General features: G+C 45.1%; 50 protein-coding genes (1 of these 50 only partly in view). 39 read left to right on the top strand and 11 right to left on the bottom strand.

Features of this window, described 5'->3' with window-relative positions:
* Nucleotides 1-298 carry the 3' portion of a DMT family transporter gene (locus ACFSRY_RS15960; protein ID WP_377509957.1) on the top strand. Its footprint begins 158 nt before the window's first position, so 298 of the gene's 456 nt are visible here — the last part of the coding sequence; the start codon falls outside the window, past its left edge; it ends in the stop codon at nucleotides 296-298.
* A gap of 37 nt (nucleotides 299-335) precedes the next feature.
* Here ACFSRY_RS15960 and ACFSRY_RS15955 read toward each other — a convergent pair whose 3' ends face one another.
* Nucleotides 336-569, bottom strand: a complete 234-nt coding sequence (locus ACFSRY_RS15955) for a hypothetical protein (protein ID WP_377509954.1) — start codon at nucleotides 567-569, stop codon at nucleotides 336-338.
* A 98-nt stretch (nucleotides 570-667) separates the two neighbouring features.
* A complete protein-coding gene (locus tag ACFSRY_RS15950) occupies nucleotides 668-838 on the bottom strand; it encodes a hypothetical protein (protein WP_377509951.1) in 171 nt (56 codons plus the stop codon).
* Between the two features lie 256 nt (nucleotides 839-1,094).
* Here ACFSRY_RS15950 and ACFSRY_RS15945 point away from each other — a divergent pair, with 256 nt between their 5' ends.
* Nucleotides 1,095-1,766: a hypothetical protein gene (locus ACFSRY_RS15945; protein WP_377509948.1), complete on the top strand. Its 672-nt coding sequence runs from the start codon at nucleotides 1,095-1,097 to the stop codon at nucleotides 1,764-1,766.
* A gap of 86 nt (nucleotides 1,767-1,852) precedes the next feature.
* Here ACFSRY_RS15945 and ACFSRY_RS15940 read toward each other — a convergent pair whose 3' ends face one another.
* Nucleotides 1,853-2,332 carry a vitamin K epoxide reductase family protein gene (locus ACFSRY_RS15940; RefSeq protein ID WP_377509945.1) on the bottom strand — a complete coding sequence of 160 codons (480 nt, stop codon included), beginning with the start codon at nucleotides 2,330-2,332 and terminating at the stop codon, nucleotides 1,853-1,855.
* A gap of 196 nt (nucleotides 2,333-2,528) precedes the next feature.
* Here ACFSRY_RS15940 and ACFSRY_RS15935 point away from each other — a divergent pair, with 196 nt between their 5' ends.
* The 9 genes from ACFSRY_RS15935 (at nucleotide 2,529) to ACFSRY_RS15895 (ending at nucleotide 12,505) form a co-directional block, all read left to right on the top strand.
* Nucleotides 2,529-3,554, top strand: a complete 1,026-nt coding sequence (locus tag ACFSRY_RS15935; RefSeq protein ID WP_377509942.1) for an SDR family oxidoreductase — start codon at nucleotides 2,529-2,531, stop codon at nucleotides 3,552-3,554.
* A 349-nt stretch (nucleotides 3,555-3,903) separates the two neighbouring features.
* Nucleotides 3,904-4,353: a hypothetical protein gene (locus tag ACFSRY_RS15930; protein WP_377509939.1), complete on the top strand. Its 450-nt coding sequence runs from the start codon at nucleotides 3,904-3,906 to the stop codon at nucleotides 4,351-4,353.
* A gap of 344 nt (nucleotides 4,354-4,697) precedes the next feature.
* Complete coding sequence (locus tag ACFSRY_RS15925; RefSeq protein ID WP_377509935.1) at nucleotides 4,698-4,886, top strand: hypothetical protein; 189 nt, start codon at nucleotides 4,698-4,700, stop codon at nucleotides 4,884-4,886.
* A 313-nt stretch (nucleotides 4,887-5,199) separates the two neighbouring features.
* A complete protein-coding gene (locus ACFSRY_RS15920; protein ID WP_377509932.1) occupies nucleotides 5,200-5,661 on the top strand; it encodes a GbsR/MarR family transcriptional regulator in 462 nt (153 codons plus the stop codon).
* A gap of 73 nt (nucleotides 5,662-5,734) precedes the next feature.
* Nucleotides 5,735-7,081, top strand: a complete 1,347-nt coding sequence (locus tag ACFSRY_RS15915; protein ID WP_377509929.1) for a TolC family protein — start codon at nucleotides 5,735-5,737, stop codon at nucleotides 7,079-7,081.
* Between the two features lie 21 nt (nucleotides 7,082-7,102).
* A complete protein-coding gene (locus ACFSRY_RS15910; RefSeq protein WP_377509926.1) occupies nucleotides 7,103-8,155 on the top strand; it encodes an efflux RND transporter periplasmic adaptor subunit in 1,053 nt (350 codons plus the stop codon).
* 159 nt (nucleotides 8,156-8,314) lie between these two features.
* On the top strand, nucleotides 8,315-11,494 hold the full coding sequence (locus ACFSRY_RS15905; protein ID WP_377509923.1) for an efflux RND transporter permease subunit: 3,180 nt from the start codon (nucleotides 8,315-8,317) through the stop codon (nucleotides 11,492-11,494).
* Between the two features lie 119 nt (nucleotides 11,495-11,613).
* Nucleotides 11,614-11,874 (top strand): acyl carrier protein, encoded by a 261-nt coding sequence (locus ACFSRY_RS15900; protein ID WP_377509919.1) that lies wholly within the window; start codon nucleotides 11,614-11,616, stop codon nucleotides 11,872-11,874.
* Between the two features lie 148 nt (nucleotides 11,875-12,022).
* Nucleotides 12,023-12,505, top strand: a complete 483-nt coding sequence (locus ACFSRY_RS15895) for a DUF4126 family protein (protein ID WP_377509916.1) — start codon at nucleotides 12,023-12,025, stop codon at nucleotides 12,503-12,505.
* Nucleotides 12,506-12,584: 79 nt separating this feature from the next.
* Here ACFSRY_RS15895 and ACFSRY_RS15890 read toward each other — a convergent pair whose 3' ends face one another.
* The 3 genes from ACFSRY_RS15890 to ACFSRY_RS15880 form a co-directional block, all read right to left on the bottom strand.
* Nucleotides 12,585-13,652, bottom strand: coding sequence for a fatty acid desaturase family protein (locus ACFSRY_RS15890; protein ID WP_377509913.1), 1,068 nt, complete (start codon nucleotides 13,650-13,652; stop codon nucleotides 12,585-12,587).
* Nucleotides 13,653-13,883: 231 nt separating this feature from the next.
* A complete protein-coding gene (locus tag ACFSRY_RS15885) occupies nucleotides 13,884-14,639 on the bottom strand; it encodes a nucleotidyltransferase (protein ID WP_377509910.1) in 756 nt (251 codons plus the stop codon).
* A gap of 241 nt (nucleotides 14,640-14,880) precedes the next feature.
* The gene (locus tag ACFSRY_RS15880; RefSeq protein WP_377509907.1) at nucleotides 14,881-16,218 is read right to left on the bottom strand and encodes a glycoside hydrolase family 2 TIM barrel-domain containing protein; all 1,338 of its coding nucleotides are present in this window, start codon (nucleotides 16,216-16,218) and stop codon (nucleotides 14,881-14,883) included.
* Between the two features lie 192 nt (nucleotides 16,219-16,410).
* Here ACFSRY_RS15880 and ACFSRY_RS15875 point away from each other — a divergent pair, with 192 nt between their 5' ends.
* Nucleotides 16,411-18,240 carry a glycosyltransferase family 2 protein gene (locus ACFSRY_RS15875; protein ID WP_377509904.1) on the top strand — a complete coding sequence of 610 codons (1,830 nt, stop codon included), beginning with the start codon at nucleotides 16,411-16,413 and terminating at the stop codon, nucleotides 18,238-18,240.
* A 76-nt stretch (nucleotides 18,241-18,316) separates the two neighbouring features.
* On the top strand, nucleotides 18,317-19,360 hold the full coding sequence (locus tag ACFSRY_RS15870; RefSeq protein ID WP_377509901.1) for a hypothetical protein: 1,044 nt from the start codon (nucleotides 18,317-18,319) through the stop codon (nucleotides 19,358-19,360).
* 70 nt (nucleotides 19,361-19,430) lie between these two features.
* Here the strand turns inward: ACFSRY_RS15870 and ACFSRY_RS15865 are convergent, their stop codons facing one another.
* Nucleotides 19,431-20,258, bottom strand: coding sequence for a glycoside hydrolase family 25 protein (locus tag ACFSRY_RS15865; RefSeq protein ID WP_377509899.1), 828 nt, complete (start codon nucleotides 20,256-20,258; stop codon nucleotides 19,431-19,433).
* Between the two features lie 3 nt (nucleotides 20,259-20,261).
* Nucleotides 20,262-21,380 carry an alanine racemase gene (locus ACFSRY_RS15860; RefSeq protein ID WP_377509897.1) on the bottom strand — a complete coding sequence of 373 codons (1,119 nt, stop codon included), beginning with the start codon at nucleotides 21,378-21,380 and terminating at the stop codon, nucleotides 20,262-20,264.
* A gap of 192 nt (nucleotides 21,381-21,572) precedes the next feature.
* Between ACFSRY_RS15860 and ACFSRY_RS15855 the strand changes: the two genes are divergently transcribed.
* A complete protein-coding gene (locus ACFSRY_RS15855; RefSeq protein WP_377509894.1) occupies nucleotides 21,573-22,112 on the top strand; it encodes a CopD family protein in 540 nt (179 codons plus the stop codon).
* Between the two features lie 54 nt (nucleotides 22,113-22,166).
* The gene (locus ACFSRY_RS15850) at nucleotides 22,167-22,805 is read left to right on the top strand and encodes a hypothetical protein (protein WP_377509891.1); all 639 of its coding nucleotides are present in this window, start codon (nucleotides 22,167-22,169) and stop codon (nucleotides 22,803-22,805) included.
* A gap of 38 nt (nucleotides 22,806-22,843) precedes the next feature.
* On the opposite strand, the gene ACFSRY_RS15845 is transcribed toward ACFSRY_RS15850, so the two are convergent.
* Nucleotides 22,844-23,755, bottom strand: a complete 912-nt coding sequence (locus ACFSRY_RS15845; protein ID WP_377509887.1) for an AEC family transporter — start codon at nucleotides 23,753-23,755, stop codon at nucleotides 22,844-22,846.
* A gap of 405 nt (nucleotides 23,756-24,160) precedes the next feature.
* On the opposite strand from ACFSRY_RS15845, the gene ACFSRY_RS15840 reads away from it, so the two are divergent.
* On the top strand, nucleotides 24,161-26,266 hold the full coding sequence (locus ACFSRY_RS15840; protein WP_377509884.1) for a T9SS type A sorting domain-containing protein: 2,106 nt from the start codon (nucleotides 24,161-24,163) through the stop codon (nucleotides 26,264-26,266).
* 338 nt (nucleotides 26,267-26,604) lie between these two features.
* Here the strand turns inward: ACFSRY_RS15840 and ACFSRY_RS15835 are convergent, their stop codons facing one another.
* The gene (locus ACFSRY_RS15835) at nucleotides 26,605-28,380 is read right to left on the bottom strand and encodes an aminopeptidase P family protein (protein ID WP_377509880.1); all 1,776 of its coding nucleotides are present in this window, start codon (nucleotides 28,378-28,380) and stop codon (nucleotides 26,605-26,607) included.
* 238 nt (nucleotides 28,381-28,618) lie between these two features.
* Between ACFSRY_RS15835 and ACFSRY_RS15830 the strand changes: the two genes are divergently transcribed.
* Genes ACFSRY_RS15830 through ACFSRY_RS15810 form a run of 5 tightly spaced genes read left to right on the top strand, consistent with a single transcriptional unit; the run spans nucleotide 28,619 to nucleotide 33,211 of the window.
* A complete protein-coding gene (locus tag ACFSRY_RS15830; protein ID WP_377509876.1) occupies nucleotides 28,619-29,011 on the top strand; it encodes an Hpt domain-containing protein in 393 nt (130 codons plus the stop codon).
* A gap of 51 nt (nucleotides 29,012-29,062) precedes the next feature.
* Nucleotides 29,063-29,431, top strand: a complete 369-nt coding sequence (locus ACFSRY_RS15825; protein WP_377509873.1) for a response regulator transcription factor — start codon at nucleotides 29,063-29,065, stop codon at nucleotides 29,429-29,431.
* The gene (locus ACFSRY_RS15820) at nucleotides 29,431-30,672 is read left to right on the top strand and encodes a YaiO family outer membrane beta-barrel protein (protein ID WP_377509870.1); all 1,242 of its coding nucleotides are present in this window, start codon (nucleotides 29,431-29,433) and stop codon (nucleotides 30,670-30,672) included. The genes ACFSRY_RS15825 and ACFSRY_RS15820 overlap by 1 nt, the downstream gene beginning before the upstream one ends.
* Before the next feature lie 2 nt (nucleotides 30,673-30,674).
* On the top strand, nucleotides 30,675-31,775 hold the full coding sequence (locus ACFSRY_RS15815; RefSeq protein ID WP_377509867.1) for a HEAT repeat domain-containing protein: 1,101 nt from the start codon (nucleotides 30,675-30,677) through the stop codon (nucleotides 31,773-31,775).
* Nucleotides 31,776-31,786: 11 nt separating this feature from the next.
* Complete coding sequence (locus ACFSRY_RS15810; protein WP_377509864.1) at nucleotides 31,787-33,211, top strand: glycosyltransferase family 2 protein; 1,425 nt, start codon at nucleotides 31,787-31,789, stop codon at nucleotides 33,209-33,211.
* Between the two features lie 8 nt (nucleotides 33,212-33,219).
* On the opposite strand, the gene ACFSRY_RS15805 is transcribed toward ACFSRY_RS15810, so the two are convergent.
* A complete protein-coding gene (locus ACFSRY_RS15805) occupies nucleotides 33,220-33,846 on the bottom strand; it encodes a DUF6624 domain-containing protein (protein WP_377509861.1) in 627 nt (208 codons plus the stop codon).
* 233 nt (nucleotides 33,847-34,079) lie between these two features.
* Between ACFSRY_RS15805 and ACFSRY_RS15800 the strand changes: the two genes are divergently transcribed.
* From ACFSRY_RS15800 to ACFSRY_RS15715, 18 genes are all read left to right on the top strand, one after another.
* Entirely contained in the window at nucleotides 34,080-35,324 is a 1,245-nt protein-coding gene (locus ACFSRY_RS15800; protein WP_377509858.1) for an efflux RND transporter periplasmic adaptor subunit, read from the top strand.
* Nucleotides 35,325-35,415: 91 nt separating this feature from the next.
* On the top strand, nucleotides 35,416-36,894 hold the full coding sequence (locus ACFSRY_RS15795) for a TolC family protein (protein ID WP_377509855.1): 1,479 nt from the start codon (nucleotides 35,416-35,418) through the stop codon (nucleotides 36,892-36,894).
* A 395-nt stretch (nucleotides 36,895-37,289) separates the two neighbouring features.
* Nucleotides 37,290-37,991 (top strand): ABC transporter ATP-binding protein, encoded by a 702-nt coding sequence (locus tag ACFSRY_RS15790; protein WP_377509852.1) that lies wholly within the window; start codon nucleotides 37,290-37,292, stop codon nucleotides 37,989-37,991.
* A gap of 2 nt (nucleotides 37,992-37,993) precedes the next feature.
* Nucleotides 37,994-39,238, top strand: coding sequence for an ABC transporter permease (locus tag ACFSRY_RS15785; protein WP_377509849.1), 1,245 nt, complete (start codon nucleotides 37,994-37,996; stop codon nucleotides 39,236-39,238).
* Between the two features lie 20 nt (nucleotides 39,239-39,258).
* Nucleotides 39,259-40,416 carry an ABC transporter permease gene (locus tag ACFSRY_RS15780; protein WP_377509846.1) on the top strand — a complete coding sequence of 386 codons (1,158 nt, stop codon included), beginning with the start codon at nucleotides 39,259-39,261 and terminating at the stop codon, nucleotides 40,414-40,416.
* Between the two features lie 63 nt (nucleotides 40,417-40,479).
* Complete coding sequence (locus ACFSRY_RS15775) at nucleotides 40,480-41,859, top strand: sigma-54-dependent transcriptional regulator (protein WP_377509843.1); 1,380 nt, start codon at nucleotides 40,480-40,482, stop codon at nucleotides 41,857-41,859.
* Nucleotides 41,843-43,147, top strand: coding sequence for a sensor histidine kinase (locus ACFSRY_RS15770; protein WP_377509840.1), 1,305 nt, complete (start codon nucleotides 41,843-41,845; stop codon nucleotides 43,145-43,147). The genes ACFSRY_RS15775 and ACFSRY_RS15770 overlap by 17 nt, the downstream gene beginning before the upstream one ends.
* A 311-nt stretch (nucleotides 43,148-43,458) precedes the next feature.
* A complete protein-coding gene (locus ACFSRY_RS15765; protein ID WP_377509837.1) occupies nucleotides 43,459-43,671 on the top strand; it encodes a hypothetical protein in 213 nt (70 codons plus the stop codon).
* Between the two features lie 372 nt (nucleotides 43,672-44,043).
* Nucleotides 44,044-44,808, top strand: coding sequence for a polysaccharide biosynthesis/export family protein (locus ACFSRY_RS15760; protein ID WP_377509834.1), 765 nt, complete (start codon nucleotides 44,044-44,046; stop codon nucleotides 44,806-44,808).
* Between the two features lie 4 nt (nucleotides 44,809-44,812).
* Entirely contained in the window at nucleotides 44,813-47,188 is a 2,376-nt protein-coding gene (locus ACFSRY_RS15755; RefSeq protein ID WP_377509831.1) for a GumC family protein, read from the top strand.
* Between the two features lie 90 nt (nucleotides 47,189-47,278).
* Nucleotides 47,279-48,814 carry a lipopolysaccharide biosynthesis protein gene (locus ACFSRY_RS15750; RefSeq protein WP_377509828.1) on the top strand — a complete coding sequence of 512 codons (1,536 nt, stop codon included), beginning with the start codon at nucleotides 47,279-47,281 and terminating at the stop codon, nucleotides 48,812-48,814.
* Nucleotides 48,815-48,819: 5 nt separating this feature from the next.
* Complete coding sequence (locus ACFSRY_RS15745; protein ID WP_377509825.1) at nucleotides 48,820-50,025, top strand: glycosyltransferase family 4 protein; 1,206 nt, start codon at nucleotides 48,820-48,822, stop codon at nucleotides 50,023-50,025.
* A gap of 32 nt (nucleotides 50,026-50,057) precedes the next feature.
* Nucleotides 50,058-51,377, top strand: a complete 1,320-nt coding sequence (locus ACFSRY_RS15740) for an O-antigen ligase family protein (RefSeq protein ID WP_377509822.1) — start codon at nucleotides 50,058-50,060, stop codon at nucleotides 51,375-51,377.
* 38 nt (nucleotides 51,378-51,415) lie between these two features.
* The gene (locus ACFSRY_RS15735; protein WP_377509819.1) at nucleotides 51,416-52,351 is read left to right on the top strand and encodes a nucleotide-diphospho-sugar transferase; all 936 of its coding nucleotides are present in this window, start codon (nucleotides 51,416-51,418) and stop codon (nucleotides 52,349-52,351) included.
* Between the two features lie 9 nt (nucleotides 52,352-52,360).
* Nucleotides 52,361-53,608 carry a glycosyltransferase family 4 protein gene (locus ACFSRY_RS15730; RefSeq protein WP_377509816.1) on the top strand — a complete coding sequence of 416 codons (1,248 nt, stop codon included), beginning with the start codon at nucleotides 52,361-52,363 and terminating at the stop codon, nucleotides 53,606-53,608.
* A 12-nt stretch (nucleotides 53,609-53,620) separates the two neighbouring features.
* On the top strand, nucleotides 53,621-54,460 hold the full coding sequence (locus ACFSRY_RS15725) for a glycosyltransferase family 2 protein (protein WP_377509813.1): 840 nt from the start codon (nucleotides 53,621-53,623) through the stop codon (nucleotides 54,458-54,460).
* A gap of 98 nt (nucleotides 54,461-54,558) precedes the next feature.
* A complete protein-coding gene (locus ACFSRY_RS15720) occupies nucleotides 54,559-55,713 on the top strand; it encodes a glycosyl hydrolase (RefSeq protein ID WP_377509809.1) in 1,155 nt (384 codons plus the stop codon).
* Between the two features lie 535 nt (nucleotides 55,714-56,248).
* Nucleotides 56,249-57,671, top strand: a 1,423-nt coding sequence (locus tag ACFSRY_RS15715; RefSeq protein ID WP_377509805.1) for a hypothetical protein, incomplete at its 3' end; no start/stop codon positions are given.

Raw genomic sequence — 57,671 nt, 5'->3', positions numbered from 1 at the left:
CTCTCTGATACTGCTGACAAAACAGGAAGTGCCTGCACTGAAACAGCTAACAGGTATAGAGTGGTACAAATTCCTGGGTGGCTTTTTAGGGGCTTTCTTTATAACAAGCGTAATCATTTCGGTGCAGCGTTTAAGTGTAGCAAACCTGCTTGCTCTGGTAGTAGCAGGGCAGTTGATTGTTGCCCTGGTATACGACCATTTCGGGTTGATAGGGGTTAAGCACAGCCCGATCACCCTTACCCGTTTAGCTGGTGCCGTTGCTCTTATACTTGGTGCATACCTGATCAACAAGAAGTAAATTACACGCTCAATTAGACCAGAACTTCCGGTTGTGGCTAAGGACGGTATGTAGATTCATTACTGGGACGCACAAGTAACCACAGCAATAAGCCTATTGGCCAGGCCAGAAATGCTACAATTATAGCCACTAACCACCCAGGTTTACCCCGTCTCTCTGCATCTTTATAGGACCAGATGATACTCCAGATATAGATGATAAGAAGTATTAGTCCCAGTATAATTCCGATTATACCTAATCCTAAAAAAAATTCTCCAGCAGATTCTTCCATAGTTTTACTGATAATTTCTACAATTAATTTAGACTATTTATAACGACAACAGAAACAATTAGTTAATTACCATCTACTTACATCCTATTTACAGCACATTACCTAATATACTCATCCCAGCCCGGCGGTACCTGCGGCCCCATTTCCATGTACATGATCATGTTTGGCATTCCAGGCACTAATATGGTCAACGCAATAATAAGTGCGCCAACCATGGTATCATTTATATAGGCAGCAGCAGAAGGAGACCAGAAAATAAGCGGTGCCATGGTTAGCCAGATTCCGATAAATCAGCACACCCAAAGGCTGACCGGTCGGTCTGGAGTTAAGCCCCGCCAACCAAAGAAGATAAGAAGGGTCCCGCTGATTATGTCGCTCCACTTCATGAGCTGAATGCGCTGGTCCAGGGAAAGCCATACTTCCCTGCCCCCGATGGCTCCACAGTACCTATACCATAGTTAAAGGTGAAGGGCGAAAATTAAACCAGTATATACTATTAACATCTCTTTTCTGTGCACGTACCTCATGAAAGCACCCATTGAACTTAACCTTAAGGAGAATAACAGTATGTCATTAAAAGATATAGTCAACAAAGTAAAGAAAGAGTTAAAAGTTGTTCAGGGGGAAGAAACAAAGGATAAGGTATATACCAACGAGAATTCTTTCCCTGATGAAACAACAGCGGCTCAGGAGTTCGAGCGATCAAAACAAAAGCTGTTTGATGTGAATGAGTGGTCAAACCTACCAGGGATAAACTCTACGTTTCACCTTTATGATAACAGAGGACACCGCACTACTACAAAAGAGCCCAAAGTAGGTTACTATATGAAAATTGTGCTGCCAGGAACCACACTGGATAACTGGGTACGCATTACGGATATACATGTAGAAGACACCATGGCTGAGTTTACAGTACATCCAAGTGAGCAGCCGAAGGAACTTGGTGAAGGAGATGCAGAAATAGAGCATTTTTTCATAAAAGAGGCGAGCAGTACCTTTCGGGTTACCCGTGAGGGCAATACCTTACATGGCTATGAGATTGGCAGGAATGAAGGCATAAATAATCAGGGAGAAGAAGCCGGTGAACGTGCCCTGATAAACACACTTGTTGCCGAAGGTGGTTGGGCTGGAGTGCAAGCACTTCAGTGGGACAAACTAACGAAATACCTGGTACACCTGGAGGAGCCCGAGGAATAACAGAACCAAACAGTGTAATGATACGGCTATACCTTTAGAAAGGAGCTTGTTCCCTCTTAAGGTATAGCCCTGTCATTTAAGCTATTCTAATCTCTCCTCTTAAACAGCCTTTGAAGGGGTTTCAGAGCTGCAAAATTTAAAATTGCTCCTCCAACGCAGTAAATACAAATCTTTTTCTGTTTTGTTGTCATATTCACCATGTACTGTGCGGCTCCTGCAGCCTGTCCCAGCACAACGGCTCCTAAAGCTATATCCAATAGCCTTGACTGCTTTTTAAACCTGCTTCCAGCCATAGCCAGCATCATTGTAGCCGCATATCCCCCCAAACTAATTACTCCATCCGGCATCCCCAGTAGTACTGCGTCTTTCGCTGTGTTTACTTTTTGCGTATCAAATATTTTACCTGGTAAGTCTGGCATCTTCTTTATGTACCCCATCTGGAAAAGGGATATGAGGCTAAAGTCAATTAAACCCACAGCAGCTAGTGCTGCAATGTCACGGCGGTATTCTGTTGCTTCACTTGAGTCGCGTCTTATCTTGTCTATTACAGTAAGTTTTTCTTTCATAGCATAGTTTTGTTATCTACTTACCTACGCTTCCTTACAACCAAGCGTTTTTTCAAGTACCTGGTTGTTACCTTAATTCTTCTTCTAATGCAGTCTAATTCATGGTATCGTACTCTCCAGTTACCCTGAATAACAAACTTTCCTGCGACAGCGTAACATCAGCAAACAAAAGGTTGAGCCGTACAAAATAAGAACTATGGATACAAATACAGATGAACGAAAAGGAGTAGTAGTAATAACGGGAGCATCGGCTGGTTTAGGGCGCTCCTGCGTAAGGGAATTTGCCAAGAACGGCTATGATGTAGGCCTGATTGCCAGAGGTCTTGAGGGACTGGAAGGCGCAAAGAAAGAAGTGCTGCAAATGGGACGTAAAGCGGTGTATGTACAGGTAGATGTAGCCGATGCACAGGCTGTAGAAGATGCTGCATCAAAAATAGAAGAAGAGCTCGGCGAAATAGACGTGTGGGTGAATAACGCGATGAACAGTGTTTTCAGTCCTGTAAAAGAAATGCAGCCGGAAGAATACAAGCGTGTGACAGAAGTAACTTACCTCGGTCAGGTTTATGGCGCACTGGCTGCCCTGAAAAGAATGCTGCCGCGTAATCGCGGCTCTATAGTTTTTGTGGGTTCAGCTCTAGCATACAGAGGTATACCTCTTCAGTCGGCTTACTGTGGTTCTAAACATGCCATTCAAGGCTTTTTTGATTCCTTACGTTCTGAACTCCTGCATGATAAGACGAAGGTTAAGGTATGCATGGTGCAGTTACCGGCCATGAATACCACTCAGTTTGGTTTCGTAAAATCACGGCTGCCAAATAAGCCTCGGCCTATGGGCAAAATATTTCAACCAGAAGTAGCAGCGGAAGCTATAGTATTTGCTGCTGAGAACGATCGGAGAGAAATATATGTGGGATACCCGACGGTGCAGGCCATTGTTGGTGACAAAATTGCCCCTGAGTTAGGAGACTATGTTTTATCCAAAACGGCCTTTAAAGGTCAGCAAACAGATCAGCCCGAAGATCCTAACCGCAAGCACAACTTATGGGAACCAATTCCGGGTGATCATGGTGCTCACGGTACATTCGATAGTGAATCGACAGATTTCAGTCCTGAATTCTGGTTAAGTAAAAATAAGAACAAAATACTTACCGGTATCTTAGGGTTAGGTGGCGTAGTTTTGGGAACAATGGCCGCGAAAAAGTGGATGAACGACGAAGTTTAACATGTATTATAACATTAAGCAAAGAGCACACCGGTTCAATGGCCAGTGTGCTCTTTGTTTTCGTACACTTTATGTAGCTATTCTGTCTCAATCTGTCTAATAAGTGGAAATACGGTAAACGCTTTTCTCACTAATGGACAACGTACAGCACTCCTCCTCACCCTTTTAAAGCTAAGCACCTAAGTTACAGTTGGTAAACCTTGAAAAATGTAATTTCATATCGGGATACATCAAGGGATTATTACTTTAGAAAAAAACACCGGCTAACGCTTGAAATTCATGTAAGTTGGTGCGTAAATTGTTCTTGTTCTGATGGCTTAATATTGCAGCAGTTTGAAAAGTTAAAGTCATGGAAAATTCACCGCTTTTGATAACGTACGGGATTGATCCGGAGCATAAGCTGCTTTACAGCAAATGGAAAGGTCCCTTTACCAGTAGCCAATACAGGGAAGGTCTCTTGCATGTAGCAGAGGCTATTCATAATAACCAGATAAAACTCTGGTTACATGAATCTTTACGCCTGGAAGAAATAGACATGCAGGACCAAAAGTGGACAACAGAAGTATTTGCACTTATACTTGCACAAAGCCCCTTAAAGCATTTGGCCATCGTCCGTCCTGAGAAGCAACAGTCAAGAACTATTGCCAGTATGCTTCGGGAGAAGGCATACAGAATATTCGGCAAAATAATAGGCGTGGAATTTTTTGGTTCCGTTGAAGAAGCTAAAGCCTGGTTGGTTCCAAAACGGTTATACTATACACTTCCTTCTTTCGGTGACTCTTCCCAGAAGGTTGACTAGCCCAATATTTTACACCTTCTCCTTTTTCCAATTTCTATCCTCTGATCAGGTTGGCCATAACAAAAAGTACATGAATAGAGGCCTGGCACAGGCTTTGTTAGTTTATACCATATATCTTAAAATCCTGCGGCTCGATTCTTTATTATTATTTTTTTGAGTTTAGTAGATTTATACATAGCTTACCAGCGAAAGCTTAGAGTTTATTAGTAATAAGAAAGAAATAATACAATCTTTCCCTGCTCATTATAATAGTAGAAACTACACATAAAATTTCATGTGTTATGAATACAGAAAATTTAATAGCCCAGTCAATTAGACGAGAAGTTATAAATGTTATAAGTTCTTTGAAGGAAGTAAGTCCTGAAAAATTAGACAGGGCTAATACACTGAATGAACTGAACCTCGATATGATGGACATGGTTGACATCATATTTGAAATAGAGAAGGTTTACAGCATTTATATACCAGATAATGCTCAGATATTTACTGTTAACGACGTAGTCGACTACATTGTCAAACAGAATCTGGAGTAAAGTTGAAATTGAAGGAAACTTTCAAACATCAAGGGGCTCCCTCAACAGAAGCCCCTTGATATTTTTTAAGTCAGGGGGTGCAGTAGGTAATTATGGACTAAATAAACCTCCTTACAGCAGGATAGCAAAACAGTCATGCTAACAAGCTGTTGAAATTCCTCTCCCTCCTATGCTATGATTACCTATTTAAAATTGTTTTTTTAGTATATTTACAATGAATCATTCAGTAAAATATTTAGTTCTTTTACTTGCGAACCAAAAGAACTAAATATATCTTTGTACTGTTCTTTAATGGAACGACAAGAAGTAAGAAATGAATCTGACAGAACAAAAGAAAGAACTGATCGAGAAGATAGGCATCTTCCATGAGAAGCTTGGTATGCAACCCGCTGCAGGCCGCATCATGGGATTGATGTTTGTATCGGATAGGCCTGAGCTTACTTTTGACGAGATACGTGAAACGCTGAACATAAGCAAAAGCGCAACAAGTACTGCACTGAATCTGCTGATTGAAACAGGTCCGGTGGAATATATAACTTTTGCAGGGGATAGAAAACGTTACTTCAGATTGAAAACGTCTAACTGGCGTGATTCTCTTACAAAGCGTTTCAATAATATCATCAATTTTAAAATTCTTTTAAAAGAAGTGATGGAAACCCGGTCTGACAAGTCATCGGAGTTTAATAGCTGCCTTGCAGAATTCGTAGACTTTCTGGAGTATATGCAACAGGAACTTCCTGTGTTGCTTGAAAAGTGGGAAAAAAGCAGAAGGTAATTTTTTTGACAATTTAGTTCTTTTATTTCAGAACTAATTAACTTTTACTATATATATATTAACTAAATAAACCGTGATAAAGAAACGCTTACTTGTTGGCATGATGGTGCTTTTCATGATGCCTGCCTTCGCACAGGAGCAGCCAGGCATAAAGGAATTGAACCTACAGCAGGCCATTAACTATGCCTTAGAAAACAATGAGTCTGTTAAAAAAGCCTCTTATGATGAAATAGGTTCTAGGTACCAGATCAAAGAAGCGCGAAGTGCAGGGTTACCTCAGGTTGATATCAAGGGCACGGCTACAAACGTGATCGAAAAGTCCAGAATGGTATTGCCTGCAGCCTTCAATAAAGAAGGTACTGGACCTGTTGTTCTTCCGATTGGTACAGATTACAATATGCAGGCTGGTTTATCTGTCTCACAGTTACTTTTCAACAAATCATACTTTGTAGGTCTTAAAGCAGCTAAAAGTGCAGAAGATCTGTATCGAATCCGCAAAGAGATGGCCATTGAAGATGTGATTTATAACGTAGGCAGCGCATATTACCAGATTCTTCAAACGAAGGAGCAGTTCCAAAGCATCAATGCCAACCTATCGAAGCTAGAGCAACTGGAAAAGATTCTTACACTACAGTATAAGAATGACCTGGTAAAAAAAGTAGATGTAAACCGGATAAAGGTAAACAGGTTAAACCTGGAAAATCAGAAGGAAACACTGCAGACAGCCTATGAGCAACAACAGGATGTATTGAAATTCTTTATGGGAATGCCGTTAGAGCAACCTATAGTACTGGCAGGTGCTGCGGATGAGAGATTAATTGAAGGCGATCCTTCGCTTGCGGTAGAAGTAGCAGAGGAGCGTGCGCAGTTCAAAATCCTGAACAAGCAAAGGGAGCTGAAATCGCTTGAGATTGAAAACATCAGAGCTGGCTACTATCCCTCGCTTGCTGCTTTTGGTAACTATAATTACCAGTCGCAATACAACGATAAGTTGTTTAACCCGGACGCTATGTGGTTTCCTAATGCAAATGTTGGCCTGCAAGTAAACATTCCGGTATTTGATGGTCTTCGGAAAAGAGCGCAGGTGCAACAACGCGAGGTAGAGCTAAGCAAATTAGACCTGGATATACAGCAGTATAACAAGAATACTCAATTAGAGCTAAACAACGCAGTTAGCCAATTAGGGAACAGTCAGGGCAACATCCGCACACAGCAGATAAATGTAGAATTGGCCCAGGAAGTATACGAGACTACCAATCAATTGTACAAAGAAGCCTTAGCACCTCTTAGCGACCTTTTAAATGCAGAAACAGCGTTGCGCGAGGCTATGACCAACCTGAATAATGAAAAGCTGAAATTACAGTTAGCCCAGCTTAACTACCTGAAAGCTAAAGGAGAATTAGAAACACTCACTAAGTAAGACATATATCTAAAGACTAAAATGAAGAAGGTTATTTATATCGTAGTTGTTATCGCTATTCTGGGAGCCATCGGTTTTAAACTGATGAGCAATAAAGAGCAAATGGCGGCAAAGGCAGCAGTGGCAGAGATAAAAAGTGATGCCATTCCGGTTACAATTACTGAAGTTAAAACTGAAAGGCTGGATAAGTCTTTTACTGCACAAGGCAATTTTGCACCTGTTCAAAGCTTAACCCTGTTATCGGAGACTCAAGGGCAGATAAAGAACGTGTTAAAGCGAAAAGGAGATAAGGTAAAAGCCGGTGAACTGCTGACGGTGGTAGAAAGCAACACCATGGCAGCCGACCTTGCTACGGCCCAAACCAATGCTGAAAAAGCAAGAAGAGACCTGGAGCGATTTGAAAATCTGGCAGCGGGCGAGGCCATCACCCAAAGGCAATTAGAAGACGCACGGCTAGCTGCAAAGTCTACACAGGCACAATTGGTAGCTGCCCGTCAGCGCCTGAACAAGACAAAGATTACGGCACCTATCAGCGGCGAGATTAATGAGATCTATATAGAAGTCGGGTCTTTCCTGAACCCGGGCACAAGGCTGTACGACATCGTGAACGTGGATAAGCTGAAACTAAAAGTAAAAGTAAACGAGAGCGAAGTTCTCCTGATTAACAAAGGGGATAAAGTGACTGTGAAAGCAGATGCAGGCTCTGGTCAGGAATATGAGGGTGTGGTAACCGCTATCGCGGCTCAAGCCGACCCTACTCTCAAGTTTGATGTGGAAGTGGAAGTAAAAAATTCCGCTGCTAACAATTTGAGAGCAGGCATGTATGGAACCGCTTTCTTCGATGTTGCCGCTCAGCGCGATGCGCAACTGTTACCACGCGAGGCCATAGTTGGCAGCATTCAGAACCCAAGTGTTTACGTGATCAAAGACGGCAAAGCTTACATTCGTCCTGTAAAAGCAGGAACTGTAACACAGGATAAAGTAGAGATACTGGAAGGTTTGCAGGCTGGCGAAAAAGTAGTTCAAAGCGGACAAATTAACTTACGAGAAGGCACCAAAGTGTCTGTGCTGTAAAAGCCCTTATGGCGCAAGCGTCTACGCTCGTGACGAGCTATAGCAGGGCCTCTGGCCCGGTTTGTAGTCTAAAGTGGCCAGAGGCACACTATAATAAACACGAGCGAAGACACTCGCGCTATTGAATAGCATAAACTCTTTTCTTTAGAACAATTAGAAATGAACATAACAAAATTATCGATACAGCGATCAACTCTGGTGGTGGTGGTGTTTACCGTTCTCACGCTACTTGGTATTGTCAGCTACCAATCGCTGAACTATGAGCTGTTACCTAAGTTCAGCCCTCCAGTACTTACCATCAGTACCATTTACCCGGGTGCTTCGCCTAACGAAGTAGAGAATTCGGTAACAAAAGAAATTGAAGATGCACTATCGTCGCTGGAGAACGTGAAGGAAATGAAAAGTACCTCCCTGGAGAGCTTTTCAATCATCACCATTCAGCTGAACCAGGGAACCGATGTAGACCTGAGTTTACAGGACGCTCAGCGTAAGATCAACACCATTTTATCGAAGTTGCCTGACGATGCCAATTCACCAACCCTGAACAAGTTCGACTTCGACGACCTCCCGATTATCAAGATGGGTGCAACGGCTAACATGTCAGCTACTGAATTCTATGATCTGATCGATAAGAAGATCAAGCCGGAGCTATCGCGTGTACCGGGTATGGCTGCTATTAAAATTCTTGGTGGTCAGGAGCGGGAGATAAAAGTAAACATAGACGCAGACAAACTGGAGGCCTATAACCTTTCTATCCTGCAGGTGCAGCAAAAGATTCGCAACTCCAACTTAGACTTCCCTACCGGCAAGATAAAGCAGGAAAGCGGACAGACACAGATCCGTCTGGCTGGTAAGTTCCAGTCGCTGGAACAGTTGCGTAACCTGATCATCCGTGAAGACCAGAATGGTATTGTACGACTGGCCGATGTAGCCGAAGTACAGGATACGCAGAAGGACGTGGAAGTGCTAACCCGTGTCAACGCGACCCCTTCGGTAGGTATCACCATTCAGAAGCAGTCTGATGCCAACGCCGTGGAAGTAAGCCGTCTCACAAAAGAAGCGCTTGCCAAACTGGAGCAAACTTATGCAGATCAGGGCTTAACTTTTAACATTGCCAATGACTCCTCTGACTTTACACTGGAAGCTGCTGACTCGGTAATGCACGACCTGGTGATTGCGGTTATACTTGTGGCTGTGGTGATGTTGCTGTTCCTTCACTCGCTGCGTAATGCCGTGATCGTGATGATCTCTATTCCGGCCTCGTTAGTGGCAACTTTCATTGCTATGTTCCTGCTGGGCTATTCGCTTAACCTGATGTCTTTGCTGGCACTTTCGCTGGTGGTGGGTATACTTGTTGACGACGCCATTGTGGTGATCGAGAACATTCACCGCCACATGGAAATGGGTAAAAAGCCGGCACAGGCTGCCTACGATGGTATCCGCGAGATCATGGCGACGGTAACATCCATTACATTGGTAATTGTGGTCGTGTTTATCCCGATCGCGCTTTCATCGGGCCTGGTGTCCGACATCCTCCGTCAGTTTGCTGTGGTTGTAGCGGTTGCAACGATGATCTCATTGTTCGTTGCTTTTACCCTGATTCCATTGCTGGCCAGCCGTTTCTCGCGCCTGGAGCACATTTCAGACAAGAACATCTTCGGCAGATTCATACTTTCATTTGAGCGCTTTCTGGATAGAATCATCGATGGCTTTACAGCTGTGCTGAAGTGGGCGTTTAACCATAAACTCATCACGCTTGGCGTAACGTTCCTGATGCTGATCGCTTCGTTCGCACTAGTGCCGTTCGGATTTATAGGTTCGGAGTTTATACCTGCCGGTGACCGTGGTGAGGTTAGTTTACAGCTGGAACTGCCGAAGAATGCAACAGTTGAGCAAACAAACTTTGCCACCAAGCAGGTGGAAGAGTACTTGCAAGCTGTACCGGAAGTAAAGAAAGTATTTACCACAGTAGGTACTACGTCATCGGCACAGGCTGGTCAGAACACGGCCTACAAAGCGGACGTTTCGGTAACGCTGGTAGATGTGAAGGAGCGTGGCTTCAGCACAGAACAGTTCAGCCGCCAGGCCAAGGCAGACATCGAAAGTAAACTACCGAACGTGGAAGTAACGCCGGTGCCGGTAGGACTGGTAGGTACTGCTCAGGCTCCGATCCAGCTCATCATCTCTGGTTCTAACCTGGACTCTGTCATGACATTCGCGCAGCAGGTGATGGCTATCACGGAGAACGTGCAAGGTACTGCCGACGTGGAAATGTCAGTAGAAGGTGGTAACCCAGAGATTGAAGTAGTAGTGGACCGCGATAAAATGGCAAACGTTGGCCTGTCGCTGGAGAACGTGGGGGCAAGTATGCAGTTGGCTTTCAGCGGTAACAACGATGTTACCTTCCGTTCCGGTACCGAAGACTACGACATCAACATCCGTTTAGATGAATTCGACCGCCGCAGCGTAACCGACATCGGTAATCTGTCTTTCGTGAACAACAAAGGTCAAATAGTTCGCCTGGCGCAGTTCGCTGATATAAAGCAGTCTACTGGCCCTTCGCAGTTGGAGCGCTACAACCGTGTAACTTCCGTTAACGTGAACTCACAGGTAATCGGGCGTCCGTCTGGTTCAGTAGGTGCCGACATACAGGCGAAGATCGCTGAAGTAGACATGCCTGCCGATGTCAGCATCGAGTTTGGCGGTAACCTGAAGAACCAAAGCGAAGGTTTCGGTACGCTAGGTATTGCCTTGCTCGCTTCGATTATTTTCGTGTACCTGATCATGGTGGCTCTTTACGACTCTTACGTGTATCCGCTGGTGGTTCTGTTCTCCATACCTTTGGCGATCATTGGTGCCTTGCTCGCGCTCGCGCTGGCTGCACAGTCACTAAGTATCTTCTCTATCCTTGGTATCATCATGATGATCGGTCTGGTAGCGAAGAACGCGATTATGGTAGTGGACTTTACCAACAAGCTAAAAGATGAAGGCGTGGAAGTGAAGGAGGCGTTGATTGAAGCTGTTCGTATTCGTTTCCGTCCAATCCTGATGACGACGCTGGCCATGGTGATTGGTATGTTGCCAATTGCATTGGCAGGTGGTTCGGTAGCGGCTACAAAGAACGGTTTGGCCTGGGCCCTGATTGGTGGTTTGAGCTCCTCCATGTTCCTGACCCTGATCGTAGTGCCAATCATTTACTATGGTTTCGACAGGGTACTGGCCAGGTTCGGTTTAGATAAAAAGACTAAAATAGAACTCGAAGAAAAGAGCATGGAAGAGTTAGAACACGAGACAAAGGAATTGGAAGAAGCTAAAATGAACCACGTGCATGCTTATTAAAAATTTGGAACTGTTGTGCTACTTCCTGACAGTAGCATAACAGTTCCGAGAAAGCAGGATTTAAGCAACTTGAATGCATAGTGCTTCTACACCTGCCCCTACCTTTTATTTTTAACGTTATGAGTAACACAAATTTATCTGCTCAATCCATAAGACAGGAAGTAGTACATCTTATTAGTTCGCTAAAAAGAATCAGCCCTGAAAAACTAAATGAAGTTAATGATCTAACGGAACTTAACTTTGACATCCTGGATGTAGTTGATGTGATTCTTGAAATCGAAAGAACCTACAATGTTTATATACCAGACGATGTGCCTGTTTATACTGTTGATGATTTTGTTGATTTTATTTTCAAGCAAAATTTAAATCAGGCGTGTTAACAACCAGAGTCAAATTAAAAAGGGAGCTAGCAATATTGCTAGCTCCCTTTTTAATTTAAATAGGCCTCCCTCCCTTTACCTTTAGCACCATGTGCTGCATAAACCATCCTTCTAATTATCGTATACAGCAGAAACAAACTAAATATTTATGCTATACGATCAGGATAATTATATATGGAAAACAGTTGGTCTTGGAGCCGTGGCAGGAATGAGAGCAATGTCAGCTCCAGCCATATTAAGTAACGAATTAAGTAAAATACCAACAGCACACTTGTCCCATAGTCCCTTGCACTATCTTCAATCCGGACCTGTTTCCACAGGCTTGAAATTAATGGCGGCTACAGAAATGCTTGGCGACAAGATTCCAAGAATACCGGACAGAATATCTCCTCCATCACTCCTCATCCGGGCAGCATCTGGTGCGGTAGTGGGAGCTACTCTTTTCACTGCTAACAAGGATAAAGCGGTAAAGGGTGCTTTATTAGGAGCATTGGCAGCAGTAGCAGCTACCTACGGAAGCTTTTATCTAAGGAAAACGGTAACTGAACACACGAGCTTTCCTGATTCCTTTAGTGGTGCTATAGAAGACGCTCTGATGCTAAGCAGCGGCCTTGCCATAACAAAAAGCTAATACATAGTCTTCTCATAAACACCAAAGCCACTCTAAGAAGAGTGGCTTTGGTGTTTATGAGAAGTAATTTCTTACTTTATTAAGCCCTTGAAAGCTGTTTTAGATACGACACATGCGAAACAACTGCCATGCGCATACCTGGTATATTGTGGTAAGGGATATTGAAATCAGCACATGCCTGCGCAACGATTTTACTCAGGGCAGGATAATGCACATGAGAGATCTTTGGAAAAAGGTGATGCTCAACCTGAAAATTAAGCCCCCCAGAGAACCAGGTTACCAGCTTGTTATTTGTGGCAAAATTTGCGGTGGTCTTTAACTGATGCACTGCCCACTCATCTTCCATTCTATTCGTAGTTTCTTCTGCCACTGGAAAATGGGTCTCACGTACCGTGTGCGCAAGCTGGAATACAATGCTCATTACAAAGCCAACGACAACACCATAAACCAGGAAACCGATCAACCATGGTAAAAAACCAACCGTTATGATGGGCAACACAGCGAAAAATACAACATGAGAAACCTTAAAAGCCCAGAAACTGATGTGATCAGATGCCTTCATCTTCTTTAATGGCATTGCCCCTACTTTCTTAGTAAAGTATTTCTGATAGTCCGAAAAGAAAACCCAGAAAAAGAACAGCATAGAGTAAGCTGCCCAAAAATATAAATGCTGATAACGGTGTATCTTTCGCAGCTTCTGTGTTTCACAAAGCCTTAAAAATGGACCGGCATCCAGATCATCATCTATTCCATCAATGTTGGTGTAAGCATGGTGAATAACATTGTGTTTTGTATTCCACATGAATTCATTGGCACCTAAAACGTTGAGGCAAAGACCTGCCATCTCATTCAGTTTCTTCTTCTTACTAAAGCTACCGTGAGAGCCATCGTGTACAACATTGAAACCAATACCTGCAGTCAAAACACCAAGCATGGCACACTCAAGCAGAGCTAACCAGGCAGGAGGTGTGAAGAAGACCAGGTGCGTATAGAGCAGCAATAGCCCCCCAAGTAGGACAGCGGCTTTAATGTATAATTTATAGTTTCCTGTGGTGGAGATTCCCTCTTGCTGGAAATAATCGTTTATTCTCCTCTTCAATTCAGCATGAAAAGAATCTTTTTGAGCTTTAAATTTTGGGGCTATCATATAAAAAAAGTAATCAATAATAAATCTGTTCTAAGGCGTTGGTACATGAGCACAGTATACAGGGTATAAAGGTAACATATATTTTTAAAGAATTACCTGCTTCGCCTTGCCTGCCGGTACTTCACGTAGATCTTTAGCGGTATACCTTAATCAAGCTATCGCCTGGTACTGTTCCTGCTATCTATTGCAACAGTTGTGCCTCAAATAAGTTACTGATTTAATTCAGGTAAATCACACCGAACGGATGGTTACCACTTTATAATCCCACTCCGTAATATCTGGGGCATATTGTGTCTGATCAATTAAGGGTCCTCTGCATATTTTTTCTACAGGAACAGGCATATCATACTGCTCCTGAGCTCTCTTCATCAACTCATCAAACAGCCATTTAGGTATCAGGTCCCGCTCTGAAGGGTACACAAACTGAAAAGAAAGAACTTGGGCCATAACGAGCTGCCAATGCGTTTCCATGTGTGCCCAAAGCCATTTCCAGTCTAATTTTTGACCGTACCTCAAAATAATGTGGTTAATATCAGCGCCATCGTACCGTTCTCTGTTCTGCACGTAGAGTTTTGACCAAATAAGGGATTCTGCAGGTATAACTCTCAGCTTTACGCCCAACAACTCGCTTTTCACCGAACGCTCAAACCACCCGTCATCCACTGCACAATGGTTGCCCGGATTGTTAAAGATGATGTCCATGAAATTTTCACCGGAGATAGCTTTCGCAAGCCACCTGGCATCGGTCAGTTCTGTATCATAGCCATTCTCCTTAAAAACTTTCAATATGGAGGGACAATCTCCGGACCTGCAGAAAATGTCAAGGTCCTTGGTGTCGCGCATGATGTCGGTATATAAGCGTAGGGCAAATCCTCCTCCCACCAAAAAATCTATCTTGCTATCTGCAAGTATGGTCAAGACCTCCCTATAAAAGTCGTGGGCCTTTTGCTGGTGGATCCCGTCTTTTAATTCTATCACTTTTGCCATTATTCTATTTCATTTCAGGTTCTTACAAACAGGCACAGCCCATACATCCTGAAGCTCTTACTAAGCTATTCATACAACAGGTAAATTTGTACTACTCTAACTATGCCCGAATAGAAACTTTTACTTAATTAAACACCAGTAGGTTGTGAAAATTTAACGCATCAACGGGAATTGCTGGCAAAGTGATCTTAGAACTGGTTTTTCTGCCGAATGGAATAATTGGATATTTATAAGTTATAATTTAATGCAGCGGATTATGAGTGACAAAAAAAGGAACATTTGCTGTAGCCAGGTTATTGTTACCGTCACGCACATAAACGAAGAGCCTGTAAGCTCCCTCCCGCTTGGGTGTTTGAAAATAAACCTTGTTTTTCTCTGTTGATTTCACTAAGCCTTTCAAAGGCTCTGGCTTTACCTGTTCCTCAGCATTACCGTCATGGTGTTCCGTTTCTGGTAGCAACTCCCACTCAAGGTGGAGAGAATCCTGGTCGGGGTCAAAGGCAAACACAGCGCTCTGGTAACTTTGCTCTGGTTTTAGATATATATGGTCATAAGCAAACCTATCATCAAGTTTAAGATAAGCGATATAGGGAGAGTTATTTTCTGGCTTTTTCCCGCTCCACAATTCCTCCATCACATGAACCAGCTCTGTCTCCTCTCCTTTTTCATTGATCATAGAGAACCAGGTGGATGTGGTTTCCTGCTTGTTGCCCCACATAAACACATACGACCCTAAACACCTCTCTTTGTTATTTAAAATGCTTTCCTGGTATCGTTGCCGTGCAAACTCTGCCTTCTCCGAGCTGGTTTGTTCAATAGGTGCCATCCACCAGGTATAGTACGACTCCCAATATCCTCTTGCACCGAACTCCGAAACGAGGTAGGGTCCCTTCCAATCTGTCTTGGCTAATTCTTCTGATAAGTTATGCAGGCTACCGAAGGAGTTAATGGACAATACATCCAGAGCCGGACAACGTTCTGCAATAAGGTTCACCACCTTAAAGGGCACGTTCATGATAGTTGTAGTGGTTGGATGATTTGGGTCTACTTCATGAATCATTTCGGCCACGCCATTTACAGCGTTCCATACTTTGATGTTGGACCCTTCGGCGTACAGCTCATTTCCTATGCCCCACATAAGCAGGGCGGGGTGGTCTTTATACTTTAACACAACCTGCTTCAGCTCTTCCCGCTGTTGCGCCACCATCTCTTTATCATAATAATTAAATCCTTCCCTTTCCCGGGCCATCCACAGTCCAAGGGTAACTGTTAACCCATTCTTATGTGCCTCATCCAATATGCGCTGCGCATCATCCGTATGCCACACACGTATGGAGTTACCTCCATATTTGGCTACTCTATCGTAATAATCATATCCTGCAGCACCCTTTATAAAATAAGGCTCGCCATTTCTGTACAGCACAAAACGATCTCCTTCTTTAACCACTTCTACTGTCCTGCTTTTGGAGACATACTTGTCCTGATCAGGAGTTTTAGGAGAACAGCCCGACCCGGAGACAGCGATTACAAGAAACAGGAGATAAGAAAAGATTCGAAGAGGTAACTTTAATTCAATCATAGGGTGAAAAAATAACACTATATTTATATAGTGAATTTTAATTGTTGGTGAGCTCCAACCTTTAGGTTCTAAGTAAGTATAGGTACGAAGGCAAGGTTTATATGTTCACACATTCATTATAGTTGATAAAATATTTTCCTGCCGGATGATCCTGCGAAGTGAGGCTTAAAACTGACTAAAATCACCCTACAGATGTCTTTTTACAATTCCGATCTCCAAAAAGAACCGCAGCTCGTTCCCCTCGAACAGACACCTAAGCGAAGGGATGTGCTTACGATCAGAGTTATGATCGTAATGGGGCTGGTTTGCATGGGGATGTTCCTATATTGGTTTATCGATGAAGACCACATTGGCTATGCACCCTTATTTTGGCTTCTGACAACTGCACTAGGCTTTAAGTTATTACGTACCCTGCATGAGTGGTACCATTATTATTCAGTAAGTGTACCTCAAAAGCCGACCCTCAAAACAGCTTATAAAGTAGATGTACTCACCACTTTCTGCCCTGGTGAGCCGCATAGCATGATAGTGAATACACTGGAAGCAATCCAGCGTATCCGGTACCCGCACACCACCTACTTATGTGATGAAGGCGATGACCCTTACCTTAAGGCGCAATGCAAACGCCTGGGAGTAGTTCATGTTACCCGCACCGATAAGATCAATGCAAAAGCAGGTAACATAAATAATGCTTTGAAACAGGCAACCGGAGACATCTGCCTGATTTTAGACCCGGACCATGTACCGGAGCCGGAATTTTTAGATGAAGTTCTTCCATATTTTGAAAATCCGGAAATTGGGTTTGTGCAGGTAGTACAGGCATATAGCAACCGAAAGGAAAGTCTTGTTGCTTATGGGGCTGCCGAACAAACCTACAGCTTTTATGGTCCGATGATGATGGGCATGAACAGCTATGGCACAGTACAGGCAATTGGTGCTAACTGCACCTTCCGCCGCGAAGCGTTAGATAGTATTGGCGGCCATGCTGCCGGTTTGGCAGAAGACATGCATACGGCCATGCAGCTGCATGCCAAAGGATGGAAGTCTGTTTACGTACCAAAGATCCTGACCAGGGGTCTTGTTCCTGCCACCCTTGGGTCTTACTATAAGCAGCAGATAAAATGGGCACGTGGCACATTCGAACTTCTTTTTGCAGTATACCCGAAGCTCTTTCGCCACTTTACACTACGCCAGAAAGTACATTACTTCACTTTACCCCTGTACTATTTGTTCGGTGTTTTTAACCTGATTGATTTTCTGATTCCTGTTGCGGCACTGGTACTGGCTGAATTCCCCTGGTATGTGTCTTTGGGAGAATTCCTGTTGATGTTTATGCCGTTTATGTTTATTTCTGTCTGTATTAGGCAGTTTGCGCAGCGGTGGTTTCATGAAAAGAATGAGAATGGGTTTCACCTCTTTGGAGGTATCTTACGCACAGGCACCTGGTGGATTTTTACGTTAGGCCTTGTCTATTCTATTTTACGTGTTAAAGTACCTTACATTCCAACACCTAAAGATGATAAACCAAAGAACAATTATCTGCTGAGCCTGCCAAACTTGCTTGTTTGCCTGCTAAGTATAGGTGCAATCTTTTATAGCCAGCATAAATATGGCAACGTGTACAATAATGTTTATGTGCAGATGATGGCAGTTTTTGCACTTACCAATGTATTCATACTTGGCTCCATTGTGCTAATAGGCCAGGAAAGCTTTATAGCCTGGGTGAGAAAGAACTTTGTACATGCCTCCCTACTCCAGCCTATCCTTTCACCGGTTCGGATGCTTATTTGGCGTACACGCCATGGCTTTTATGATGGCATCCGAAGCGTAGCGATAATTGTCGTAACCATTGCCTTCATAATTTCTGCCGGATTTACTTTTGCAAAAGATGAATTTATAGTTTTTTGGAATGCTGTTCCGGCTAAAGCAGCTGTTGTCAGAAGCAAAATACCTGACCTTGCAACTCCTTCTCACTCAGAAAAGATCAGCAAAAGCTATAACCACACGAACTTAAAAAAATAGAACCTAACCCACACCGGATGCTTTCGTTTAGATAAAGGAGTAAAACACTTTTATCAACTATAAAAACACGAAAGCTATGAACAGAAACGAATCAGACCGCTACGGCAGCAACCAGCAAAGCGGTTACCAAACACATCGCTCAGAACGTTTCAGACATCCGGAGAGAAGCAATGATTACCGCTTCGACAACTATGGTTCTTCCGCCAGAGGTGGTTACGGAGATGAAGGCCACAGTGGCACCTGGGGAAACCAAGGCAATGAAATGGGTGGTTCACGTAATGTGAGCAACCGCGGCATGGATGATACATACAGCACATCCCGCAACTATGGCAACATGGGCAGCTATGGTGGCGCACAAGGCTTCGGCTCGGCAAGAGGCGGAAGTCCTTCTCAGCGCCAGGACGACTCCGGATCGGCATACCGTTATGTAAGCGGTATGGGCTCCCCTATGTCACGCAACCGTGATCAGGAATCAGGCAGAAGCCGCTCCTACGGCTATCAGAGTGATTATGATAGTCATGGCTCAGGCTTCAAACACGATGCTAACCCAGATTTGTATGGCTCTGATACTTCGCGAAGGTTCCAGGGGTCAGACCAGGGTAGCTATCACTTTGACAGAAACAGAGATCAGTCCCGTTCAGGATACAGCAGCGGATCAAGTTACAGCGGAAGATACGGAAGTGACCGTGATCGCTCTGACAGAGACAGCACAAGCCGCAGCAGTTACAGTAGTGGCTCCAGCTATAGCAGTGATAGGGACAGAGACAACTATGGTTCCTCTAACTATGGAGGATCACAAGGCAGCTACATGGGAAGCGGTTACAACAGAACCTCTGACAGAGACTATGGTTCCGGCAACTATGGCTCCATGGGTTCCTACGATCGTGGTAGCTCCAGCATGAGCTATGGAGAACCTTATGGTAGAAGCAGCAACAGCTCATACCCTAACCCAACTTATGCCCGTGATACGGAGAACACCCGTATTCAGCACCCGGACAGTGACTACGATTATGATCCGAATCACAGCTTCGATACAAATAAAGACAAAAACTATATTGCCAGCCGAAACCGCAACCGCAGTTTCGACCGCGACAGAGAAAGAGGCTCCGACAGATTTTAGAAGTCTGTCAGACGAATAAAAAAGGAGGCGCAGCTAATGCTGCGCCTCCTTTTTTATTCGTTCTATTTCTCTACTCTTCTGGCTTTATACAGATGCTCCGTAGTTCGCGCATGCTACCGTAAAAAACATTACAGTCTACTACTCCTTCAATTCCTTTAACCACACCACCATCGGTGTGCTGCCAGAAGGCTAGCTTCGTTTTAACATCCTTCTCAAGCCTTAACTTCGAAACTTTGTAGTGAGCAATCCAAAGATGATAGTCATCAAAGTGCCCGGCAAGATAATCAACATAAAATTTATACCCTGTGTATATGATGGGTTTAGCCCCATAGGCCGCTTCTACTCTATCCAGCCATACTTTAAGATCCTTCCGAAACTGCTCTGCCGGCCGTTTTCCTCTCACTTCCACATCAAGCACGGGGGGTAAATCGCCGGGGTTAAGTTTTACCTTTGAAATAAAGTGAGCTGCCTGTTCCTTTGGATTTAAGTAAGGGAGATAAAAATGATACGCTCCCTTAATTATTCCGGCTTTTTCCGCGCCTTCCCAATTTTCCTCAAACTTTCTGTCTTGCAGCGTAACTCCCTCTGTTGCTTTGATAAAAGCAAAAGTCACTTCATTTTCTTTTACCTGAGCCCAGTCTACCTGCTTCTGGTAATGAGACACGTCCACACCATACACAGAATGCCCCTCAGGCCATACTGGTCGTGGCTTTTCTACAAGTAACTCTATGTACAGCACCAATAATACAAGCAGAACCAGAACACCAACACCTATCCAGAAGCGCCATGGCGATGGAGTATTGGATTTCTTTTTTTTCCTGCTTTTTGGCCGCTGGATTTGCTTTATGTTTGTCCTGGTGGTAGCCATCTCTCCCTTCCAACTAATTTTTCTTTTCAATTTTTAGAAGGTTAACTCCTGCTCTGGAATACCGGAAAGATGCTCAATGGCTTCGCCCTCAGTTGTGCGGAAGCCTCGCATAAGGTCAGCTGTCAGGCAGGAGTGTACCGGCAGTATCCCCATCAGGTCGCCTATCTGGTACTTTGAGAACAATTCTGGAGAAGCCCGCACAATTCCATGTTCCTGTGAAAGAGAAACTAAGTCAATTCCTTCCAGGGGCTCAGACCAGCTTGTTCCCTTTAAATTTACTATCCTTCCATAGCTGGAAGTGGCATCCTCCTGGAGTAGCACATCTTTAGAGAAATGCACACTGCCCCCGTACAGAATAATCTCGTGCCTCTCAGGGTGTTTGGCAACGATTGGGCAGGCCATGCAAACAGCAATATCTTCAAAACTGCAGGAGCCGATTCGTTGCTGTGTAAGGTCGTAAAAGACAAAATTCCCAGGTCTAATCTCATCTACTCCCTTCAGGTTTTCCAGCATACTACAGGATGGCGTATCACCGAGGGAGAGCTGCAGGTTCGGGAATTTCTTTTTATAACGATCCCGGAGCAGGTGCAGCAGGTAAACGGTGGTATTATGTATAGTTTGAACCGCATCCAGTTCCGTCTGCTTGTACGTGTGCCCGTCGTGCACCAGGAAACCTTCAAAGCTCAAATTAGCAGATGCTTCAATTTTGGTTAAGATACGATCAATATCGGCATGATCGTGTGCCATGATACCTGTACGGCGGTAACCGGTATCGATCTTTAACCAAAGCTTTACGGGGTGTTTTAATTCTTTGGCCAGCACTTCCACCGTTTCTATGTTCACAGCCACCAGGTGCAGCTTTATGCGTGAGGCCAGTTCGTTTATACTTTCAATTTCAAGCACGTTGGCAGGGAAAGCAATTAGAATTTCTTTCCAGCCGTGCTTTGCAAAGTATTTTGCCATCCGGACAGAAGAAACAGTGATCGCCTCCACTCCTGCCGCTCTGAACCACTCCCCTACCTGCGCAGACTGATGCGTTTTAAAATGCGGACGCAGGCGCACATTGTTCCGTTTCGCCTTCTCCAACATATTGTGGATGTTGTTGAGCGCTTTGGCTTTATCAATAAGTAAAGTAGGTACAGTAATCTTCATGTGCAGAAAGCATGATGTAGTTGTAAATCACGTGAAGATAAAAATCTTTAAGCAAATGCGCTTAGCACAACAACGACTTTGAGTGACAAAAGTAACTTGAAGGCGTTAGTCCAGGCCAAATATGTAATAACTACTTATGTCTTCCGGCAATTAAACATTTCAACTTATCTTTGTAGAAACACCATTGCCGCCATGAGCTTTTTGTACTTTAAAGCATTGCATATCATCTTTGTTGTAACCTGGTTTGCCGGTCTCTTTTACATTGTCCGCCTGTTTATCTACTATGCAGAAGCAGCAGAAAAACCGGAACCGGAGAGATCTATACTTCAAAAGCAATTCTCTATTATGCAAAAGCGGCTGTGGTATGGCATTACATGGCCCTCAGCAGTGCTTACTCTAATTTTTGGCTCCTCTATTGTATATGTTCTGGGGCTATACGACCCCTTCCCTAGCTGGTTGATCTGGAAGTTGTCCTTAGTTGCCGGGCTATATGCTTACCATTTCCTTTGCCATAAAATCTTCCGTCAACAGCAGCAGGGCGTTATCAGGTATAGCTCCACAAAGCTGCGTATTTGGAACGAAGTTGCTACCCTTTTCCTGATCAGTATTGTTTTTCTGGTTGTCCTGAAGAGTTCGCTCAGTATGCTATGGGGCATCATCGGGCTACTTGTTTTTTCTGCCGTTTTGATGCTGGCGATAAGAATATACAAGCGCCTGCGGGAAGCCAAATAAGCTAACGGAGGCTGGTTCTTCTAAATTTTAGTACCTTTGTACAAAGCATTTGATATGAACAATACAGCACTGAAGGCAAACGAGAGAGAACTTATAAAGCTAATACGCTTCTTTAGCAAGCGTGCTGCGCAGTTAATGGAGACGGGTGAACTTAGCCAGGAGCATGAGCAGCTTACTAAAGCATGCCAGAACCTGGAAACCCAGCTTTACAATCATGCCCAAAACCGTGCAGCGATACTGGATAAGCGCGAGCGGCTGGAGAAAGTGATTGAGGATAATGCCCAGTGCCCTAAATGTCAGAAAGCAGATATGCTGAAAAAGAATGGTGTTACGAATAATGAGCATGGCTGGAAGTGCAATACCTATCGTTGCCGCCGCTGTAACACCACCTTTACCTGGAACCGCCCAAACAATCCGTGGCACATGGTAGAGTTCCTGGAGATGTATATCCAGGAGTTGGAGCAAAGCCTGCAGGAGGAGCAGAACGAGGAAATAAGACAGCATACCGAAGCCGCTATACCACAACTACAGGATAGCCTGTTCCGCTTGCGCCCCGTTCTACAAACCTCTGACGAAGAAGTTGAAGCACTGGCTGAAAAAGAGCGTGAAATGGATAAACTTATCCACCAGTTCAAGAATTACCTGATGATCGAGAAGATCAAACTGGACACCTACGAAGAGCCGGAAGATTAGCCACTGATCTTTAAGTGCAGAGTATTAATGTTTACTCACTAAATACCCTGTACAAGCCAATACCAAACCGCCAAAGTCAGAAAGGAGATCGGAATCCCAAAACCAATCATCATGTTGGCAAGGCGGGGTTTTAAGCCATAGGAAGCCGCAACGATACTTGCTGTGATCATAGGTGCCATTGCTGCTTCCATGATGGTTACCTGCACCATTTCTCCTCTTATTCCCAGCACCTGCACATACAGCAAATAAATCAGCAAGGGGGCCAGCAGTAGTTGGTAACTTAAGCCTAATGCTAAAAACCCCCAGTGCTTGCTTCTGCGCTCCAGCCGTAGTTGCAGGCCAACCGAAATAAGCGCCAGAGGTGTAACTGTGCTACCCAGACGCTGAAAAACCTCCTTAAGATCATCTGAAAAATGCAGGTTAAACACGTTTAGCAACAGCGCCAGCATGAATGTCAGGAAAGGTGGAAAAGTAAAGATCTTGCGAGCTATGGCTTTTGGGTCCGGCTTCCCCTTTGAGAAATAAGCTGCAAGCGCAATCCCGAAGGTGGAAAGAACAAAGAAAGTACCTGGTTGGTCAATCAGTATAGCTGTTTTCAACCCTTCTTTACCGTAAAGCGCCTCAATTACCGGGAAGCCAATAAAAGAAGTGTTTCCCAAACCAGCAGTAAGAATTAGGCACCCAATAAGTTTGCGGGACCAGCCAAACATCCTACCCAAGCTCCAGAATAGAAGGGCAGAACCTGCAAAGCATATCCAGGCAACACCCACCGGCAGTAAAATTGCTTTATTCAGCGTTACCTCAGGAATAAAGTATAAAGCCAGCGCAGGTAGTGAAATGTAAATAATGAACTGGTTCAACACCAGAGGGGTGTTCATCGGAAAGTTTTTTACCCTTTGTAGAATTGTGCCTAAGGTAAGGCATCCAAATAATAGTATAAAGCTGCTCATGTATGGTTTTTGTAACTGTACACCACTGCTCCGGCACAGCCTGCAAAGGTAAAGCTAATAAATGTAGAAATTTGTCAGCTAGTCTGACCCTTCTCCCAAAATGGGCTGCAGGCAAAGGGTAGCAGAGTCAATACTTGCAGAAAGTAGAAGTAGACTATAAATAAAACAGCACACACTATTAACATAAAACAATTTTTTATAGCTTAAGTATAAATTTAAACACCCTATACAACCTCTCAATTACCACCCTAAATGGATCGGGAATATCCCTTTACCTGTGGCACTCCTGATATAGAATGTGTTACAGCTGCTGAATCTGATTATACTCACCACTACTGCTTCCGCAGTCAGGCATTTAATTTCATCAGACCTGTCAACATTTCACATATACCTACACCACATGCTATGAAAACAAATTTCCTTTATTTAGTTGCCGCTATCAGATGGTACCGCCTTAGCAGAGGACTGCTTTTTCTTGTACTCTTATTGTCACTTGCCTTACCTGCCTTTGCCCAAGAAGTTGTGTGGGACCGGACGTATGGGGGAGATTACGGGAATGTTTTAGGTGACATGGATAAAACAAGTGATGGGGGCTACATCCTTGGTGGTACATCCCTATCTGGAGAAAGCGGTGACAAAACTGGCGCTCAACGGGGAGAAGAAGATTTTTGGATAGTAAAAGTAGATGCCGAAGGAAACATAGAGTGGGATAAGACCTACGGAGGCAGTGCAAGTGAGATATTTAGCTCCCTACAACAAACCAGCGACGGAGGATACATTCTTGGCGGTAGGTCCCTTTCCGGAAATAGCGGAGAAAAATCAGGAGAATCGCGAGGCGGCTTCGACTATTGGGTAATAAAGGTAGATGCACAGGGTAAGCTGGAGTGGGAGAAAACTTTTGGCGGAGAAGAATCTGACTGGCTTAGTGACATCATTCAAACCTCAGATGGGGGATATTTGCTGGGCGGTGCCTCTAGCTCGGGAGTTAGTGGTGAAAAAAGTGAAGCCTCAAGAGGAGAAACCGACTTCTGGGTAATCAAGCTAGATGCTGAAGGAAACATAGAATGGGATCGTACTTATGGAGGAAACACAATAGACTGGTTAACTCAGCTTCAGCAGACCAATGACGGAGGCTATATTTTGGGAGGTTCTTCTGAATCAGATGTTTCAGGTGATAAGAGTGAACCAAACTGGGGAGACAATGATGATATGGATATGGGACAGGACTACTGGATAATAAAAATAGACGCGGAAGGAAATAAAGAGTGGGATAAAACCTTTGGTGGGCTCCTGGCAGATTACCTATCTGACGTTATACAGACGGAAGATGGCGGTTACTTGCTTGGTGGATCATCTGGTTCAAGAATAGGAGGAGACAGGAGTGAGGAATTCAGAGGGGGAGAATTTGGTGATTATTGGATAGTGAAGACAGATAGTAATGGGAACAAAGAGTGGGACCGTACCTACGGTGGCACCGATTCAGATGAGTTATCATCGATTCAGCAGACTAGCGATGGAGGTTATGTTCTGGGTGGTGTCTCTGAGTCTGATGCCTCTGGCGAAAAAAGTGAAGACAGTAAAGGCAACACCGATTTTTGGATTCTAAAGATAGACGCCAAAGGAGATATAGAATGGGACAAGACAATTGGAGGGAACAGCGGAGATGGATTGTCTACTATTAAAGAAGTCACTTCCGGTGAATATATAATCGCTGGGTCCTCGTCGTCAGAGGTTAGTGGAGACAAAAGTGAGCCGAAACGTGGACGGGCTATTGACTATTGGCTAGTAAAACTAGGGACTGAAACTGCTTGCATCCCTCCTACCCCTTCCATCGCCGTCATCCCTTCTTCTGAAGTCTTCACCGGCGGCGACGCCAGCACCATCTATTTGGGCTATGGCCAACAGCGCGTGCAGCTGGTGGCAAGCGGCGGCGAGCGCTTTGCGTGGAGCCCTGCCAGCGGCCTGAGCAGCACCACTGCAGCTGATCCTGTCTTCACCCCTAACAGCGCCGGCACCTATACCTTCACCGTCACGGCCTACAACGGCACCTGCTCGGCCACAGCCTCGGTCACCATTACGGTAATTGATGTCCGCTGCGGCAACGGCAAGGTGCTGCTCTGCCACAAGGGCAAGGTGATCTGCATCTCCCCTTCCGCCGTGGCCGCGCACCTGCGCAACCACTCCGGAGATAAATTGGGCGGCTGTAGCTCAAATAGCATCGCCAAAGTAAAAGGCAAAAAAGCCAAAGCTGCCCTTTCCCTCACCGTTTACCCGAACCCGCTGCGCGACAGGGCTACCGTGGAACTCTCCCTGCCCGAGGATGGACCATACCTGCTTGAGCTCCACAGCGCCAACGGCAAAAAGGTGAGTGTTGTAGGAGAAGGCACAGCCAAAGCTGGTGGGCAGGTCAGCCTGGAGCTGAAGGCCGAAAAGCTGCGCGAGGGAGTATACTATTTACGCCTTACCACAGCGGACGAGGTGAAAACACTGCGGCTGCTTTTAAAAAATTAAATACAACGTTTAGATTAAAAGAAGCAGGCTATACCGCAAAAGGTATAGCCTGCTTCTTTTAAGAGGACTTACAAATCCTCTGATCAAAAGTTAAAGGACCAGTCGCTCAGTTTAATTCCTAGCTAATTAAAGAATCCGTAAAATTTATCTTGATACTTGATTGGAAGTTACCTGTTGTTTCGGTATCAATGAAAAGTATGTATTCCCGCATTGTACCACCTATTTTCACGCTTTCCAATGTATAATGCTGTAATCCTAGCTCTGCCTTATCTGAAGAGAACAGGGGATATAAATTAAAAGTCCCGGCTACAAGTGCAGCCGGGACCTTAAAAATTAGCCTATATTGCTTTTGCTTTTTCCTTCAGCCATGCTAGCTCATCTTCTTTCAGATGTGGCCCCAGCTTTTCCACTACCAGTTGGTTATACTCATTCAACCACTCGATCTGGTACGCCTCCAGGAGCTCCTTCTTTACAGGCGTTGTGTCAATCAGCGCCAGGGTCAGATGCTCAAAAGCATAAAACTCCCCAAACTCATTTGTCTCATCCTGTATGGTAAGTACTAAATTCTCGATACGGATACCATGCTTACCTGTCCGGTACAAACCAGGCTCTACAGAAGAGATCATACCTAGTTCAAGATCAACAGCTGTGGGGGTTGGGTTGAGCACATGCGGCCCCTCATGCACATTCAGGAAAAAGCCCACCCCATGACCGGTACCGTGTCCAAAATTGCGGGCGTAATCCCACAGCGGCTTACGCGTAATGGCATCTATCTGGTAACCTTTGGAGCCTTTTGGATATCGGGCTGTAGAACCGTCGATCATTCCTTTTAATACCAAAGTATAATCTATACTTTCTTCTTCCGTGAGATTCCCAAGAGATACAACGCGGGTAATATCAGTTGTTCCGGAAGTATACTGCCCCCCTGAATCGAGCAGGAACAAGCCATCCGGCTGCAGTTCTGCATCGCTTTCAGGAGTAACCCTGTAGTGAGGCAGGGCACCATGCGCCTTGTAACCGGCAATAGTATCAAAACTTTCACCCACGAAGCCCTCCTGTTCTGCACGTAGTTCTCGCACTTTTGCAGCTACAGAAAGCTCCGTGATTTTCGTCTTGCCGATATTCTCCTCAAGCCACTTAAAGAAACGCGTTAATGCCACCCCATCCTTAACCATCGTTTTGCGGGTGTGCTCTACCTCTACTTCATTTTTCATGGCCTTGAAGTAGGTAGTCGGGTTTGTTTCCTGTATCACCCGCACTTCTTTCGGCAGTTCTTTATAAAGGGCATAGCAATTACGCCGCGGATCAACCAGAATACTGTTTCCAGGAATGGCAGAAACAGCTCTTTCAATCATATCGTACGTTTCCAGCTCCACACCTGCTGACTTTAGCCTGTCAAGGTCGCCTTCACTAAATTTAGCGGTATCCACAAAAAGCATGGCTTTATCCTGGCTTATAAGGGCAAAGCTGAGTACTACAGGGTTACACTTTACATCAGAACCACGCATGTTAAAAAGCCAGGCCAGGTCGTCTAAAGAAGAAATAAGATGGTATTCTGCTCTTTGCTTTTTCAGGGCTGCGCGTAGCCTTTCTAATTTCCTTTCCAGCGACTCTCCTACCACATCCTCTCCTAATAGGAAAGCAGGTGCTGAAGGAAGTTCCGGCCTGTTCTGCCAGATCGGGTCCAGGTAATCACGGTCGCTGTTTATTTTTAAACCTATAGGAATTAGTTGAGACTCCAGCAGTTGTGCCAGGCTCACTGAAATTAACTTCCCATCATAGGCCACAGTACTACCAGCAGGGAGGCGCTCAGCCAGCCAGTCAATATATTCGGGAGCATGCTGTACGCGTAGTTTTGCCAGCTCAAAACCAGTGCCTTCTAATTGCTCATTGCCCTGAACAAAATAGCGCGCATCCGTCCACAGGTGAGCGGCTTCCTCGGTAATCACCAGTGTACCTGCTGAGCCGGTAAAGCCCGAGGCAAACTCTATACATTTATACCGATCAGGAACATATTCGCTTATATGTGGATCTGCCGAAGGAATGATGTAGGCACTCACGCCCTCGCCCTTCATCTGGCTTCGGATAGCTGCTAATCTTTCTTTGTAGGTCATCTTTCTGGTTTTATCTTTTTAAGGCAAAATTCTCTTTGAGGCAAAATAAAGAAAGATGGGGAGAAAACCTGCAGCAAGGGCCTAAGATTTGGGTATTCCGATGTGTAAAAGGAGTAAATTTGTTTGAAAACTATATTGCAAATGTCCCACTTTTATAGTCACCTTTGCATAGCAGTAATGGTCTAAACAAGAGCCAACTACACCACAAAAAGCTTAATTCCAACATCTTCTTTAGATAATGACAATACAGGCCAATCAGACATCAGATGCAGGCATACCAGAAAATGTACAACAAAAGTCAATCTGTAACCTTGACTACCTGAACAGGATGTCTGGCGGCGATAGTAAGTTCATAAAGGAGATGATCAGGCTTTTCTTGAAGCAGGTTCCTATGGAGCTTGAAAAGTTGGAAAAAGCAGCAGAAGCTGAAGACTTAACAACAGCAAAACAAGTAGCCCACAAACTTAAATCTTCAGTAGCTATGGTTGGCGCTGAAAGTATGCTGGCAACATTAAAGCATTTTGAAGTTTCAGAAGTTGAAGGCTCTGTTAAAATAACTCTAGATCTGTTTCATGCTAGCCTGCTGCAGCTATTTATCCACATTAGGGCAGAACTGGAACCGCTTCTGTAACTATTAGGTTAAAAACCCACGACCCCTGAAAACAAATTAATAACTGGCGTTATGAAGATACTGGTAATTGAGGATGATGAAATGATCCTTCGCGCGCTCGAATTTCGATTGAAGAAAGAGGACTATACGGTAGATGTTGCCCGCACAGGCAGAGAAGCATTGGCAAAACTGAAAAGCGATAACTTTAATTTAGTTATTACGGACCTGATGCTCCCCTTTGTGATGGGCATGGAACTGCTTTCATACATTAAATCTGTAAATCCCAGTTTACCTGTTATTGTTCTTTCTGCCGCCGATGAGGAAAGTACCGTGATGGAAGCTTTCAAACTTGGAGCTGATGATTTTATAGCCAAACCATTTAGTCCGGGGGAGCTTTCCCTTCGGGTGAAGCGGTTACTTGTACGCAAGACTTTTGCCTGATGAAGCTCCTTCATTTCTTTTTATGTAGTACAGCTATACTTTTTCTCCTACTCACCTTTCCAGGTATTACAAATGCACAGGCAGGTCTGAATACAGATTCACTGATGCAAGTGGCACAACAGCTTGTAGTACAAAAGAAGTATGAAAATGCCAGAAAGCAGGCCCGAAAAGTATTGGAGCAGGCACCGGAATATACGGATGCAGCTCTTTTGATCGGGCGCACCTATGCTTGGGAGAAAAACTATGATTCTGCCCGGGTAGTGTTAGTACCTTTATTACAGACAGCCTCTTCCAAAGAGGAAGTGCTGCTGGTGCTGTCATCCGTGGAGCTATGGGCAGGAGAAGCTAAAAGTTCTTTACTGTATGCCGAGCAAGGGCTTTCTGTAGCGCCGGGTTCCCCTGATCTAGCCTTAGCAAAAGTACTTGCCTTACGTGATCTCCAGAAGTATAAAGAGGCCACAGCATTCATACACACAGCTTTAAAAAATACTCCAACCGATGAAAGGCTTCTGGACCTTCAAAACCAGCTTGCGGATTTAAGCCGCAGTAATCAGCTTGGTATAAGCTTTCAGCTAACCTCTTTTGATCAGGATATCTCTAACTGGCAACTAGGCACCATACAGTACACTCGAAAAACAGCGAAGGCCACCTTTGCAGGCAAAATAAATTATGCCGAACGCTTTGGCAAAAAGGCTTTACAGGCAGAGTTGGAGGCCTGGCCACGCCTGAATGAAAAAACATACGCTTACCTGAGCGTTGGAGCTTCTGATAGTGAAATTTTTCCAGCCTACAGAGCTGGTGCAGAACTGTATCGCATACTTCCTCATCAGATGGAGGCTTCGCTGGGTTTACGCACTCTTGCCTTTGAGCAGGAGACAGTGTTGCTATACACCGGCCACTTTGGTGTATACTTCCACAAGTATTGGGCAGCATTTCGGCCCTTCGTTCAGTTCCAGCACAGTAACTGGCAGGCAACGGGCATCTTACAGGTAAGAAGATATTTCCGGCACAGTGATGAATTTGTTTCCCTTTCTCTCTCCAAAGGAAGTACTCCTTCTGAGCAAGTGGCTTTGCAGGAAATCAAAAGACTGGATGCTTCCAGAATAGGTTTAGAAGGACAAATTCGCTTGGGTTCAAGGTACTTGCTAGGGGGACTAATGCAATACGAAAAAGAAGAGTATGCTGAAAACAGCACCAGAAATCGGTTTACAAGCGGCTTATCCTTTCATTATAAATTCTGATAGTGCCAAAAGTTACCAACATAGCGCTATTCTATGGAGCCCTGCCCGATGACGGGCTGGTAAAGTTTAATTTTGCTTTGTCTGCGCTGTTTCTCACTGTTACAGTTCTCTTATTCCTGTTCATCCTTTTAAGCAGGTTAAGAGATGGGATAAGGTACGCCCGCAGGAACAGAGTAGAAAGTGTAATACAGCATTTCCTTTCCTCCTACTTATTCGAAGAGAATGTTTCTGAAATGGACATAAAGAGCTTTTGCAGGCAGTATGTTCTAAAAGCAAGAAACAGGCATATTGTGTTGGAGAACCTACTTTTGCTGCATAAAAGTTTGATTGGTGAATCGGCAGAAAAACTGCGCCATCTTTACCTCCAGCTCGGGCTCCATAACTATTCCAAACAAAAGCTATACTCAGGTTCCTGGGATTTAATAGCAAAAGGAATCGGTGAGTTGGCTGAAATGGAGATGCGGGAATACAGCAGCCTGATCCGCACGTTTGTGAACCACCCGCACCCTGTGCTCCGCTCCGAGGCCCAGGTAGCCTTGCTTAAGCTGAAAAAGGATGGATTGTTTGCCCTGCTCGATGACCTGGAGGAGCCACTCATGGATTGGCAACAACTACAACTGGCACGTGCAGCGAGTAAAGCTCAACTGCTGGCAATACCAGATTTTAAGCAGTGGCTAAGTAATCGGGAAGAAAGCATTGTAGTCTTCAGCCTCCGCATGATCGCGTATTATGGGCAGCATAATGCACTTCCCCAGATCCTGCAATTACTACAACATTCTTCTGAAAAAGTACGCGAGGAGGCAGTGATAACGCTTCGGCACCTGGAAGCTTTTGAGGCTATTCCGATCCTTACCAGCCTGTATGAGCACGAAACTATAGAAATCCGGTTAAAGATTCTTAAAACTCTGGCGGTTATAGGGGGCTCTGAAATAATACCTTTTTATGAACTGTTGCTGAAGGAGAATGATAAAAGATTTCAACTTGCTGCTGCCCAGGCAATCTATATGAGTTCGCATGAAGGAAAAGAAAAGTTAAGAGCTATCAAAAATGACCCTGAGCACATTTTACAGGCACTGGCAGCAAGTGCGCTAAGTTTTAGGTAATGAAGGAGCTGATGAACTATTATATCTTCCAGGCAGGTGTGTTTTTCAACAACCTTATATTGGTATATGAGATCAGTATTAGCCTGAGTTACCTTTTACTGGCCGGGCTTTCTGCCAGAGCGATGAGAAGGTATAAGAAGCAGAACAGTTTCGTTGATTACCGCACGCTACTGTCCTCACAATTTGCCCCTTCTGTTTCGCTCATTGCCCCTGCATACAATGAATCCATGACCATTGTGGATAATGTAAGATCACTACTTGCCCTTCATTACAACAACTATGAAGTGATTATTGTGAATGATGGCAGCAAAGACAATACCCTGGACCTGCTTATCGAGGCTTATGAGTTGGAGAGAGTTGACTGGCTGCTACATGAACATGTAACTACAAAGCCTGTCAGAGGAATTTATAAAGCAAAAAATCCTGCTTACCATAAGTTGGTAGTGGTAGATAAGGTTAATGGCGGCAAAGCTGATGCCTTGAATGTGGGTATAAATGTGTCCGGCAACAAGTACATAGCCTGTATAGATGTTGATTGTGTTCTGGAGTCGGACTCGCTTCTGAAACTGGTAAAACCTTTTATGGAGGAAAAGAGCCAGGTGATAGCCACAGGAGGCGTAATCAGAATCGCTAATTCCTGTGTGATAGAAGAGGGACGGCTGATTAAAGTACAGGTACCTGATAAGTTTATAGCACGGGTGCAGGTGCTTGAGTATTTCCGGGCGTTTCTGATGGGCCGCATGGCCTGGGCACACATAAACGGGCTATTGCTCATTTCCGGAGCCTTTGGTATGTTCCATAAAGCTACTGTAATAAAAGCAGGAGGTTATAACCACAACACTGTTGGGGAAGACATGGAACTGCTGGTGCGTATGCGCCGCATGATGTATGAAGAAAAGAAGCCTTGCAAGGTTGCTTTTATACCAGATCCACTCTGTTGGACAGAGGCTCCTCAGACCTGGAGTATCCTGAACAAGCAACGAAACCGCTGGACTCGAGGGACAGCTGAAACGTTAATGCTGCACCGGAAGATGATCCTGAACAGGCGTTATGGTGTGCTGGGTATGATTAGTCTTCCGGCATGGGTGCTGTTTGAGTGGTTAGCGCCCCTGATTGAATTCTTTGGTATCATCTTCTTCATCTGCCTTGTTTTGCTGGGCTATGCTAACTGGATGTATTTTTTCTCATTCCTGGGCCTGGTGTATACCTTTGCCATCATGATCTCTGTGTTTGCGATTCTCTTCGAAGAAAGATCTTACCAGCAGTACAAGCGGCCAAGACACATGCTCCGCCTGATACTTTCAGCATTACTGGAGCCATTCTTCTACCACCCTCTTACTGTGTGGGCTGCTGTCAAAGGAAACTACGACTTACTCACCGGTAAAAAAAGCTGGGGTGAAATGACAAGGGCAGGCTTTTCTCAGAAAAAGAGCTAACCTCGATTTTACTTCCATCTACTAATCCCAAATTTGTTCAGGTATTCCTCAAGAGGTCCCAGGCCATTCCACATCCTTAAAGAATCAATTTTAGTTGTGTCTGCAATCGGCCACACATATGTTGTATCCATTCTTGCACCTGTTTTTGCATCAGTCCTGTACTCACTGCGTATCTGTGTTCCATAGATTTGAGGCTTTCCCCTGTGCATCAAATAGCGGTCCTGGTACATAGCTGCTAAACTTACATTAAGCTCCTTGTTTTTAGCAGCGTTAATAATCATATCATAGTACCTTTCCTGAACGCTGTCCGGGGCATGCTGCAGTACAAAGAAAGTGACCTCACTTGCTGATTGTCCCACTAAGGACTTTCCCGGATACCCGCCTACCTGTTCAATGATCTTCATAACCCGCTGAAGATTGGCAGAATCAATTCGCTGCTGCTTTACCAAAAGTTCATTCATTTCCGGTGAGTTAAATCCATACTCCTGATGAACAGCCCCCATTGCTTTTCTGTATTTCTGGTCAAGTTGATAAATCTCCTCCAACTCCTTTGACAGCGCCTCCTTATTTATGGAAGGTTGAGAGTTACAGCTATAGAGTATTAGCAGGATCAGGAGGCTAAGGCATTGCTTCATAGAGGAACAGGAACATGTGTATTGAAAGGTACATTAACTTAGCTATATCTGATAAAATTTACTGCTGTATATTCTGTTACTACCGCTTTTAAAACCGAACAGACTGTTCACTTTTGAACACTTCAAAGCTCCTAAATTGCAGCTATTTTGTGTGTATTTATTTGATAATAAATAACTTATACAACTGGCACCTAAATTGGCTATACCGTTCCAAGCAAGTATGAAACAAAACTATGGATCGTGACTTATCAGCCTCAGTAAAGCAAGCCAACAACCGGAAGCGCATCTGGCAAATAGGTATCGCCGTCGCTTTAGTGCTTGCCGCCGTTTTCGGCTTCAGAACCTTGATTACGCCAAGCATCAGCCGCAGCGAAATCCGCACAGCAGTTGTGGAGCGAGGTCCGGTGCAGGCAACGCTAAGCGCTTCGGGCGTAGTGGTGCCGGAGCATGAGCTGGTGATTACCAGCCCCATACAGGCCCGCATTGAGCAGGTGGTACGCAACAATGGTGAGCAGGTACAGCCAGGTGACCAGGTGCTCCTCCTCGACCGTTCCTTTACACAACTTGCCTACGATAAACTAAAAGACGAACAACAACTGAACCAGCACAAGAATGTGCAAATGCGCCTGCAACTGGAAAAGAAGCTGAATACACTGGAATCGCAGCTGGCCATTAAGCGCATGAACGTGAAAAGCCTGCAGGCAAGGTTAGCGGATGAGCAGTACCTGCTTAAGATCGGCGGCGGAACTCAAGAGCAGGTAAAACAGGCAGAGCTCAATTTAAAAATCGCGCAGCAGGAGCTTGCACAACTGGAGCGTGATATTTTAAATGAACGGGAACTGCTAAAGGCAGACAAGCAGGAACTCAGCTATACCCTGGCTATGAACGGCCGCTCACTGGAAGAACTGGAGCGCAAGATGCAGCAGGCAGAAGTACGCGCCACACGCCCGGGTGTAGTAACCTGGGTGAAAAACGAAGTAGGCAGCAGCGTGAATGCCGGTGAAGTAATTGCGCGCCTCGCAGACCTGAGCAGCTTTAGAGTACAAGCCACCATTTCGGATACTTATGCAGAGCAGCTGCACCTAGGCGGTGAAGCAACTGTACGTGTGAACAACACAGACCTAAAAGGCACAGTTGCCGCCATCGAGCCAACTGTAACAAACGGCACCGTTACTTTTTTCATAGCCCTTTTAGAGGAAGCTCACAAGCTGCTTCGCCCCAACCTGCGCGTGGATGTGAACCTTACTACTGCCACCAAACCAAGCACCCTGCGTGTGAAAAACGGCGACTATTTTAAGAATACTTCAGGAAACCAGGTGTATGTGCTCCGCGAGGATGAACTGGTGCGTGTACCTGTTCAAATTGGAGTAAGTAACCCTGATTTTATAGAACTAGAGGATGGTGTACAGGCAGGTGATGAAGTGGTTATCTCAGACATGCGGGAGCATGAGCACTTGAAGAGAATGAAGGTGAATTAGTGAAGTTATTGCAACAAGAAACCTGACTTCGATAAATAGCCATCATTCGGGAATTCTTACCAGCGACTCGAAAAGATCACAAAATAAAACTATGAAAAACTGTTACACATTTTGTTTGCTGTTTGTGCTCCTGGTACTGCACTGCGGCCAAAGTACAGCACAGCCAGATGTACGGCAACTAAGCCTGCAGGAGGTGATCACTTTGGCGCAGGAGCAGTCTACGGAGGCGCTGCAGGTGGAAACCAGCCGGGAGAACAGCTACTGGCAGTGGCGCAGTGTTAAATCAGAATACAGGCCACAGCTTAGCCTTAACGGCACATTGCCTAATTTCAGCCGCACCATTACGCCTGTTATTCAACCAGATGGCACCACAGAATTCAGGCCGGTGTCTATCAACAACTCTGATCTGGGACTAACGCTGAGCCAGGCAATCAGCCCAACTGGTGGCAGAGTATTCGTTACGTCACTTATGCAGCGTTTCGATGACTTTGACCGCGACATGACCCGTTATAACAGCAACCCTGCCATTATAGGGCTGGAACAACCGCTGTTTGCCTACAACGCCCTGAAGTGGACGAAGAAAATCGAACCCTTACGCTACGAAGAATCACAGAAGAAATTTATAGAGGACCGGGAGCAGATAGCCGTAACAGCCACACAGTTGTACTTCGATCTGTTGCTGGCACAGGTAAACCAGGGCATAGCCGCCAAAAACCTGGCCAACAACGATACACTTTACCAGGTGGCGCAGGAGAAGTATAATCTCGGCCGCATGTCTAAGAACGATCTGCTGCAGTTGCGCTTGGCCGTACTGAACGCTGATTTAGCCTTGGCACAAGCTACGCTGGATGAACAGACAGCGGCCTTGGCACTTCGGAATTATGTAGGGCTAAAAGACAGCAACCATTTCGGCTTGCAGGTTCCTGAGCGCATTCCCGAAATAAGTATTGAAGTTGCTGTGGCACTTGCAGAAGCTAAAAAGAACCGCAAAGAAAGCATCAACTTCAGGAGGAGGTTGCTGGAAGCGGAGAGTATGGTTGCCAAAGCCCGCGGTGAAAATGGTTTTAACGCCAGCGTATTTGCCACCTTCGGCCTTACAGACCAAGGCTCTGATTTTACAGACATTTACAATCGCCCTGAAAACCAACAACGTGCCCGTATCGGCTTCACCATGCCTCTGCTGGACTGGGGCCGCCAGCGTTCGATTACGAAAGTAGCTGCACTGAACCAACAGCTCGTGGAGTACACCATCAGCCAGGAAGAGACAAATTTTGAGCAGGCCGTGATGACGCAGGTGAACCAATACAATACCTTAAAAAGCCGCATTAAAACTACAGCCGAGGCAGATGCAATTGCTACAGAGCGTTACGAAATCGCCCGGAGCACTTTTCTTATCGGCCGCATCAGCATTACAGAACTGAACATAGCGCTCGCGGAGAAAGACCAGGCAAGGCGCGCCTACATTGCTTCCCTGAGTGAGTTCTGGGAAGCTTATTATAACCTGAGACAACTAACATTATATGACTTTGAACAGCAACAACCCATTGTAGCGGAGGCACTGCATGAGTAATGAAGGGCGTAAAATCTAACCACACCTGCCCCTCCTTGTCTTTTCTCGAGGGCCCCTACTCCCAGGAGGGGAGTTTATTGCAGAGAACAGTGGCTATTGGAAATGATCCCCGTCTTTCCGTGGGGGTAGGGGCCCTCGAAAAAGAGCGCCTTGTGAGATTCCGGTGCCGCAGGCATTGCGACTGAAGGGTAGCAAAGGAAGGGAACACCGCGCGATGCGGGAAGACGAGGCCCCGCGGCCTGTAGCGCACCAAAGCAAGAATGAAACTAGTAGCAAGCAGGACTGAGGATGAACGGCAGCTAAGTAGAACAGCAAAAGAATAAATCCCTAACATGGGCTATACAGAAAATAGAGACATAAAAATAATCACGCCAAAAACATTTATATTTAAAACTATGATCACGCTATCCAACATCGAAAAGGTCTACCAGACAAAGTCAATCGAGACGGTGGCCCTGCAGAACGTGAACCTAATGGTTCCGAAAGGCGAATTTCTCTCCATCATGGGTCCGTCGGGCTGCGGTAAGTCAACGCTGCTTAATATCATGGGCCTGCTCGACATCCCTACCAGCGGTACTGTTGAAATTGACGGGCATGTAATTCGCAGCTATAAAGACAAAGAGCTGGCACATATCCGAAATCAGAAGATCGGGTTCGTTTTCCAAAGTTATCACCTGGTAAGCGACCTGAGTGTGCTTGACAACGTGGAGCTTCCTCTGCTCTACCGCAGTGGTATCTCTGCCTCGGAGCGCACGCAAAGAGCCAAGCATGCCTTAGAAAAAGTAGGTTTAAGTGCCCGTACCAAACACTACCCTAGTCAGCTCTCAGGCGGCCAGCGCCAACGTGTGGCTATTGCACGTGCCTTAATCGGCCAGCCAGAGATTATACTTGCCGATGAGCCAACCGGTAACCTGGACTCTGTTATGGGCGAGGAAATCATGAACATTCTGCTTGAACTGAACCAGCAGGATGGCACCACCATCGTAATGGTGACGCACGATGAGAACATGGCGCTTAAAACAGAGCGCCTGGTTCGTTTCTCTGACGGGCAGCAGGTATCTGACGCTAAGATGTATGGAAATTTCCAAGCCGTATAGCCATGCTTAAGAACTACTTCAAAATAGCATGGAAGGTGCTCTTGCGACGCAAGTTCTTCACCTTCATCAGCCTCTTCGGCATCAGCTTTACCCTGATGGTGCTGATGGTGGCTACAGCCATGATCAGCCACTTGTTTGGGCCTGAAGCTCCGGAAAGCAAAACAGACAGGATGCTTTATGTCAACCGCCTGAAAATGATCGGAGACGGATACACGATGAATACAAACCCCGGATATTACGTGCTGGACAAGTATGTGCTTCCTCTTAAAACGCCACAGGATGTTACCGTCTATACCAGGGAGTATGGTTACAACGCTTATGTCAACAACCGTAAAATTGAACTTGATGTCCGCTTCACAGACAGCAACTACTGGAATGTGCTGGACTTCAATTTTATTGAGGGCAATCCTTTTACAAAAGGAGATGTAGAAAGTATAGGCAGAGTTGCAGTGATTAACGAAGCAACCAGGCAAGACTACTTTGGCGATAAAAAAGCACTCGGAGAATTCATAGAAATAGACAGATCCAAATATAAAGTAGTAGGTGTGGTAGACAATGTGCCGGCCACACGAATGAACACCCATGCTGATGTGTGGATGCCATACACTAACCTGAAAGAGGATTACCGGCAGCCAATGTTTGGTGGCAGCTTTGAGGCTATTATACTAGCAGCATCTCCTTCTGATTTACCGGCAATCAAGCAGGAGTTTCAGGCAGCCTTCAGAAATGCTCCTATTGTTGGCCCAGACGCTTCTAATTACAAGGAGGTATTTATACATGCCGATACACTGGTAGAATCCTATGTAAGAGCAATTATGCGTGCCGACGGCGAAGTAAATCTTGTCCTGTTTTTTGGGTGGGTGTCACTCGGAATGCTGCTCTTCATGCTTTTGCCTACAGTAAACCTGATCAACATCAACATCAGCCGCATCATAGAGCGAGCCTCTGAAATTGGTGTTCGGAAGGCCTTCGGAGCGTCTTCCTCTACGCTGGTAGGGCAGTTTCTGGTAGAGAACGTGATCCTCACGTTTATAGGCGGTTTCCTTGGTTTACTGCTGGCACAGGGAGTGCTTTCCCTGATCAACAGCAGCGGAATCATTCCTCATTCTAGCCTGGCAATCAACCTGACTATTTTTGCCTACAGCTTAGTTATCTGTCTTGTTTTTGGTATTGTGTCGGGCGTGTACCCGGCTTATAAAATGTCGAGGTTGCACGTGGTGGCAGCCCTGAAAGGAGGTGAAAGATGATACGTCATGTATTTAAACTAATGTGGAACAGAAAGCGCGGCAACTTTCTGATGATAGTGGAGATCTTCTTCTCTTTCCTGGTACTATTTGCTGTATCCTGCTTGCTGCTAAACTTTTACGCAAACTCCCGTATGCCGCTTGGTTTTAATTACGAGCCTGTCTGGCATCTTTCCGCCAATACCCACAACATGCCTGAAGACGAAAAACGTGAACGCATGTCGCAGTTACTCAAGCGCCTGGAGACTTTAAAGCAAGTAGAACATGTCGCGTTAGCCAGTAACAATGGTCCGTACTCCAATAGCATGTCCGTTACCGAACTTAAATATGAAAGCAAGAGGAACGAGGTAAACCAGGTGTTTGTGCAGAATGATGCTTTCTATGATGCAATGGGTCTAAAGCTGACAAGTGGGCGCTGGTTTACAGAACAGGATGCTATCTCCAATAAAAACCCCATAGTGATCACGGAAGATGTAGCGCAAAACTTCTTTGGTACGGCCTCTGCGCTCGGCAAAACTGTAAAATTGGGTGAAGCCGACAGAACAGTTATTGGTGTTATTGAGGCATACAAGCCTTCGGGAGAAATGGGCCGCTTTGCCAGCTCTTATTTTGAAAGGCTTTCTATAGCGGATACAGCTGACAAAGTTATGAGTTCCTTTTATATAAAAGTGAAGCCTGGTACCTCCCCACAATTCGAAGAAGAGATCATGGAAGAGGCATCAGCGATCGGAACCGGATGGACTATTAACATACAGCAGCTGGAGGACATGCGCAGAGTTTACCTGAAGCAACTGCTTACGCCCATGTTGATCGTTGCTATTGTCTGTGCCTTCCTGCTACTAAATGTGGCTCTGGGCCTATACGGCGTACTTTGGCACAGTATAAACAAACGCCATGCAGAGATTGGCCTGAGACGTGCGCTGGGAGCATCTGCCGGAAGCGTGTACAGGCAGTTTTTAGGAGAGATACTTGTTATAGCTACTTTTGGCTTAACTCTGGGTTGCTTCTTTGCCGTGCAGTTCCCGGTGCTGGACCTGATTGAAAATTTCAGAACGGAGATTTATTTGGAAGCAATTATCTCCTCTGTGCTCCTTATATATGCACTTGTGGTGCTGTGTGCTCTCTATCCGAGTAAACAAGCCGCCGCCATACATCCTGCCACAGCTTTGCACGAAGAATAGCAGTATTTTATCATTAAATAATTTATCTTTATACTTGATATTACAGCAGTAATTCAGCCCATCATGATCCTGATTATAGACGACGATATTGCCATACGTGCTTCGCTTAGCCTGTTGCTAAAGCAAAACGGGTTTAAGACCAAAGAAGCCTCCAACCCTAAAGAGGCCCTGGAACTGGCACATCAATACCCGTTACAGCTCGTGATCATGGACATGAACTATTCCATCGACACGACTGGCCATGATGGGCTGGCCCTGCTGGGGCAATTTAAGAAGTTGTATCCACAGCTGCCCGTGATTATGATTACCGGCTGGGGCTCTATCGGCCTGGCCGTGGAAGGCATGCGATTAGGGGCCACAGATTTCATCACAAAGCCCTGGAGTAATGATTACCTCCTGCAGTCTGTTCGTACGGCTCTTAGCCTTTCTGAGCAGAGTGCTGACACAGGCGGTGCCCTTTCACGCAAAAAGCTGGACCAGCAATACAACTTCAGCAACATTATAGGGCAGGACCCGCAACTGCTGCAAATCCTCAAGCGCATCGGGCAAATTGCCCCGACCGATGCCTCTGTGCTGATAGAGGGAGAAAGTGGTACCGGCAAAGAACTGATCGCGGAGGCCGTACACCGCAACAGCAACCGCAAATTGCAGCCTTTTATAAAGGTGAACCTGGGCGGTATTTCCTCCACCCTCTTTGAAAGCGAAATGTTCGGGCACAAGCGCGGCGCCTTTACAGATGCCAAGGCCGACCGGATAGGTCGTTTCGAGATGGCTAACAAAGGGACCATCTTTCTGGATGAAATTGGTGAACTGGACCTGAACAGCCAGGTAAAACTCCTGCGCGTGCTGCAGGATCGCACCTATGAGGTGCTTGGAGACAGCCGTTCCAGAAAACTAGATATTCGCGTGGTATGCGCCACAAACAAAGATCTGGCCCAGCTGGTAGAGGAGGGTAAATTCCGGGAGGATTTATACTACAGAATCAACCTGATCAAGGTGAGGCTACCGGCCCTGCGCGAGCGAGAGGAAGATATTCCGCTCCTGGTGAAGTTCTTTGTAGATAATCTCAAGCAGACTTACAACAGGCCGGAGTTACGGGTTAGCCCGAGAGCCTTTCAGTGGCTGCAGGAATTGCCTCTGCAGGGTAACATCCGTGAGCTGAAAAACATTGTGGAACGTGCCGTACTGGTGGCAGAAAACGAGGTGTTGGAAGCAGAGGACTTTCAGGCGCAGGCACAGCAGAGTCCGGCCAAGCCCGGTGATAAAATACTGCCAGCCGTGGGCTCCATGACACTGGATGAAATTGAAGCCTCCATGATCAAAAAATCTATGGAATTTTATCACAACAACATCAGTAAAGTTGCCAGAGCATTAGGCCTGAGCCGTGCCGCCCTGTACCGCCGCCTGGATAAGTTTAATATCCCTTATGACACTGCGGACTAAATTTATACTTTTCGCTGCGTTTATACATGGCCTGCTAATAATAAGTGCCTGGTTTCTGCTACAGCAGAACAAGTACCTGTTTCTGGGAATGGAATTGCTCATACTGTGCTCAGTTTTTGTAACGGCTCAGCTTTACCAATCCTTTTTTAAGCCCCTTAGCCTTATCCGTGCAGGTATAGAGTCCATTAAGGACAAAGACTTTTCCACTAAGTTTATGGCTGTTGGGCAAAAGGACCTGGACGAGCTGGTGAACGTGTATAACCGCATGATTGACCAGCTGCGCCATGAGCGGGTAGCGCAGGCCGAGAAGCACTTCCTGCTGGACAAGCTCATACAGGCCTCTCCTGCCGGAATTATCCTGCTGGGCTTCGATAACCAGGTGGAAAGCATTAACCCTGCGGCTGAGCGTTTTCTAGGATTAGAGGCTAACGAATTACTGGGCAAGCACATCAGCCAACTGCCAGAAGCGTGGGCCAGTCCCTTAGCAGACCTTCCAACCGGACAGTCTACCACCTTCCGTATTAATGGCATCTGGACCTACCGCTGCCACCGCGCCCATTTTCTTGATAGAGGCTTCCAACATTACTTTGTACTGATAGAGGAACTGACAGAAGCCATACTTCAGAACGAGCGTCAGGCTTACGAAAAGGTAATCCGGGTAATGTCTCATGAAGTAAACAACACGACCGGGGCCATTAACTCCATACTTGGCTCACTGGCCTACTATGCCCCACAGTTGCAGGAAGAGCACCAGACTGATTTTGAGCATGTACTGCAGATAGCAATAGACCGGAACACCAACCTGAGCCGCTTTATGGCAAACTTTGCCGAAGTAGTACGCCTGCCTCAGCCACAAAAGACTTTAACAGACCTGCATAAACTGCTACACAACCTGCACCGCCTACTGCAGCCAGAGCTGGAGAGAAGAGGTATCAACTTAATCTGGCAGTTGGACCAACAGCCTTTGGTGGTGGCTTTGGACGAACAGCAGCTGGAGCAGGTGTTACTGAATGTGCTGAAGAATGCCATGGAGGCGATTGGTTCAGAGGGTGAAATAACAGTGGGCACGAAGTTAAAACCTGCACAGCTAACTATTACGGATTCTGGAGGCGGAATTCCTGAGCAGGTGCAGGCAAATCTATTTACACCTTTTTATACTACTAAGGCTAACGGACAAGGAATAGGTCTCACGATGGTTAGGGATATTCTTGTAAACCATGGTTTTAACTTCTCGCTGAGCTCAAATGGGGATGGTTTGACCAGATTTACAATTAAATTCAACTCTTAGCCGTACATGTAAAGCTCTTTCTTGTGAGGTCGGATGCTGGAAGGAAAAGCTTAAGCCATCGAAAGTTCTCTCACCTACTAAGCTTCGCTTACCATTTACCTTTTATCCAAGGTTTTCGGGATATCTGACAACTTGAAATATATAAATAAACCAACAAAATAGATATTGCTTTGCCTTATAAATTGAACAATTTAAATTACTTGCTAAAAATAAAAAAGAATGTAACCTCATTCACTAACTTTTCGTAGTCGGGCGATGTTTTCTTTTTAAAAATTCTATACATTGTATCTATAGTTAGTTGATATAATATTATGGAATACAACATTATCGTAGCGCCAGACTTGGAAGTGCTGGCAACAGAGGTAGCAGGCTTTATACCAAAAGGCTGGAAATTAAAAGGTGGCATAGTTGAGCATTTGAATGGTTTCGCCCAGCAATTAGTACGTCGCCCGGGAGATGTAAAACGTAATAACCGCCAGGAACAAGAGGCGGTAAAGCAAAGAAGAACAAAATGGATTGAGTAGCTGACTATATATCACAGCCAAAGGTGAACCACTTCACTGGTGCGAATCATAAATAGCACTAATGAAGTGGTTCTTTTTGTAATCTACCCTCTCCTTTCTTTTACCTCCTCCTTCATATACTCTTCTCACTACCTATACTTTTCAAACTCTGCCTCATTTTCTCATGCTCACGAAATCAAAATCAGATAAAGAGCATTTTTCACATATCTAATATTAATCTTTAAGAATATTTTCGTTAATAAGAATCTTTTTTTGCTCCTGTAAGTATATAACCCTGAACTAATTTTTCGCACCTGAATGGATATGTCAAACTGCAAAACTTCCATTTAGCCGGCTATTCAAGCCCAAAATCATCATCCTTAATTATCGTATATGAGAAAGATCTTATGCTATCTCCTGCTTTCTATTGTTATAACTTCCTGTATATCAAAGAAAGAATTGGTTTATATGCAAAATGAAAGATTAAAAGAAAACACCCCTACTCTTTATAATACCTCCTATCAAGAATATGAACTGCAGCCCAATGACGTCCTGTCAATAAAAGTGCTAAGTGTACAACCGGAACTTACAGAGCAGTTTAACATTATTAATCCAAACAATGCTTTTGGTATTTCAGGCCCCAGCAGTCTGTACCTTAGCGGATATTCTATAAATAAAGAGGGCAATATAAGACTTCCGATCCTTGGAGACGTAAAAGTAGCCGGACTTACACCGCAACAGGCAGAAGAACGCGTACAACGAGATCTTGACAAGTATATAAACGATGCCACGGTTGTCCTGAAACTTATAAGCTTTAAGATTAGTGTGTTAGGTGAAGTTCGTAACCCGGGACACTTCTACGTTTATAATGAACAGGCAAACCTTTTGGAGGGGCTTAGTATGGCTGGTGACTTAACCCAGGGCGCTAGTCGTGAGAACCTGAAGCTTATCCGCCAGAAGCCAGGTGGTTCAGAGATTGTGCTGCTTGACCTTAAAGATCCAAACCTCGTACAATCACAATATTATTACTTAAAGCCAAATGATGTGCTCTATGTGGAACCACGCAAGACACAGATCAAAAGGGAAAACCTGGTAATTGTTAGTGCAGCACTAGGTGTGATATCCACAGCGGCTTTGTTTTTAAATTTCTTTAGATAAATCAATGAAGAAGCCAAATAAAGAACATGAAATAGACCTAAAAAGCTGGTTTTTCAAGTTCAGATCAAAATGGTATTTATTTGCGGCCTTTACTCTTGTTGCATTTGCCGCAGCTTACGTGTATGTAAAGAGTTCAGAACGTATTTATAACTTCAAGTCTACCATCCTGCTCGGGGATCAGCAAACTGGTTCCAAAAAAGCACAGGAGCTCCTGGAGATTCTGCATGTGCAGAACAAAGGAATAAAGGTAGAGGATGAAATAGGGTTACTATCATCTGCTGACATGGTAAAAGCTGCCCTGCAGCAACTGGACTTCTCGAAGTCATTTTATGTAGTGCCTGACCACTGGCTCAATACCGGATTTGATATCATTGTTGAGGAGCAGTACGAGAATACACCTTATATTGTACAACTTGACACCTCCCGCACTCAGCTCGTGGATGTACCTTTTGAAGTCAAGATACTGAATGACAAAGAGTACGAACTAACAGTAGAGGGAGAAAACATTCCCCGTTATAATTTCACCAAGCATGAAGTACTGGGTATTGTACCTGAGTTAAGGTTTAAAAAAGTACTGAAGTTCGGTGAACCCTATACTGACAATAACATGAACTTCACCCTGTTACGGGCTAACAACGGGGAAGGCATACCGTCAGCTAAAAAACACTTCTTTGTGCTCAACAGCCTTGCAAGCCAGGTCGAGCAACGTTTGTCTACGCTACATATCGAACCAATCGAGCGGGAATCCCGAGTGCTTGTACTCAGTACCAAAGGAAGCATTCCTGAGAAGGAGATGTTGTTCCTGAACACGCTGATGGAAACTTACGTTGCGCGCGATCTGGAAGAGAAAAACCAAAATGGGCGCAAGACGCTTGAATTCATTGATAACCAGATTGCATCGCTTACCGACTCTTTAAAACAAAGCAAGCAGGCACTGTCAACTTTCAGATCATCAAACAGAATTTCCAATATTGACATGCAGGCTAACAGCACCTATGAAAGGCTGCAGCAACTGGAAAATGATAAGGCGAAGCTAAATACTGATAAGCAGTACTATGTGGCTATCTTAACTGAAATAAAGGATAATGAAGGATTTACGGAGGCAGTTTCTCCTGCCGTAGCAGGTGTTCAGAACCCAATCCTGTCAAACCTTTTCCTGGAGCTTTCTGAGCTGAATAACAAGAAGGCCGGTTATAAAGCCAGTGCTACCCAAATAAACCCCATGCTGAAAGAAGTAGACGGACAAATTGCCAGTGTTCGAAACGCTATTATTGCGAACCTTGAGAACCTGATCTCTTCAGCAAATATTTCAATTCAGGATGTGGAAAGAAGGATTTCATCTTTGGAGGCTACCTTAGCGAAACAACCTGAGAACGAGCGCCGGCTGGCTGATTTGAAGAGCCAGGCAGATTTTGTAGACAATAAGTATGAGTTCTTGCAGGAAAAGCGTGCTGAAGCAGCTATTTCATTAGCGACGAACACAACTGACAAAAAGATAGTTGACCGTGCTTCTTTCTGGGGTAATGGCCCTGTTAATGCAGCGCCACGTGTTATTTACATGCTTGCCCTGGTTATCGGACTTATTATTCCAGCCGCATTTATTGTACTACTTGATAATGTAGACAACACTATTCAAGGCAAAAATGACATTAGCTCCATTACAAACATCCCATTCCTGGGGGTAATTGCACATGGTACAAAAGCCGATAAACTTGCGGTAAAAAATAATCCAAAATCGGCTATTGCAGAGTCTTTCAGGTCTATCCGAATCAACTTGCAGTACCTTCTAGGTGATACAAATTTCAAAGTGATTGGAGTCACTTCTTCTATTTCTGGTGAGGGTAAGACTTTCTGCTCCGTGAACTTAAGTAATGAGCTGGCCCTCTCTGGTAAGCGTACTGTGCTGATCGAATCAGACATGCGTAAGCCAACTTTCGGAAAATACTTTAATGTGAGCCACGAAGCAGGATTGTCCTCTTACCTGGAGCACAACCAGCCACTCGAGGATGTGATACAGAAGACAGATATGGAAAACCTGGACATTATTCCTTGCGGTCCTATTCCGGACAATGCCATTCACCTGCTTGAAACGCCACGTATGCAGCAGCTGATCGAAGAGCTTAAAAAGAGATACGATTATGTTGTGATCGATACACCTCCTATTGGATTTGTATCAGAGTACTTCATCCTGATGCGTCACATGGATACAAATCTGTATGTAGTGAAGCACAAGTATACTGAGAAGGCGCTTCTGAACCAGGTAAATGACCTTTATGCCGCCAAGAAGGTCAAGAACATTTACATTGTGATCAACGACCTGAACTACAACAACACCTATGAGTACGGTTATAAGCGTAAAGCCAGCTACTACTACGTGTAAGGCTTTTCATAATAACAGTTCCCTAAAAATAAAAGCGCCCTTATCTTAAGGTAAGGGTGCCATCTTGTGTATAAATAACGAGCAGCTGGAATGAGCAAAGGCTTAGCATCTAAAGCTTTTAGTGGGTTAAAATGGACTTCTGCTTCCACTATAGCCAATGCAGTAATGCAGATAGGCTATACGTCAGTTATGGCCAGACTCCTTGAGCCTGAGGCATTTGGTCTTGTAAGCTTAGCTACCGTTATACTTGGCTTCGGTAATTACTTTGCAAATATGGGGCTAAACCAGGCCATCATACAAAAAGAGGTACTAACCAAGGCAAATATAAGAGCAGCTTTTACCACAGCAGTTATACTAGGCCTGATCTTTACGGGCGTTACCTGGCTTCTTGCTCCTACTGCTGCCCTTTTCTTTGAAAATAAGGAAGTTATCCCTATTGTTCAGGTGATGGCTTTTTCCTTTATGGTCAATGGGCTTTCATCTACTGCAGTTAGCTTACTGCAGAGGGAAATGCGATTTAAAGCCTTGGGAATAGTAGAAACCATTTCCTACGTTATTTCCTACCTGGGAGTGGGTGTGGTTCTAGCCTACCTTGGCTTTGGTTTCTGGAGCTTGGTATATGCTACCTTAACACAGGTTACCTTAACTGCCATAGGCTCTTATTTTATGGTAAGGCATTCGGTATTTCCCGTATTTTCATGGCCTGCTTACAAGCCTTTATTTAACTATGGCAGTAAAATGTCATTTCTGGGTATACTGGAGTACATTTACTCGCAGCTACATATTATACTTGTTGGTAAGTTATTGGGCATGCACAAACTCGGTATCTACACCCGTGCACACATGCTTGTCCACCTCCCCATCTATAACATCACGCGCACCCTGTCAAAGGTTATCTTTCCTTCTTTCAGTAAGCTGCAGAAAGATATCCAGAAGCTGGGCAAAGTCTACCTTTCCAGCATCACGTTACTTGCCGCTGTGCTTATACCGGTTTGCCTAGGTATTATGGTGGCAGCTCCTGAGTTGGTTTACATACTCCTTGGCGAACAGTGGGGAGAATCTATACCGGTGCTACAGGTACTGAGTCTTGCTGTCCCAGTTGGTTTTATAACCATGTTCTCCGGAATTGTTTGCGATGCGAAGGCTGAGTTAAACCTTAAGATGACGATCACAGTAGTTTATATTGTTTTACTTATCGGGTTGTTCCTGTTACTGCGGGAGTATGGTATTGTAGGATTTGCCACTGCCGTATTGATAGGTGAAGTAATTCGTACAGGCTTGTACCAGTATGCCATGAAACGTGTTCTGGGAATCAACTTTAGTAGTCAGCTACGCTGTTACATACCCGGAGTGGTGAACGGTGTGGTGATTGCTGCAGTTGTTTACCCGTTAAGCATTTTTTTACGTGATACACAATTACCAATGGCTGTAATTCTGGCTTGCCAGGTTATGGCCAGCGGAATATTATTCCTGACACTGACCCTCCTGTTCCCTCACAAAGTACTTAAGGCTGAAATAGGCATGATACTGAGCAAGATTGGTCTGAAAGAGGATTCTTCCAGTTACTATGGCAGGATAATCTCCAGGTACAAAAGAAATTTAGTAGAGGAACCTGAAGGGGTTTAAATTTTATGAAAGAGACCTTAACTATTGGTATATCCGGGCCTATTGACTTAAAGCTGCTTAACTGGAGCCTGGATAAGTCTTCGTTACCAGATACAAATGGTTTCCCGCTTACTTCGCACCTGATTAACGCTTTATTAGAGAGGGGGTATAAAGTAATTGGTTATACAAATTCCAGTGAAGTGAATGAGCACCAGGTTCTAAGGGATGGGAATCTCACTATATGCATAGGCAGAACGAAGCCGCAGCCAGGTCGACGCATGTTTAAGTATGAACGGGAAGAACTGACAGCACTAATGTTTGCTCATCCTGCTGATGTCATCTATGCCTTTTGGACCTATGAGTATGCATGGGCAGCTTTGGATAGTGGTATTCCTACCATTGTAAGCGTACATGATATTGCACGTCGAATACTACTCACGCAATTCGATATGTTTCGTCTGGTACGCTGGTACATGAACTATAGGGTTTTGCGAAGAGCAAAGCACCTGGCAGCAAACTCTAACTATACCTTTAAGCAGTTCACAAAAGCCGAACAAGAGAGAGCAGTAGTTTTAAACAACTTTTATTCCTCTTCTTTTGAAAAGAGTGTACCAAAAAGCCCTCAGAAGGGGCATTATATAGTCTCTGTGAGCATGGGCTTTACCAAAAGGAAAGGTGTGCCGACGGGGCTTCATGCTTTTGCCAGACTGAGAGAAAAGCACCCGACACTGGAGTATCATTTAGTTGGTGTAGGCATGGAACCAGGCGGTGAAGCACAACAGTATGCAGAACAACATGGTCTAGCTGAAGGTGTAAAGTTTCTGGGGCTTTTACCCCTGAATGAAGTTTTAGAAAAAGTAGCAAAAGCAAAAGTGATGTTGCATGCCTCCGTGGAAGAATCTTTTGGCATGGCTGTTCTAGAAGCCATGGTAATGGGTACAGCCGTTGTAGGGGGAGAAAAAAGCGGATTTATACCTGAACTGCTCAACCATGGCAAGGCTGGTGTTTTATGTGATATCACTTCCCCAGAAGCCATTGCTGAAGCAACCTCCAGCTTACTGGATGATGAGAACCTGATGCGCAAAATCGAGCAGGAAGCTGCTGCACATGTTAAGGCCAACTTCTCAGAGAAAGTTGTTGTTGACAAATACCTTGACTGTGTTAATGCCTTATATACCAGGCAAGGGAGCATTTCGGGTGTAAAAGAAGAAGTAACAAGAGAGGTTGCCTGATCACGTTACAGAATAAATAACTCAAGTAGTGCATGAAGTTTAATTACAGCATCTTATTCGCGGCCCCTATTTTTATGGTCATGTTGATGGACACCATGTTCCTGGAACTGATGGCGCCGAACAACGAAGCAACCCAAGGTGCTTTTCTGTCTATCATGGTGAAGCTTTCCGCCGGGATAGCGATGGGGTACAGCCTGTATAACATCAGGTATATGGCGCCTTTTATGCGGGTTATGTTCGCGCTTACTTTGCTGTATGTGGTTGGACTGGTGTTTGAAAGCTTTTTGAAGTACAACACCCCTTTGATCTACCCACACGTCTTTCAGAAGGTGTTCCTGTTCTTCTATACCTTTTTTATCTATACTTATTACAAAAAGAATGAGTACCTGGACCTGAAACATGTGGTCTGGTTTATCCTTGTTGGTTTTTTACTGAATGTCATTCTTATTCACCCAGACTCTCTCAGCATCTCCGCCTTTACAAATCATGAGCGCGGCGTATATGCCACATCGATTTACATGCTGGTAATCCCGTTTCTGTACTTCATGAGCAAGTACCTTTCTAAAGGCGGCATTTTCACAATGGTTATGGCTTTCTTCGTGCTGTTTTTGATCATTTTCTTTCAGCACCGAACAGTGTGGATATCAACAGCCTTTATACTAACTGTTTATGTACTTTTAGTAAAGCTAAAATCAAAAAGCAAAGTTAATTTTAAAAAGCTGATCCCCCTGGCAGTTGTTATTGGGATACTGGGGATTATCAGTAGTGCATTCGTTTTCTCTATTCATCCGGAAATCGTAGAAAAATTTCAGGAGAACTTTTCTGACATTGAAAACTATGATAAGCAGGGCACTGGCGGCTGGCGGTTTAACCAGTTTATGTCTTACCTGCCATTTGTTCAGGATAACTTTATCTGGGGGATGCGCTTTGAAGGTTTTGAGCTTCCTATACAGTTCTATCGGGATGACCTGGATGAGCCTGTATTTGAGGGAGGTAACGGACATCACTTCCATAGCTTTTACCTGGATGTGCTTTTTTACACTGGATTTGTAGGACTGATGCTGATCTGGATGGTTAAGTTCTACGCCATCGGAAAAACTGTACGAGCAAGAGCCTTGGACCAGGAGCAGATCTTGCTGATGGCTTTCATCAGCAGTGGCTTTGTCTTTGGCCTGTCTTATGTTTTACCTTACTTCTTTTATGCCATCCTCGGCCTTACTGTAGCTTATCTTGACTCTAACAACAATGAAAATTTTACTTTTCTAAAAGACTTTGCCCACCGCCGCAAGGATCGAATTGCCAGCAGACGCCTTCAGTTAGAAACTAACAAAGAACTGGTAACATCTTCTTAAAAATAGCAGTACTATAATATACCAAACCCTTATATAGAATGAGTACTTCTACTCCAAATGAAACATTGCACACTCCGGTGTTGCTAATCATATTTAACAGACCCGACACAACACAGAAAGTATTTGACCGCATACGGCAGGTAAAGCCTCAAAAGCTATATGTTGCTGCCGATGGGCCGCGCCCTAACGTGAGCTCTGACGCTGAAAGATGCGCTGCAACGCGCAAAATTGTAGAGCAGGTAGACTGGGAATGTGAAGTTAAGACACTCTTCCAGGAGGAGAACCTGGGCTGTGGCGTGGCTCCCTCCCGATCTATCACCTGGCTTTTTGAGAACGAGGAGACGGGAATTATACTTGAAGATGACTGTGTACCATCTAAGAGCTTCTTTTGGTTCTGCCAGGAGGTTCTGGAAAAGTATAAACAAGATACCCGGGTAATGCATGTAAGCGGTAATAACTACCTTGATGGCTGGAAGCGCGACAACGACTACTCGTACTACTTCTCAGACAAAGTAAATGCATGGGGTTGGGCCACCTGGCGCCGTGCCTGGCAATTGTTTGACTTCCATATCCCTACCTATACCGAGCTCAAACAAAAAGGCTATCTCAATGGCCTTTTCCTGAACAAGCTAGAAGAAAAATACCGTCTTGGCCAATTGGAAAAGACCTATGCCAATATTGAAAAAGGAGATGTGTGGGATTACCAATGGGAATTTACTGTTTATAGCAACTCCGGTCTGTGCGTTATACCGGAGGTTAATCTGGTCCGTAACATAGGATTCGGAGAGGATGCCACGCATACTTTCAACCTCCACGATAAAAATGCTTTTGTGCAGGAACAGGAGATAAGTTTTCCGTTGCGCCATCCCCGCTTCGTGCTTCGCGACATTGAGTCGGACAAGAGAAACTTCAATTACTTTATTAAGAATAAGGTGAGCGCCAAGCTTAAGAGCATTTTCAGCTTCAGCCTTTAATACAGATCTATGAAACTACTATTATCAGCATACGCTTGTGAACCTCACCGGGGCACAGAGTTAGGCAATGGCTGGAACTGGGCGTTGAATACCGCAAAGCTCGGTTACGAGGTGTGGTGTCTCACAACAGTAGAAGGTAGGGAAAGCATCGAAAAAGAGGTAAAGCGGCTAAACATGCCAAACCTGCATATAGTGTTCGTTGAGTTACCCGCCTGGATTGACAAAGCTTTTGAATATCACCTTGGTTTTTACCCACACTACCTATACTGGCAGCAGCGTGCCTTCCAAAAGGCAAAAGAACTGGACAGAGAGATAGACTTTGACCTGGTGCACCATGTTACCATAGGAAGCCTTCAATTAGGAACAGCGCTCTGGCGCCTGAACAAGCCGCTCATCTTTGGGCCTGCGGGAGGCGGACAGGAAGCGCCCAAGGCTTTTAAAAAATACTTCTATGGTTGGTGGAAAACAGAAGTCCTACGCTCTTGGGTAAGTAAAATACTCCTGAAGGTAAACCCAGATGTACGCAAAACCATGCGTAGGTCATCGTTGGTGCTAACCACAAATGAAGACACCTATAACATGGCCAGGGACTTAGGAGCCCTTAATCCAAAGATGTTCCTGGACACGAGCTTGCCTGAAGATTTCTATCCACCTGCTTACCCTGAAAGAGCACCTGCAAAAGAACTTAAAATACTATGGGTGGGCCGGCTATTTGCACGTAAAGGCCTCCCCCTGGTGCTTGAGGCACTGAGCAAGGTAAGACCTGACCTGCCTTTTAAGCTAACCATTCTGGGTGATGGCCACATGCATGATATGGTACCGCAGTTTATTGAGCAGTATAAACTGCAGGATAAGGTGAACTGGAAAGGACAGGTGCCATGGGATGAGGTAAAACGCGCTTATACAGAGAGCGACTTGTTCATGTTCTGTAGCCTTCGGGATTCTTCGGCAGCACAGTTTCTGGAAGCTATGGCATATGGGCTGCCCGTCCTGACGCTCGATTTGCACGGCGGGAAAAACCTTGTGCCAGACAACGCAGGCATAAAAGTACCCGTAACAACACCTGAGTTAACAGCTCAAGGCCTGGCCCGTTCAGTGGAGAAACTCTACGACAATCCAGAGCTACGCGAGAAAATGGGCAGAGCCGGATACTCTTTCTCAAAATCACAGACGTGGCCACTTAAAACAAAACATATTAATGAGTTCTACGCCAAGTATTCACTGGCAAAGCACAAAGAACTCACTATTGAAAACTAGCCTTCATTTAAAATGATACATATTGTAATTCCTGTTTTTAACCGCAAGCACTTTACCCGTGAGTGTTTGCTTTCGCTCCGTAAGCAAAGTAACACCAGTTTCAGCGTAATTGTAGTTGACGATGGTTCCACGGATGGTACCGCAGACATGCTTCGGGAGGAGTTTCCGGAAGTAAAGGTACTATTCGGAGATGGGGGCTTATTCTGGACCGCCAGCGTAAACCTGGGCATCAAAGATGCGTTACAGCATGGAGCTGAGTATGTAATGACATTGAACAATGACCTGGAAGCAGCTCCGGATTTCATCGAAAACACCTATAAGTGGATGAAGGAAAAGCCTGAAGCCATCATAGGTGCTCTAGAAATGGATGCAGCTACCCGTGAACCAGCTTTTGGAGGAGAAATCATCGACTTTAAATTAAATAAAGTAAGGCACCTGTTGCAGGAGCTTCCGAAGGAGCAGCAAAAAGGTATCCACCAGGTGTCTCAGTTACCCGGACGAGGCCTTCTTATACCTCGCGCTGTATTTGAAAAGATCGGTCTTCTGGATCAGGACAACTTCCCGCACTATGTTGCTGACTACGACTTTACACATACAGCTTTGCGCAACGGTTTTGAACTGTACTGCAACTATGACGCAAAAATCTATACCTATCCTGAAGAAAGTGGTGAGCGAAAAAACCGCCAGAGTAAATCTCTGAAGAACTTCTACAACCATCTTTTTGACATTAAAGGGGGCGGTAACCTTCGCGATTTTACCCGCTTTACATTAAAAAATTGTCCGGGACCATACATTCCCTACTACTTAGCAAATGGTTATGCCAGACGCATCTTTGGCTATATGCTAAAATGATTTCTGATATCCGATACATACACATACAGCAACACCAGTACCTCTTCTCTAGCAAATGGTTAAAGCAAGGGGTATTGGTGTTTCTGCTCTTGATAGCTTTGCTCCTTTCAACTCTGTCTGTTTACAGGGCAATGGTCTTATCTCCACACACGGCAGAAAAGGGATTCAATGGTCCTCTTATTATAACGAAAGGGGGCACCTATGTTGGTAACTGGGAATCTAAGGATTCAGAAATACCCGCTATTGAGATCAGGACCAGAGAGCCAGTTATTATTGAGAATTCTGTTGTAAAAGGCGCTGGTCCTCTGATACAGGCACTCGGCTATTCCGCCAATGTAACAGTTCGAAATACCAAAGGCTATGGCCTTCCCCCTACTCCCTACAGTGACTATGAAAAGCCCCGACGCTTTCTTGGTGTAGATGGTTTTAAAAACATTGTGGTAGAAAACTGTTACATGGAAAGCACAGCAGGTATTTACCTGGGTCAAAGATACGAAGGCAACGGTACACCTGAACAAACGATCAAAATAAGGTATAATGAAGTAAAGAACATTGACGGGAGAGTCTATGGAGGTATTGCTATTGCCCAGTTTGTTCAGTTTAACTTTCGTAATGAAGTACCACACGCAGAAATTTCCTGGAACCAAGTGATAAACGAACCGGACAAGTCTGCGGTGGAAGATAACATCAATATTTACAACTCGCGCGGAACAGCAGAATCCCCTATTCTTATTCATGATAATTACATACAAGGTGCCTTCCCTCTACCCTCTACCGCTAAGGAATACTCAGGAGGAGGAATAATAACAGATTCACCTGGAACAGACTCTACTTTGTCTACGGCTCACCTAAAGGTATACAACAACCAGTTAGTAGGTTTAGGAAACTATTGTCTTGGTATTGCCGGAGGCAATCACATCGAGATGTTTGATAACAGAGCCATTGTAGCAGCACGATTCTCTGATAACTCTCCTTACAATTGCTGGACTGGTGGTATTTGGGCAAAAGACTATTATAAACTCAACTCCACGTTTGCTAATAAAATGTATAATAATGTGTTGGCAACAGTGGGACAAACCGGTACCTGGAGAAATGAGATCATGGACAGTACCTTCCTTGCGGCTGATACCTATAACAACGAAATCCTTAAAGGAGAAGTAACTTTGGAAATGGAAGAAAGCGAATATGACAGATGGGTTTCAAAATTGGATAGGAATGCAATAAGAATAGGTCCTAAGGAAAAGAATCCTTAAACGTAACTGGCCCGTTATTTAACTTATTTAGTTTAAACCAAGAGTCAAAACTTATTAATATTACATTCTGCTTATATATTAATAATAGTATTTTTAAAGCTTGAATTATAAAGCATTAAACAACCGATATATTTAGCCTCCCTTTTACTTTTACCCTCCTATTACAATAAAAACATAGTAATATTAAATAAATTCAGTATGATTTTTTTAATATTATAAACCTTTTTATAGCTTCTCCGTGAGCTTCAAAAACAGTTCTTATATTCATAAGGGCATCTTTTTTAGCTAATCTTAATATAAGATTACCAAGTTTCTATAATTTTTTCTAGAAACCTATCACAAAGTTTAGCATTTCTAAAGTTTTCCTACATATATTTGCAACAACTTATATATGAATCAATTAGCAACACACCTAAAAGAAAGTAATTGAAATTGGAGCTAAGTATGTCTTGAGGATACGCCAAAGGAATCGAGACAACACCACAAAGGCTCATTTATTAAAATAGTTAAACTTTTCAACTTTTAGCCAAATTAGATGAAGTTACTAACCTCTTATGTAAATAAGAGAGCTGGATGGGCTTTTATTGCCTTGATGCTCACTTTCATCGTGTGTGTTTTACCAACACAGAAAACAAACGCACAAACTTACAGCGGTCCCTTGGTGATCACCAAGGGGGGCACCTACACGGGCAACTGGGAGTCGCGGGACTCGGAGGTGGCGGCCGTGGAGATCCGCACAAACGAGCCGGTAATCATCGAGCACGCCAACATCCGCGGGGCCGGCCCCCTGGTGCGCTCGCTGGGCAACTCGGCCGACATCACCATCCGCCACACCCGGGGCTACGGCCTGACGCCCACCCCGTGGAAGGACTACAAGAAGGCGCGCCGCTTTCTGGGCGTGGACGTGTTCCGCAACGTGGTGGTGGAGAACTGCTACATGGAGAACACGGCCGGCATCTACATCGGCCAGCGCTACGAGGGCAACGGCTCGACTGGGAACACCGTCAAGATCCGCTACAACGTCGCCAAGAACATCGACGGCCGGGTGTACGGGGGCAAGACCTTCGCCCAGTTCGTGCAGTTCAACTACCGCAACGCCGCCCCCCACGTGGAGGTGGCCTGGAACCAGGTCATAAACGAGGCGGGCAACTCGGCCGTGGAGGACAACATCAACGTCTACAACACGCGCGGCACCTCGGCCTCGCCCATCCGCATCCACGACAACTACATCTTCGGGGCCTACCCCACCCCCCACACGGCCACCAGCTACTCGGGCGGGGGCATCATCACCGACGGGGACGGGGACGCGGCCACCTGCCCGGCCTACATCGAGGCCTACGCAAACCAGCTGGTCAACCTGGGCAACTACGCCATGGGCATCGCCGGGGGCAACAACATCCGCTACCACCACAACCGGGCCCTCAACTCGGCCACCTTCCAGGACGGCTCTAAGTTCGCCATGTACACCTCCGGCCTGTGGAGCAAGGACTACTACGGCAAGAACACCACCTTCGCAAACTCGGTGGACAACAACACCGTCGGCGTCACCGCCTGGGGCTACAACAACAACCGAAACGACGTCTCCGTCGCCGAGCACGCGGCTTTCACTAACAACACGTTTATCTCTGGAAGCGCTGTTTCTACAGCAGTTGAAGGCGGTGAATATACATTATGGACTCAGAAGCTTGCACAGAATGGGATTGTGCTAGGGCCTAATAGCTCAGCTTCAGTAGCTACTACTATTACGGAACCAGCTCCAGCTCCTTCAACTACAACAAGTGTTGTAGGTACAGGCAAAATAACAAGAGAGTTTTGGGCTGGCGCTTACGGCGAGGGCATCTCTGATATCCCGGTGACCAAGGCACCTACCAGCACCACTGAGCTGACGCTGTTCGAGGCGCCGAGCAACGTGGGCGACAACTACGGGCAGCGCGTGCGCGGCTACGTGACGGCGCCGG

Source organism: Pontibacter locisalis (assembly GCF_042684605.1).
Lineage (GTDB): Bacteria > Bacteroidota > Bacteroidia > Cytophagales > Hymenobacteraceae > Pontibacter > Pontibacter locisalis.
The sequence above is the reverse complement of the archived record's forward strand: the minus strand, read 5'-3'. Positions and strand labels throughout refer to the sequence as shown.

Excerpts from the sequence above, each read along its gene's own strand:
- ACFSRY_RS15955 (WP_377509954.1), bottom strand. The coding sequence starts at position 569 with ATGGAAGAATCTGCTGGAGAATTTTTTTTAGGATTAGGTATAATCGGA.
- ACFSRY_RS15950 (WP_377509951.1), bottom strand. The coding sequence starts at position 838 with ATGGCACCGCTTATTTTCTGGTCTCCTTCTGCTGCTGCCTATATAAAT.
- ACFSRY_RS15945 (WP_377509948.1), top strand. The coding sequence starts at position 1,095 with ATGAAAGCACCCATTGAACTTAACCTTAAGGAGAATAACAGTATGTCA.
- ACFSRY_RS15940 (WP_377509945.1), bottom strand. The coding sequence starts at position 2,332 with ATGAAAGAAAAACTTACTGTAATAGACAAGATAAGACGCGACTCAAGT.
- ACFSRY_RS15935 (WP_377509942.1), top strand. The coding sequence starts at position 2,529 with ATGGATACAAATACAGATGAACGAAAAGGAGTAGTAGTAATAACGGGA.
- ACFSRY_RS15930 (WP_377509939.1), top strand. The coding sequence starts at position 3,904 with ATGGAAAATTCACCGCTTTTGATAACGTACGGGATTGATCCGGAGCAT.
- ACFSRY_RS15920 (WP_377509932.1), top strand. The coding sequence starts at position 5,200 with ATGAATCTGACAGAACAAAAGAAAGAACTGATCGAGAAGATAGGCATC.
- ACFSRY_RS15910 (WP_377509926.1), top strand. The coding sequence starts at position 7,103 with ATGAAGAAGGTTATTTATATCGTAGTTGTTATCGCTATTCTGGGAGCC.
- ACFSRY_RS15905 (WP_377509923.1), top strand. The coding sequence starts at position 8,315 with ATGAACATAACAAAATTATCGATACAGCGATCAACTCTGGTGGTGGTG.
- ACFSRY_RS15900 (WP_377509919.1), top strand. The coding sequence starts at position 11,614 with ATGAGTAACACAAATTTATCTGCTCAATCCATAAGACAGGAAGTAGTA.
- ACFSRY_RS15895 (WP_377509916.1), top strand. The coding sequence starts at position 12,023 with ATGCTATACGATCAGGATAATTATATATGGAAAACAGTTGGTCTTGGA.
- ACFSRY_RS15890 (WP_377509913.1), bottom strand. The coding sequence starts at position 13,652 with ATGATAGCCCCAAAATTTAAAGCTCAAAAAGATTCTTTTCATGCTGAA.
- ACFSRY_RS15885 (WP_377509910.1), bottom strand. The coding sequence starts at position 14,639 with ATGGCAAAAGTGATAGAATTAAAAGACGGGATCCACCAGCAAAAGGCC.
- ACFSRY_RS15880 (WP_377509907.1), bottom strand. The coding sequence starts at position 16,218 with ATGATTGAATTAAAGTTACCTCTTCGAATCTTTTCTTATCTCCTGTTT.
- ACFSRY_RS15875 (WP_377509904.1), top strand. The coding sequence starts at position 16,411 with ATGTCTTTTTACAATTCCGATCTCCAAAAAGAACCGCAGCTCGTTCCC.
- ACFSRY_RS15870 (WP_377509901.1), top strand. The coding sequence starts at position 18,317 with ATGAACAGAAACGAATCAGACCGCTACGGCAGCAACCAGCAAAGCGGT.
- ACFSRY_RS15860 (WP_377509897.1), bottom strand. The coding sequence starts at position 21,380 with ATGAAGATTACTGTACCTACTTTACTTATTGATAAAGCCAAAGCGCTC.
- ACFSRY_RS15855 (WP_377509894.1), top strand. The coding sequence starts at position 21,573 with ATGAGCTTTTTGTACTTTAAAGCATTGCATATCATCTTTGTTGTAACC.
- ACFSRY_RS15850 (WP_377509891.1), top strand. The coding sequence starts at position 22,167 with ATGAACAATACAGCACTGAAGGCAAACGAGAGAGAACTTATAAAGCTA.
- ACFSRY_RS15845 (WP_377509887.1), bottom strand. The coding sequence starts at position 23,755 with ATGAGCAGCTTTATACTATTATTTGGATGCCTTACCTTAGGCACAATT.
- ACFSRY_RS15840 (WP_377509884.1), top strand. The coding sequence starts at position 24,161 with ATGAAAACAAATTTCCTTTATTTAGTTGCCGCTATCAGATGGTACCGC.
- ACFSRY_RS15835 (WP_377509880.1), bottom strand. The coding sequence starts at position 28,380 with ATGACCTACAAAGAAAGATTAGCAGCTATCCGAAGCCAGATGAAGGGC.
- ACFSRY_RS15830 (WP_377509876.1), top strand. The coding sequence starts at position 28,619 with ATGACAATACAGGCCAATCAGACATCAGATGCAGGCATACCAGAAAAT.
- ACFSRY_RS15825 (WP_377509873.1), top strand. The coding sequence starts at position 29,063 with ATGAAGATACTGGTAATTGAGGATGATGAAATGATCCTTCGCGCGCTC.
- ACFSRY_RS15820 (WP_377509870.1), top strand. The coding sequence starts at position 29,431 with ATGAAGCTCCTTCATTTCTTTTTATGTAGTACAGCTATACTTTTTCTC.
- ACFSRY_RS15810 (WP_377509864.1), top strand. The coding sequence starts at position 31,787 with ATGAACTATTATATCTTCCAGGCAGGTGTGTTTTTCAACAACCTTATA.
- ACFSRY_RS15805 (WP_377509861.1), bottom strand. The coding sequence starts at position 33,846 with ATGAAGCAATGCCTTAGCCTCCTGATCCTGCTAATACTCTATAGCTGT.
- ACFSRY_RS15800 (WP_377509858.1), top strand. The coding sequence starts at position 34,080 with ATGGATCGTGACTTATCAGCCTCAGTAAAGCAAGCCAACAACCGGAAG.
- ACFSRY_RS15795 (WP_377509855.1), top strand. The coding sequence starts at position 35,416 with ATGAAAAACTGTTACACATTTTGTTTGCTGTTTGTGCTCCTGGTACTG.
- ACFSRY_RS15790 (WP_377509852.1), top strand. The coding sequence starts at position 37,290 with ATGATCACGCTATCCAACATCGAAAAGGTCTACCAGACAAAGTCAATC.
- ACFSRY_RS15785 (WP_377509849.1), top strand. The coding sequence starts at position 37,994 with ATGCTTAAGAACTACTTCAAAATAGCATGGAAGGTGCTCTTGCGACGC.
- ACFSRY_RS15780 (WP_377509846.1), top strand. The coding sequence starts at position 39,259 with ATGTGGAACAGAAAGCGCGGCAACTTTCTGATGATAGTGGAGATCTTC.
- ACFSRY_RS15775 (WP_377509843.1), top strand. The coding sequence starts at position 40,480 with ATGATCCTGATTATAGACGACGATATTGCCATACGTGCTTCGCTTAGC.
- ACFSRY_RS15770 (WP_377509840.1), top strand. The coding sequence starts at position 41,843 with ATGACACTGCGGACTAAATTTATACTTTTCGCTGCGTTTATACATGGC.
- ACFSRY_RS15765 (WP_377509837.1), top strand. The coding sequence starts at position 43,459 with ATGGAATACAACATTATCGTAGCGCCAGACTTGGAAGTGCTGGCAACA.
- ACFSRY_RS15760 (WP_377509834.1), top strand. The coding sequence starts at position 44,044 with ATGAGAAAGATCTTATGCTATCTCCTGCTTTCTATTGTTATAACTTCC.
- ACFSRY_RS15755 (WP_377509831.1), top strand. The coding sequence starts at position 44,813 with ATGAAGAAGCCAAATAAAGAACATGAAATAGACCTAAAAAGCTGGTTT.
- ACFSRY_RS15750 (WP_377509828.1), top strand. The coding sequence starts at position 47,279 with ATGAGCAAAGGCTTAGCATCTAAAGCTTTTAGTGGGTTAAAATGGACT.
- ACFSRY_RS15745 (WP_377509825.1), top strand. The coding sequence starts at position 48,820 with ATGAAAGAGACCTTAACTATTGGTATATCCGGGCCTATTGACTTAAAG.
- ACFSRY_RS15740 (WP_377509822.1), top strand. The coding sequence starts at position 50,058 with ATGAAGTTTAATTACAGCATCTTATTCGCGGCCCCTATTTTTATGGTC.
- ACFSRY_RS15735 (WP_377509819.1), top strand. The coding sequence starts at position 51,416 with ATGAGTACTTCTACTCCAAATGAAACATTGCACACTCCGGTGTTGCTA.
- ACFSRY_RS15730 (WP_377509816.1), top strand. The coding sequence starts at position 52,361 with ATGAAACTACTATTATCAGCATACGCTTGTGAACCTCACCGGGGCACA.
- ACFSRY_RS15725 (WP_377509813.1), top strand. The coding sequence starts at position 53,621 with ATGATACATATTGTAATTCCTGTTTTTAACCGCAAGCACTTTACCCGT.